Source organism: Vibrio sp. 947 (genome assembly GCF_033339115.1).
Taxonomy (GTDB): domain Bacteria; phylum Pseudomonadota; class Gammaproteobacteria; order Enterobacterales; family Vibrionaceae; genus Vibrio; species Vibrio alginolyticus.
This window is the reverse complement of the sequence record NZ_JAWOTX010000006.1, coordinates 230,687-278,840: the sequence shown is the minus strand read 5'-3', so window position 1 is coordinate 278,840 and position 48,154 is coordinate 230,687. Positions and strand designations below refer to the sequence as shown.

General features: G+C 45.2%; 40 protein-coding genes and 3 pseudogenes (1 of these 43 only partly in view). 18 read left to right on the top strand and 25 right to left on the bottom strand.

Annotated features, from left to right (window positions below; translation table 11 throughout):
• Positions 1-43 precede the first annotated feature (43 nt).
• Complete coding sequence (locus R7Q39_RS10395; protein ID WP_318076055.1) at positions 44-1,192, bottom strand: D-alanyl-D-alanine carboxypeptidase family protein; 1,149 nt, start codon at positions 1,190-1,192, stop codon at positions 44-46.
• 1,182 nt (positions 1,193-2,374) lie between these two features.
• Positions 2,375-3,232: a glutathione-dependent disulfide-bond oxidoreductase gene (gene yghU, locus R7Q39_RS10390; protein WP_318076051.1), complete on the bottom strand. Its 858-nt coding sequence runs from the start codon at positions 3,230-3,232 to the stop codon at positions 2,375-2,377.
• A 253-nt stretch (positions 3,233-3,485) separates the two neighbouring features.
• On the opposite strand from yghU, the pseudogene R7Q39_RS10385 reads away from it, so the two are divergent.
• Positions 3,486-3,596, top strand: a pseudogene (locus R7Q39_RS10385) (dihydrofolate reductase); the annotation flags it as partial.
• A 126-nt stretch (positions 3,597-3,722) separates the two neighbouring features.
• Here R7Q39_RS10385 and R7Q39_RS10380 read toward each other — a convergent pair.
• The 3 genes from R7Q39_RS10380 to R7Q39_RS10370 all read right to left on the bottom strand — a co-directional run bounded on the left by R7Q39_RS10380 (position 3,723) and on the right by R7Q39_RS10370 (position 7,737).
• The gene (locus tag R7Q39_RS10380; RefSeq protein WP_258671778.1) at positions 3,723-5,177 is read right to left on the bottom strand and encodes a sucrose-6-phosphate hydrolase; all 1,455 of its coding nucleotides are present in this window, start codon (positions 5,175-5,177) and stop codon (positions 3,723-3,725) included.
• 31 nt (positions 5,178-5,208) lie between these two features.
• Complete coding sequence (locus tag R7Q39_RS10375) at positions 5,209-6,132, bottom strand: aminoimidazole riboside kinase (RefSeq protein ID WP_258494066.1); 924 nt, start codon at positions 6,130-6,132, stop codon at positions 5,209-5,211.
• Between the two features lie 165 nt (positions 6,133-6,297).
• The gene (locus R7Q39_RS10370) at positions 6,298-7,737 is read right to left on the bottom strand and encodes a sucrose-specific PTS transporter subunit IIBC (protein ID WP_017819848.1); all 1,440 of its coding nucleotides are present in this window, start codon (positions 7,735-7,737) and stop codon (positions 6,298-6,300) included.
• Positions 7,738-7,972: 235 nt separating this feature from the next.
• Between R7Q39_RS10370 and R7Q39_RS10365 the strand changes: the two genes are divergently transcribed.
• Positions 7,973-8,959: a LacI family DNA-binding transcriptional regulator gene (locus R7Q39_RS10365; RefSeq protein ID WP_017819847.1), complete on the top strand. Its 987-nt coding sequence runs from the start codon at positions 7,973-7,975 to the stop codon at positions 8,957-8,959.
• A 63-nt stretch (positions 8,960-9,022) separates the two neighbouring features.
• On the opposite strand, the gene R7Q39_RS10360 is transcribed toward R7Q39_RS10365, so the two are convergent.
• The 5 genes and pseudogenes from R7Q39_RS10360 to R7Q39_RS10340 all read right to left on the bottom strand — a co-directional run.
• Positions 9,023-10,396 (bottom strand): carbohydrate porin, encoded by a 1,374-nt coding sequence (locus tag R7Q39_RS10360; RefSeq protein WP_171346107.1) that lies wholly within the window; start codon positions 10,394-10,396, stop codon positions 9,023-9,025.
• Between the two features lie 730 nt (positions 10,397-11,126).
• Positions 11,127-12,005 (bottom strand): alpha/beta hydrolase, encoded by an 879-nt coding sequence (locus R7Q39_RS10355; protein ID WP_017819845.1) that lies wholly within the window; start codon positions 12,003-12,005, stop codon positions 11,127-11,129.
• A gap of 32 nt (positions 12,006-12,037) precedes the next feature.
• Positions 12,038-13,981, bottom strand: coding sequence for a TonB-dependent receptor domain-containing protein (locus R7Q39_RS10350; protein ID WP_033906196.1), 1,944 nt, complete (start codon positions 13,979-13,981; stop codon positions 12,038-12,040).
• A 151-nt stretch (positions 13,982-14,132) separates the two neighbouring features.
• On the bottom strand, positions 14,133-15,086 hold the full coding sequence (locus R7Q39_RS10345; RefSeq protein ID WP_318076050.1) for a LysR family transcriptional regulator: 954 nt from the start codon (positions 15,084-15,086) through the stop codon (positions 14,133-14,135).
• 196 nt (positions 15,087-15,282) lie between these two features.
• Positions 15,283-15,606, bottom strand: a pseudogene (locus R7Q39_RS10340) (IS1-like element transposase); the annotation flags it as partial.
• A 394-nt stretch (positions 15,607-16,000) separates the two neighbouring features.
• Between R7Q39_RS10340 and R7Q39_RS10335 the strand changes: the two are divergent.
• Positions 16,001-17,605: a S8 family peptidase gene (locus tag R7Q39_RS10335; RefSeq protein ID WP_318076049.1), complete on the top strand. Its 1,605-nt coding sequence runs from the start codon at positions 16,001-16,003 to the stop codon at positions 17,603-17,605.
• A gap of 261 nt (positions 17,606-17,866) precedes the next feature.
• Here the strand turns inward: R7Q39_RS10335 and fabG are convergent, their stop codons facing one another.
• The 4 genes from fabG to R7Q39_RS10315 form a co-directional block, all read right to left on the bottom strand.
• On the bottom strand, positions 17,867-18,586 hold the full coding sequence (fabG, locus tag R7Q39_RS10330) for a 3-oxoacyl-ACP reductase FabG (protein ID WP_017633598.1): 720 nt from the start codon (positions 18,584-18,586) through the stop codon (positions 17,867-17,869).
• 299 nt (positions 18,587-18,885) lie between these two features.
• Positions 18,886-19,680: a metal ABC transporter permease gene (locus R7Q39_RS10325; RefSeq protein WP_318076048.1), complete on the bottom strand. Its 795-nt coding sequence runs from the start codon at positions 19,678-19,680 to the stop codon at positions 18,886-18,888.
• A gap of 3 nt (positions 19,681-19,683) precedes the next feature.
• Positions 19,684-20,610, bottom strand: a complete 927-nt coding sequence (locus R7Q39_RS10320; protein ID WP_171342629.1) for a metal ABC transporter solute-binding protein, Zn/Mn family — start codon at positions 20,608-20,610, stop codon at positions 19,684-19,686.
• On the bottom strand, positions 20,600-21,742 hold the full coding sequence (locus R7Q39_RS10315; protein ID WP_171345897.1) for a hypothetical protein: 1,143 nt from the start codon (positions 21,740-21,742) through the stop codon (positions 20,600-20,602). Before R7Q39_RS10315 ends, R7Q39_RS10320 begins: the two co-directional genes overlap by 11 nt.
• Before the next feature lie 208 nt (positions 21,743-21,950).
• Here R7Q39_RS10315 and R7Q39_RS10310 point away from each other — a divergent pair, with 208 nt between their 5' ends.
• Positions 21,951-22,622, top strand: coding sequence for a cupin domain-containing protein (locus R7Q39_RS10310; protein ID WP_318076047.1), 672 nt, complete (start codon positions 21,951-21,953; stop codon positions 22,620-22,622).
• A 73-nt stretch (positions 22,623-22,695) separates the two neighbouring features.
• Here R7Q39_RS10310 and R7Q39_RS10305 read toward each other — a convergent pair whose 3' ends face one another.
• Positions 22,696-22,935 carry a YdcH family protein gene (locus R7Q39_RS10305; RefSeq protein WP_005373737.1) on the bottom strand — a complete coding sequence of 80 codons (240 nt, stop codon included), beginning with the start codon at positions 22,933-22,935 and terminating at the stop codon, positions 22,696-22,698.
• A 228-nt stretch (positions 22,936-23,163) separates the two neighbouring features.
• Here R7Q39_RS10305 and R7Q39_RS10300 point away from each other — a divergent pair, with 228 nt between their 5' ends.
• Entirely contained in the window at positions 23,164-23,967 is an 804-nt protein-coding gene (locus tag R7Q39_RS10300) for an SDR family NAD(P)-dependent oxidoreductase (protein WP_170896902.1), read from the top strand.
• Positions 23,968-24,044: 77 nt separating this feature from the next.
• On the opposite strand, the gene R7Q39_RS10295 is transcribed toward R7Q39_RS10300, so the two are convergent.
• Together R7Q39_RS10295 and R7Q39_RS10290 are read right to left on the bottom strand one after the other, a co-directional pair.
• The gene (locus R7Q39_RS10295; protein WP_017633593.1) at positions 24,045-24,947 is read right to left on the bottom strand and encodes a LysR family transcriptional regulator; all 903 of its coding nucleotides are present in this window, start codon (positions 24,945-24,947) and stop codon (positions 24,045-24,047) included.
• Between the two features lie 80 nt (positions 24,948-25,027).
• Positions 25,028-25,897, bottom strand: a complete 870-nt coding sequence (locus tag R7Q39_RS10290) for an AraC family transcriptional regulator (RefSeq protein WP_005387011.1) — start codon at positions 25,895-25,897, stop codon at positions 25,028-25,030.
• A gap of 124 nt (positions 25,898-26,021) precedes the next feature.
• Here R7Q39_RS10290 and R7Q39_RS10285 point away from each other — a divergent pair, with 124 nt between their 5' ends.
• Positions 26,022-27,170 carry a PLP-dependent aminotransferase family protein gene (locus R7Q39_RS10285; RefSeq protein ID WP_017819834.1) on the top strand — a complete coding sequence of 383 codons (1,149 nt, stop codon included), beginning with the start codon at positions 26,022-26,024 and terminating at the stop codon, positions 27,168-27,170.
• Between the two features lie 411 nt (positions 27,171-27,581).
• On the top strand, positions 27,582-28,610 hold the full coding sequence (locus R7Q39_RS10280; RefSeq protein ID WP_017633592.1) for a hypothetical protein: 1,029 nt from the start codon (positions 27,582-27,584) through the stop codon (positions 28,608-28,610).
• Positions 28,611-28,689: 79 nt separating this feature from the next.
• Here R7Q39_RS10280 and R7Q39_RS10275 read toward each other — a convergent pair whose 3' ends face one another.
• On the bottom strand, positions 28,690-29,016 hold the full coding sequence (locus tag R7Q39_RS10275; protein ID WP_017633591.1) for a DUF4156 domain-containing protein: 327 nt from the start codon (positions 29,014-29,016) through the stop codon (positions 28,690-28,692).
• A gap of 42 nt (positions 29,017-29,058) precedes the next feature.
• Between R7Q39_RS10275 and R7Q39_RS10270 the strand changes: the two genes are divergently transcribed.
• Positions 29,059-29,220, top strand: a complete 162-nt coding sequence (locus tag R7Q39_RS10270) for a hypothetical protein (protein WP_005373751.1) — start codon at positions 29,059-29,061, stop codon at positions 29,218-29,220.
• 20 nt (positions 29,221-29,240) lie between these two features.
• Positions 29,241-29,951 (top strand): biotin/lipoate A/B protein ligase family protein, encoded by a 711-nt coding sequence (locus R7Q39_RS10265; protein WP_005373753.1) that lies wholly within the window; start codon positions 29,241-29,243, stop codon positions 29,949-29,951.
• 59 nt (positions 29,952-30,010) lie between these two features.
• On the opposite strand, the pseudogene R7Q39_RS29285 reads toward R7Q39_RS10265, so the two are convergent.
• Positions 30,011-30,088 (bottom strand): annotated as a pseudogene (locus tag R7Q39_RS29285) (VOC family protein); the annotation flags it as partial.
• Positions 30,089-30,236: 148 nt separating this feature from the next.
• Between R7Q39_RS29285 and R7Q39_RS10260 the strand changes: the two are divergent.
• The gene (locus R7Q39_RS10260) at positions 30,237-31,805 is read left to right on the top strand and encodes a DEAD/DEAH box helicase (RefSeq protein WP_206953420.1); all 1,569 of its coding nucleotides are present in this window, start codon (positions 30,237-30,239) and stop codon (positions 31,803-31,805) included.
• A gap of 91 nt (positions 31,806-31,896) precedes the next feature.
• On the opposite strand, the gene R7Q39_RS10255 is transcribed toward R7Q39_RS10260, so the two are convergent.
• Entirely contained in the window at positions 31,897-34,776 is a 2,880-nt protein-coding gene (locus tag R7Q39_RS10255; protein ID WP_017633590.1) for an MGH1-like glycoside hydrolase domain-containing protein, read from the bottom strand.
• Positions 34,777-34,996: 220 nt separating this feature from the next.
• Between R7Q39_RS10255 and R7Q39_RS10250 the strand changes: the two genes are divergently transcribed.
• Positions 34,997-35,908: a LysR family transcriptional regulator gene (locus R7Q39_RS10250; protein ID WP_017633589.1), complete on the top strand. Its 912-nt coding sequence runs from the start codon at positions 34,997-34,999 to the stop codon at positions 35,906-35,908.
• Here the strand turns inward: R7Q39_RS10250 and R7Q39_RS10245 are convergent.
• The gene (locus R7Q39_RS10245) at positions 35,861-36,796 is read right to left on the bottom strand and encodes a LysR family transcriptional regulator (RefSeq protein ID WP_017633588.1); all 936 of its coding nucleotides are present in this window, start codon (positions 36,794-36,796) and stop codon (positions 35,861-35,863) included. The genes R7Q39_RS10250 and R7Q39_RS10245 overlap by 48 nt on opposite strands.
• A 199-nt stretch (positions 36,797-36,995) precedes the next feature.
• On the opposite strand from R7Q39_RS10245, the gene grxB reads away from it, so the two are divergent.
• Positions 36,996-37,625, top strand: a complete 630-nt coding sequence (gene grxB / locus R7Q39_RS10240; protein ID WP_025579798.1) for a glutaredoxin 2 — start codon at positions 36,996-36,998, stop codon at positions 37,623-37,625.
• A gap of 10 nt (positions 37,626-37,635) precedes the next feature.
• The gene (locus tag R7Q39_RS10235; RefSeq protein ID WP_206953419.1) at positions 37,636-38,760 is read left to right on the top strand and encodes an alkene reductase; all 1,125 of its coding nucleotides are present in this window, start codon (positions 37,636-37,638) and stop codon (positions 38,758-38,760) included.
• 82 nt (positions 38,761-38,842) lie between these two features.
• Here the strand turns inward: R7Q39_RS10235 and R7Q39_RS10230 are convergent, their stop codons facing one another.
• From R7Q39_RS10230 to R7Q39_RS10220, 3 genes are read right to left on the bottom strand one after another with little or no spacing between them, the layout of a single operon-like run.
• Positions 38,843-39,901 (bottom strand): zinc-binding dehydrogenase, encoded by a 1,059-nt coding sequence (locus R7Q39_RS10230; protein WP_206953417.1) that lies wholly within the window; start codon positions 39,899-39,901, stop codon positions 38,843-38,845.
• A gap of 4 nt (positions 39,902-39,905) precedes the next feature.
• Positions 39,906-40,418, bottom strand: coding sequence for a 2,4'-dihydroxyacetophenone dioxygenase family protein (locus tag R7Q39_RS10225; RefSeq protein WP_206953415.1), 513 nt, complete (start codon positions 40,416-40,418; stop codon positions 39,906-39,908).
• Between the two features lie 40 nt (positions 40,419-40,458).
• The gene (locus tag R7Q39_RS10220) at positions 40,459-41,220 is read right to left on the bottom strand and encodes an SDR family oxidoreductase (RefSeq protein ID WP_318076046.1); all 762 of its coding nucleotides are present in this window, start codon (positions 41,218-41,220) and stop codon (positions 40,459-40,461) included.
• Positions 41,221-41,351: 131 nt separating this feature from the next.
• Between R7Q39_RS10220 and R7Q39_RS10215 the strand changes: the two genes are divergently transcribed.
• Complete coding sequence (locus R7Q39_RS10215; protein WP_318076045.1) at positions 41,352-42,374, top strand: helix-turn-helix domain-containing protein; 1,023 nt, start codon at positions 41,352-41,354, stop codon at positions 42,372-42,374.
• Positions 42,375-42,394: 20 nt separating this feature from the next.
• Here the strand turns inward: R7Q39_RS10215 and R7Q39_RS10210 are convergent, their stop codons facing one another.
• Complete coding sequence (locus R7Q39_RS10210; RefSeq protein ID WP_080996812.1) at positions 42,395-43,828, bottom strand: PLP-dependent aminotransferase family protein; 1,434 nt, start codon at positions 43,826-43,828, stop codon at positions 42,395-42,397.
• A gap of 271 nt (positions 43,829-44,099) precedes the next feature.
• Between R7Q39_RS10210 and doeA the strand changes: the two genes are divergently transcribed.
• The 4 genes from doeA to R7Q39_RS10190 form a co-directional block, all read left to right on the top strand.
• Positions 44,100-45,287 (top strand): ectoine hydrolase DoeA, encoded by a 1,188-nt coding sequence (gene doeA, locus R7Q39_RS10205; protein ID WP_005373780.1) that lies wholly within the window; start codon positions 44,100-44,102, stop codon positions 45,285-45,287.
• 54 nt (positions 45,288-45,341) lie between these two features.
• On the top strand, positions 45,342-46,349 hold the full coding sequence (gene doeB, locus R7Q39_RS10200; RefSeq protein WP_130546417.1) for a N(2)-acetyl-L-2,4-diaminobutanoate deacetylase DoeB: 1,008 nt from the start codon (positions 45,342-45,344) through the stop codon (positions 46,347-46,349).
• A 122-nt stretch (positions 46,350-46,471) separates the two neighbouring features.
• Complete coding sequence (locus R7Q39_RS10195; RefSeq protein ID WP_005387046.1) at positions 46,472-46,951, top strand: Lrp/AsnC family transcriptional regulator; 480 nt, start codon at positions 46,472-46,474, stop codon at positions 46,949-46,951.
• Between the two features lie 155 nt (positions 46,952-47,106).
• Positions 47,107-48,154, top strand: the 5' portion of a protein-coding gene (locus R7Q39_RS10190) for an NAD-dependent succinate-semialdehyde dehydrogenase (protein ID WP_062731063.1). It continues 473 nt past the right edge of the window; the window shows 1,048 of its 1,521 coding nt (coding positions 1-1,048); its start codon is at positions 47,107-47,109; its stop codon lies beyond the right edge, outside the window.

The window sequence follows — 48,154 nt, the reverse complement described above, 5'->3', positions numbered from 1 at the left end:
CATGAGTAGTTTTACAGGCAAAGCCGAAACGGATGATAACCACCTACTGAAGTAGGTGGTTTAGGGCTGAAAATAAACTGCCTTCCTCCACGGACTCCAATGCAACGAGCTCGGCTTCATTTACGACCTTACCTTCAACTTTGTAAAGCACTTTACCAACCACTTGTTGCTCAGAAATTGGCGCAACTAAATCACCGTTGTATTCAACTTCCGCTTGCAGATTTTTTACATCTCCTTTTGGCAAAGTGAGATAAACATCGTTAGCTACGCCGACAGTAAGCTCGTCTTTTTCGCCCATCCAAACTCGAGCTTTCGCAAGTTCCGCACCCGCCTCAGTCGGCATTACCGTATCGTAAAAGCGGAAGCCATAACTCAACAGCTGCTTGCTTTCTGATTCACGAACATTCTCACTCTTCGCTCCCATCACTAATGCAATCAAACGCATATCACCTTGTGTTGCAGAAGTCGCTAGACTATAACCCGCGCCGCTTGTATAACCAGTTTTCATGCCATCGACATTCATACTACGATCACGAAGCAAGCCATTACGGTTGTATTGAGTGATGCCATTGTAAGTAAACGAGGTTTCGCTATACAGCGGATAGATATCAGGTAAGTCACGAATAATCGCTTGGCCCAACTTGGCAATATCATAAGGTGTCGAATATAAACCGTCACTGTCTAGGCCGTGAGGGTTGGTGAATGCCGTGTTAGACAATTCAAGCTTGGCGGCCCAACTATTCATCAAACTCACAAACCCTGATTCACTTCCCGCAACATGCTCAGCAATAGCGACACTGGCATCGTTACCAGATTGAACAATCAGACCACGGTATAAGTCAGACAAAGAAACGGAAGTATTGACTTCAATAAACATTTTTGAAGAATCTGGGAAATTTTTTGCCCAAGCATTTCTGCTGATGACAACCTCATCATTCAACGTAATATTGCCTGTATTAATTTCTTGACCAGCTACATAAGCAGTCATCAACTTCGTTAAACTCGCAGGGTTTAAACGTTTGTGGGCATCACGTTCAACCAGTACTTTCCCCGTATGGAAGTCCATCAAAACATAACCACGAGCACTGAGTTCTGGCGCATTTGGCACAACTGAAGGCGCAGCATAAGCCAACGAGGATACAGCAGCGAACCCTGTAATTAACACTGTGTGTAATATAGTACTTTTTCTCATCATGACATCTTATCTTAGTAGCATTTAAGGCTTACAAACGGTACCCGAATGAATTCAAAGCGCGGGATTACCTAGTTAAAAAACGAGTATATTGAAACGGCGCTCAGTTACAGCCACCTTGTTACGATTGGTTACTTTTACTCAATGTTTGTCGAAAATAATGAGAGGTAGGTAGAGCTTTCGTCTTGAAGAATGAAACAGGAGCGAAAATAATTCCGTAACGCTATGTTTTTGAGAGGGGAGAAAAAGCGCGCAAGTCAATTCAGGGAGTAAGTTGGTATAGGAAAAGTAGTTGAGCTTTTATCCATATCTAAATAGGAAACAACAAAAACAACCAACAATAAGTCCAGTTAATTACTTACCAAGAAAACATATTGAAAACGCATCATAAAATCGTAATTAATTATCGATAAATTTAAAAACCTCAGATTATAATTTATGTAAATTTCATTTATTATTAAATCGGAGAAAAATACAGCTTTCCTTTCTTAAAACTAAGAGACGATTTTTTCGATGTTTTTAGGTTTATCTCATCAGAGAACTTGGTATAACAGTGAGGGATAAGGCATCCGGACTTAGCGCGAAAGGATAACCCACTGTTATTTAAGTTCACACGCTGCTTTTTAATGACTAGAGACTTTAAACTGCGGTTACCTTCGGTTTGTGCGGCTATTCTTTGACGTATCCCAACCCAGTACGACTCAAACGACGACATCATACATATCCTCTTTCATGATATAAGCATTAATAATTAAACATCGCTAAAAGCTAAGCTTGTCATAAATAAAAGTATTAGAAATTAATTTTATTTCATCAAAAAAAATCAACCCGCATATTCCACACAAATTTAGTGGTTATGTCAAATATTAATTATCATTAATTTTATTTATAATGGATATAAAATCAGTTTATAATTTTTAAATAATTTAATTATTATAAAGCAGTATAACCAGTCCATATTTAACATGGAAATATGAGCTTTGTTTTGCATCATAATATATAAATACATTAAAGATTAATCTACGAACTAAATGCTCTTCAAGAGGTGATATAAATTAGCATTTCGAGACTAAATGAGAATAAAAATAGCGCACCGTATATGGTGCGCTATAGATTTGATTAAGGTCACTGTATAAGCATAGATAAAACTAAACTCATTTGACGTAGCTAGGCCAAGATTGCTTATGGTTTAAGTTTCAATACTTTATCAATATCTTCTGCGCTGTGGCGCTCAGGTAACAGCTCCCATTCTTCACCCCATGAACGGTTCACAATTCGACCACGTTTTACCGCTTCACGCTCATCAATTACTTTTGCCCAACGCACAACGTTTTTGTAGCTTTCTACGTCTAAGAATTCAGCCGCATCGTAAGCACGACCCAACACAAGGTTGCCGTACCATGGCCATGTTGCGATATCAGCGATGCTGTACTCATCGCCACCTAGGAATTCATTGTTCGCAAGACGCTTGTCTAATACATCTAACTGACGTTTTGCTTCCATTGTAAAGCGGTTGATTGGGTACTCGAACTTCTCTGGTGCGTACGCGTAGAAGTGACCAAAACCACCGCCTAGGTATGGCGCAGAACCTTGCAGCCAGAATAACCAGTTCATTACCTCAGCACGCTTAGCGCCTTCTTTTGGTAAGAAATGATCAAATTTCTCTGCTAGATAAAACAAGATGTTGCCAGATTCAAACACGTTCACTGGCTCAGAACCCGAACGGTCAACCAATGCCGGAATTTTTGAGTTTGGGTTAACAGCTACAAAGCCAGAGCCAAACTGCTCACCATCGCCAATCTTAATCAGGTACGCATCGTATTCTGCTGCCGTTACGCCTGCCGCTAAAAGCTCTTCAAACATGATCGTCACTTTCTGACCATTTGGGGTACCCATTGAGTAAAGTTGGAATGGGTGCTCACCAACTGGAAGCTCTTGCTCATGACGTGCGCCAGAATCCGGACGGTTGATGCTCGCCCACTGACCGCCGTTTTCATTATCGTTTGTCCAAACTTTTGGTGGAATGTATTCGTTAGCCATTGTTTTCCCTTATTGTGTTTGAATGCATCTTCAAACTGACGGGTCTTACGCGCCAGCAAGCATTATTAACATCACCTCTTCGCCAACTGCGATTAGGCATACTCAAGATATTAGGTCGAATTCGCTAAATAAAAGTCCTGCAATCTCTTTTAGTTAGAACCTTTGGTTATGGGATTTTCTTTCACGCTATAAGTAAAAACGTCACGGTAATGTGAACTAGGTTCGAGATGCCAACGATGAGTAAGCTACACTCGGCGGCGCACCTCTATTTGGGGATTTAGAACAACCGCTAAACTTCAAAGTCACCAAGAGTGAAGTTGTTTTGGATACTTTAGTTCAAACGACCTACGTGCGTGAAAGATAATCTACCTAGGTATTTTGAACAAAAAACGCCCTTCATGGAGATATGAAGGGCGTTTTTGATGCTTACTGAGGAGCTGTTATATCAAAAGGCTCGTATATCAAAAGGTACTCCGCTTGATATGACCAATTATAAAGATGACTCAAACAAGCCTGTAATACCTTTCAAAGGGAAAAGCCTTGCTTGCTCCAACCCTTTCAACGTTACCGTATTGAGGTCATCAATAAAGAAACGACTGGTCATCGTATGTTTGCCGCCATTAATGAAAATCTCGATGACAGAATTGTCGATATACATCTCAACCGTCTGCTTAGCATCCAATCTTGGTGCTTTTCGAATGCCGCCAAATTCTTCTGCGTACAAATGAGACATGTGACGACGGTCCAGCATAAACTCGTGCTCTGTCGCACTAAAGACGATGTTGTCACCTTTGAGGTTACTCAGCTCAAGCTCAAAGCCATCGCCCACAAGGTCTAATTGGATCAAACAACTGGTGCTTTCCAATATATGGGATTGTGCAAAGACCACCTCTTCTTTTCTTAAACTTTTCAGCTCAGGGAGCGGAGTTTGAATAAGAAAACCATCTTTCAACGTTAGTTCTCTAGGAAGAGACAACATTCCTGCCCACTGGTGTGTGACCGATGGCGTGTCGATTTCTGGCAACCCTATCCATGCAATAAGAATGCGACGCCCATTCTCATCTAAATAGGTTTGTGGGGCGTAGAAATCAAACCCATAATCTGGCTGTAAAATATCTTGGTGGTTTTCGAAAGTCATCGACTCTAGGTTCAACTGATCACCCACGATATACGCGACAGAATAGATGTTTTTGAAATCATAAGGATTACTACTGCTCACGCCCTGTGGAGAAAACAGCATCACCGATTGACCATTAATCTCAAAGAAATCAGGACACTCCCACATGTACCCAAGGTCAGAGAACTTGGTCTTGATAGGACCTTTATGCTGCCACGTTTTCAAATCTTTGCTTTGATAGAGCGCCATAGAACCATGCTCGGTTTTGGTTTGAGCACCCACTACCATCAAATAGTCGTCGCCTTTCTTCCAAACTTTTGGGTCACGAAAGTGCTCCGTGTAATGTTCGTTTTCAATGACTACACCGTGCTTTTCAATGCTGCCGTCTGAATCCATGGTGGCAAAACACTGTGTTGGGATTCGATTCCAGTTTTGGTCACGCTTGTTTCCAGTAAAAAACAGCAAAGCCTTGTTGTTTTCCACCAAAGCGCCACCCGAATAAACGCCATGTGAATCGTAGTCTTGGTCGGGATGAAGACCCACGCCATGATCAGTAAAATGGATGAAGTCTTTAGTAGAAAGGTGATACCAATACTTCATTCCATGAACTGGTCCCACAGGCGTCCACTGGTAAAAGATGTGGTGCTCACCATTGAAATAGCACAACCCATTTGGGTCATTTAACAGCCCAAATCTAGGGGCGATATGAAAACTAGGAAAGCCTTTATCTTGCTGACGTAAAAGTGTCATTTCTTCGATATTACACTGAGGGATTTGCTCAAGTCGGCGATATCTTTGCTCTACAGTCCAACGGTTGTTTAAGCTCATAATTTTTCTCAACTGAAATTGGATCTGGAGATCATTGCCCAATAAATTGCAGCAATTCTGTCTGGGTCGGAAGCGCAGTCATTGCGCCTTTTTGCGTCGTCGCTAATGCACCACAGCCATTTGCCCATTGAATCGCAGAGCTAACAACAGGATGATTTTTCCAATCGTCATGCTGAGACAGACATGCCAGTAGCCCTCCGACAAAAGCATCACCCGCACCTGTGGTATCAATCGGACTAACGACTTGACCTGTGATCAGCTCACTCTGACTTTCAAAGACGTGCCAAACACCTTTCGCACCTTGTGTCACCAAGACCAAAGCAATATTCAAAGCAGCTATTTGTTGTAAACCTTGTGCCATCGATGTTGAGTCAGTTAAGAACAAAAGCTCTTCTTCAGAGAACTTAACCACATCAGCCATCGCTACTGCCTTCATTACGACAGCTTGGATTTCTGATTGATCTTGCCACACTTCATCACGCAGGTTAGGGTCAAAGCTAATGAAACCACCAGCGGCTTTTGCTCTTTTGATCGCCTCAAATGTGCTGCTTCTACTTGGCTCATTTGCAAGTGAAATCGAGCAAACATGCAGCCAGTCACCTTGCTTAAAGTTTGGGATATCTTCAACAGACATAAACTGATCAGCGCTCGGTTTTACCATAAACGTAAAGCTGCGCTCACCTTGATCGTCTAAATCCACCACCACTGTTGATGTTCTTTGCTCAGGATCTTTAACGAGAAACTCCGTGCACACGCCCTCTTGATCCAGCGTTGATTTCATAAAGCGACCAAATGGGTCATCACCTACACGTCCAAAAAACGCACTATTACCAGATAGACGAGCAATTGCTACGGCGACATTCGCTGGTGCACCACCGGGACATTTGAGTAAAGAAGTCTCAGATTCCGGTATTAGATCGACAACAGCATCACCAGTTACCCACACTTGATTCATCTTGCTTACCTTGAAATTAAAGCCCTGATAGTCCAACGTGTTGAACACCTTCACTACCAAGTAAAAATTGAAAAAGGCTAGCCAAGCCATTAGTGCTTGGCTAGCACCCCAAACATTTAGGAAAAGAAGTGGATTTTGGGGGACTCCACCCTTAAGGAGTTCAGATTAAGCCGCTGCTTTTCTACCAACTTTAGCGCGGTCACGCATACCAAGAACAATGGTGAGAACAAATGCGGTCAAGAACGCGATCACCATACCCGCGATGTAGTATCCAATCTTCTCTGGCGTAATAGAAATGATGCCTGGAAGACCTGCTGCACCCAATGCCTGAGCTTTCACATTAAACATTGTAATGAACGCGCTCGATAACGCCGCAGCGCAAACTGCCGCAATAAATGGGTAACGTAGTTTTAGATTAACACCAAACATGGCTGGCTCTGTAATACCCAGCAAACCCGTAACACCCGATGGAATCGCAATACCTTTCATCTTCTTATCTTTGCTCATCACGCCCACCGCCAACGCTGCCGCTCCTTGAGAAACGTTAGACATCGCCGCAATAGGAAAGATAAAGGTGCCGCCCGTCGTCGCAATATCCGCAAGAAGTTGAGTTTCAATCGCAATGAAGCTGTGATGCATACCAGTAATAACAAACGGAGCATAAATAAGACCAAATACCGCACCACCAACAAAGCCAGCAGTGTTGTATAGCCAGTTCAGACCATCACCCAATAGGAAACCGATATCACGCGTGAACGGACCGACGACAGTAAACGTCAGCAAACCCGCTATGAAAATCGCCAGTAATGGCGTTAAAAGGTTGTCTAAAACAGAAGGTATGACTTTACGTAAGCCTAGCTCAACCTTCGCAAGAATGAATGCCGATACCAAAACCGGTAACACCGAACCTTGGTAACCCACTTTTTGGATTTCAAAGCCAAGAATATTCCAAACCGGAATGTTGCCAGACACAGATGCGCCGCCGAATCCCCAACCATTCAGCAAGTCAGGGTGAACCATCAACATACCTAGCGCCGCCCCTAAATATGGGTTACCGCCAAACTTCTTACTGGCTGAAAATGCCAGCAGAATAGGCAGGTAAACAAACGGCGCGTTCGCAAACGTGTTGATCATGTTCGCCAAGTCTGTCAGTCCTGGGTTGGCATCAATCAAAGATTTGCCATCAATGAACAAGCCTTGAGCAGTCAATAGGTTATAGATACCCATCAACAAACCACCAGCGACGATTGCGGGAATGATTGGGACGAAAATATCAGACAGCCCTTTCACCGCGCGCTGAACAATGTTTTGTTTCTCTGCGCCAGCAGACGCAACGTCGTTGGTGGACATTTCACTCATCCCCGTCAACTTCGCCATTTCTGCATAAACTTGGTTTACGATGCCTGATCCAAAAATGATTTGGTACTGACCCGCAACTTTGAACTGCCCTTTTACTCCTTCAAGGTTATCAATCGCTTGTTCATCTATTTTTTGCTCATCTGCAACGGCAAGGCGTAAGCGTGTCGCACAATGCGCAAGTGCGGTGATGTTGCTTTTACCACCTAATAGAGTTAACAACTCTTTTGCTACTGCCGGATAATTCATTTCATACCCCATTGGATTATTATCTGAGCTTGCGAAATTTTCGGGAACGTTTGCAAAACAGATTTTTGCTCAATAAAACCAAATGATCAAAGATAAAGCAGAGAGAATGTGAGAATGATCGTCAAATTCTCTCCCTAAGAGCAGTATAGGAGGTTAGAATCGCTACTTATCAAAGAGCTTTTCATCTTCTCTTTGCAAACAATCCCAAAAACGAAAAACAGAATGGATAGGAACAATGGCGAGTCTGCATGATGTCGCCCGTCTGGCTGGCGTATCAAAATCAACAGTGTCACGGGTTATAAACGATGAGTATGGCGTAAAAGAAGCGACAAAACAGAAGGTCCGCCAAGCAGTAGCGGAGTGTGGCTATGTGCCGAACCAAGTCGCTAAAGATCTAAAATCTCAAAAGACCAATCTGGTTGGTGTCATTGTTCCTCGGGTTTCCTCTCATGCCACATCCCAAGGTGTCGATGGATTAACCGATGTCCTTGAAAAAGCCGGGAAACATGTCTTACTTGCTAGCACTCACCAAGCCCACGAAAAAGAACTGGAGTACATTCAGATCTTTAACCAAAAACGGGTTGAAGGGATCATTCTTTACGCCACCCACCTCGATTCCAAACTGGTAAAAGCAATTCAAAACTCAGCCGTTCCAGTTGTGCTCGTCGGTCAAGATGGTTCCATGTTTAATATTCCAAGCATCATTCATGATGACGCACGAGTAGGGTTTGAAGCGGGAAATAGACTGGTTGCAAAAGGTTGCCAAACCATGGGTTTTATTGGTGTGCAAGGTGACGATATCGCGGTAGATAAGCAACGCTCTGAAGGATTTGTTCAAGCGCTACAGCATCATGGTTTTGAGATCGCCTTCCATGCTCGTGGTGACTTTACCATCGATTCTGGCTATTCATTGGCAAAACAACACTTAACAAAGAACCCTAAGCTAGATGGCTTGTTCTGTGCGACAGACCGTATTGCTATCGGTGCGATGAGAGCGATTCAAGAGCTCGGGTTAACACCGGGTAAAGACGTTTTAGTGCTAGGCGTTGGTGATGATGAGCTCGCATCAGTGTGCACCCCAACCTTATCAACATTTAACTATGCATTTGATAAAGCAGGGGAAAATGGTGCGAAACTGTTACTAGATAGAATTGCCAACAGAAGTTTTGAAATGAGTAAGATGGTACTAACCTTCAAAACTATTGAGCGTCAGTCCTGTTAATGAAAAAGCGCCAACTGAAATCAGTTGGCGCTTTTCTTATTACTCTTTGTAGGTTAGGTCCCTTTAGAACCAAGTTTCCATTTGCAGTGCAAACAGAACTTCACCACCATCACCCATCGTTGCAGCACCCGCATCCTGGCTAATCGAGTAGCCATTCAAGTCTTCGCTCCAATCAACGTAGCTAACTGCAAAACGTAGCTCCGGACGGTCAAAGAAACCTGCAGCGGTAGACATCTTAAGCGTTGGTGCAATTGTCGCTTTGTAAAAACTGCCACTTGCTTTATCAATCGCATTGTCTAGGTCCATGTATTGGTATGAGCCTTCATAAACCATCTCAAAGTTCTGCGTAAACTCTTGCGCTAAGCGGATGTTGAACGATGCCCACGTAAATTCATCATTTTTAGCAAAGCGATCTTGGCTGTGTTCTGCTAGCAACGCAGGTGCTACACGCCAGTTGTCGCCGATGCGTGTTACACCATAGCTAAACAAGCGTACGGCTTTTGCGTCTTCTAACAAATCTCCGTTTGAACCGATGCCTTTAAGTTCCGCACCCAATCCATCACCCATCAAAATACCAGTTTTAGAAAAGCCTTCACTCATGCCAAAGAAGGTATCGCCATGGTAGGCAAACATCGCATGTAAACCTTTGTCCGCTGCGCCTTCTACGCGATCATTGTTATCAGCTGACGTCATGCTGCTCAGCATCAATTGCCAATTACCGAAGCGGTTGTTCATTGTCGCGATATAGTTTTCAACATCCGTTGACGAGCTATCAATCTCACCAAAATCACGACCATAGATCGAGAAGTTTGCTTTCCATGATTCGCTCATTTGGACGTCATACACACCAGCACCAGTGCCAGATAAGAAAACAATATCCGAGTCAAAGAAGTGAATGTCAAAGTTATCACGGTCAAATCGTTTACCAGCCCAAAACGTCGCGTCAGCAAACGCACTTGATTCAGAGAACATGCTCAACTTGTTTAGCTCAGCATATACCTGACGAACGTTTAATTGACTCTCACTCGCTGTCCATTCGTTATTGGTTTCCGTACTATCTGCCAACATGATTCGGAACAATGAGCTGGAACCATCATCTGCAAAGCGTTTGTGAATAAGGTTTGCTTCCACATAATGATCATCCTCAACCCCTAATCGTCCAATTGGCGCGCCAATAGCACCAGCTGCCGTCATGTAAGGACCAGTACCCACTGCACCATTCAGATCATCATTAATGAGCAGCCCGGAACGAGCGTAGCCATGAAACTCAAAGCTTGAGGCTTTCTCATTTGCTTCTGTGGATGCTTTTTCTGTCTGCTCAAGTCTCTGTTCTAATTCATTAATTCGCTTTTCAAGAGCGTCAACATCTGTTGCTGCGAATACAGGTGCAGTAACCAGTCCAAGCGCTACTGCCATCGTCAAAGTGTGTAGTTTCATTTCCATAGTCTCACGTAAATTTATACTTAGGCATATTGCAAACGTTCCCAAGAAAAATCGCAAACTTATGGTGACTTTAAATGTCCATCTAAAGCCTGAATTTCAGAGCGCTCGTACTCAGAGCGTCTCTACTACTTATATCAATGAGGGCGATAATATATAAACTTTTCGGGAACGTTACCGCAAAGAGGTGATTTTGTTACTTCTATCACGTTCAATTGTGTTACTTACAGAAAAATCATTAACCAGCGCACATTTGAATTAATTGTTAGCGCTAGAGGAAGTAGTTTGAAGGTGATAGGCTACAAAGAAGGGGTTTAGTGTTCATTTGAGAGAATAGTGCTCACTCGCTTCCCTATGCTACTTGATGGTAACTCATCTCTATTTGTTGATGAAAAGTAGCAGCTAAGGTTGAACGTAACTAGGAGCGAAGCGGATCTCGATACCTCATTTCAAACAACTTGAAAGGCTGTTAACGCCCTTAACTTTCGTGAAGAGCGCTTTGTTATTCTAATTCAAGCTAACGAAACACTTTTTTGGACAGAAGTACGTTAGAATACATACCCTAAAGTAGTCATAGATTTATTCAACCACTGCCTGAAAATGAGCCAGCCGCTCCCATTAATCAGAATGATAAAATGCCCAATAGAGATACATGAAAAAGCCAACTGTAATCACAGTTGGCTCAGTATTTCCCCTTGAACTTTTAAGCCTTATATTGACTAGAGCGTTAGTTCGGAAAGTGTTTATTTAAGAAGTCCAAAACATGAGTAACGTACTTCTCGGTATCAAAGACAGGTGCACTGTGTCCTACACCTTCTTCAATGAAAAGTTGGTTGGTAACTCCATGCTCATCAAGCTTAGCCTTAAGTATCTCACTTTGAGATAGAGGCACTCGCTTATCCAAGGTGCCGTGTAACTGTATATATGGTGGAGTATTTTCATTCACATAACTCGTCGTTGATGCTTTCTTGGCAAGCTTTGGAATATTGTTTGGAATATCTCCTAAGAAACGAGATACAGACGATTTTTTGCTGGTTTTCTTGCCACCTTTATTACTTAACTCAAGTAAATCGGTAGGGCCAAAAAAGCTTACTACGGCTGAGACCTTGTACTTTGGTGGCTCATAGAAATCTACTTGGTTGTATGCCGAGTTAGTCGCACCAATAAAGCCAGCGAGGTGCCCGCCAGCAGAGCGTCCCATTATCACAACATTGTCCGCTTTAATACCGAGCTTTTCAGCATTGTCGTACAAATAGTTCAGTGCATCATTAATGTCTTGTACTGGTTGAGGAAAGATCGCTTCTCCACTTAAACGATAATCAACTGAAGCTAGCGCATAACCTTCATTCAACACAGACTGAAGTAATAATGGGTTCTTTTCTGGGATGGCGTCTTTGCTCCCACGTTTCCATGCACCACCATGTACCCAGACTAATAACGGGTACTGAGTATTTGATTCAACCGAAGGAGTATAAAGATCGAGTTTAATCTCTCTTTCACCTACAGTTTTGAACAAGATATCCTTCTCTACATTGAACTCCCCAGCCAAACAGACAAAGGGCATAAGTAGCAGAGAGGTCATCGCAGACTTAATTTTCGTATTCATTGTTTTGTTATTCGCTTAAAAAAGTAAGTAGATTAGAAAGTCGCTTCAGCAGCTAACCAGTAGCGTCGGCCATCTTCAATGTAGCCAAACTCTTCCTCTGTGATTTGCTCATCGAACAAGTTATAAACCGCTGCCATTAACTTCACATTCTTAGTTACACGCCAGTTCACACCGAGATCCACGTAAGTAATAGAAGGTGCCAACGTTCTTGTGCTATCACTAGTGATGTTGTTTTTCTCTTTGCCTTGATAGTTCATGCGGGCCCATGAAGCAACATCATCACGCACTGCCCAATCACCATTAAGTGAGAAGATATGTTCAGGTGCTTGTACAAGAGGCAAGCCATCATCATCGTCATTAGTGTTCTTTTCACTACGAGTATACGAGTAGGTTGCACTTAGTGTAATTGACTCTGTAATACCCTTAGATACGGAACTTTCTGCACCATAGCTGTTCGCATCATCAATGTTGACGTAAGTGCGGTCGCAACTTCTGCTATCAGTACACGTCGGATCGACAAACTCACTTTCGATCTTGTCTTTGAAGTCGCTGTAAAACAAAGTAATGTTTGCAGAAAGGTCTCGCTCATTAACGTAATACAGTCCCATCTCTGTATTGATGGAGGTTTCTGCTGTTAAGTCTGGATTACCGTAAATAGAACAACGCCCTCTACAGCTCTCTTGAACCCACTCTTCGTCCATTTGTGTCAAACTAGGTGCTCGATAACCCGTAGACACACCACCTTTTAGCGTCCAACTAGGGTCAATAGACCAGACCCCGTAAGCTCTTGGGCTAAATTGCCCGTCAAAGATCTCATTGTCGTCGTAACGTAAACCAAGGGTGAGAGCGAATGTATCCGTGAGATACCACTCGTCCTCAGCAAATACTGCCCATTGCTTGTTTTTAGAGGTCAATGACAGTTTATTATCAGTCAGATCCTTTTGCTCGAAAGATGCGCCCAGTGTTAAGTAGTGAGCATTAAGAGGCAGACCCCATTGCGTATTAATTTGACTATTCTCGACTTCTTTATCTGCACCGATATTTTTTACTGTTTCATTACTGATAAATGAAGAACTTGTACCCCAAGAGTAGTTTCCGTCGTGGCTAAAACCAATAGATTGGCGTTCATATTCTCGTACTGCAACTTGAGACTCTCGCTCCACTGATTTACCTAGAGTGGTCTCTCGCTCTTGGTTATGATTGGTGAACTCCAGAGTAAAAGTGTCATCCGAGGTAGGTGTGAGGTACAAAGAAGCTCGATAGTTGTCGAGTGTCTTACCTGCATAACCACCTTCAATTTCATCTTCTTTTCTTTCCTGATACAGTCCAGTCAAAGAAGTACTCAACAGACCATCAATGACAGGGCCAGCAAGGTAAAGCTGCCCTTGATAGCTATTTCCAGATTTTGAATTTTCTTGAAGCGTCGTTTCTGCACGCAAGCTTCCGTGCCACTCTTGATAATTTTTACGCGTAATAATATTAATCACACCCCCCAAAGCATCAGACCCATAAAGGGTTGACATAGGGCCACGTACAACTTCAATACGTTCAATTGCACTCAACGGGGGAAGCCAGTCTTGTTCAGTAAACGTACTACCATTAGTTTGAGTTTCTCGACCAGACTGCTTCCTGCCATCAACAAGAATGGCCGTATATTGAGCAGGCATACCTCGAATTGAGATATCTTGGCCATCACCACCTCCTGTAACGGTTACCCCAGGTATATCACTTAAAGCATCAGTCAAATCTTTATATGAGCGATTTTCAAGTTGCTCTCGGGTGAGAACACTTATTGTTGCTGGCGCTTCTGTGACATTCTGTTCGTAACCAGAGGCTGTAACCACTACGGTTTCCATTGCTGTTGTATTGATACCAGTCTCAGGTAACTGGTCATTTGCAACAACGACCATAGGTACAGTAATACAAGCAGAAACAACTGATGTAGAAAATAGAGAGTATGTGAAAAGAGGCTTCATATTGAATAGGCTTAAAATGTAATTGCATTTAATAATTATTATCAATTAAACCTGATTATCATAATCACTGACAAGTTAATCACTATCGAGAAAAGAGAATATCACTATCCAATATACGAATAGTTAACCACGAATTACCCGATATAAGCATTTAAGCTAAAGTATCGGTTCCAACATAGAGCTGTTTAAAGATCTCTCGTACCCATTCACACATAGGATCATCGTTAAAGCGTTTGTGCCAATATAGGAAGACTTGTTGAAAGTCCAACTGTAGCTCGGCAGGTACTTCTCGAACGATCAAGCGAGGGTCTTGACAAGCTGCCTCTGCAAAAGGTGTCGGTAGATGAAATATAATCTCAGTCTCCGCAGCGATACTTGGAGCAGAACTAAAGTTATTCAGTTGCACTGGCGCTGATAAACGCTTTTTTTTGTTCGCTAACCCTAGCTCTTGGTATTTATGCTCAAACGACAATCGCTTCTCACCCTGCAAAGAGACTTGTCCAAAGTCAAATTCGGCCAAACGCTCTGGAGTTAGCTCTAAATCGGCCAGTGGATGATAGCGGCTCATAAGCAAACGGAAAGTACGCTTAGCAACAACCATTCGATAGATATTTTGCTCAGAGCTTGGCGGTTGATGAGAGGAAAGTGCGAAATGAACATCTCCAGCCACCAACGCATCAAAATGACGTTTTGGTGCTGAGTCCAAACTGACCTTAAGGTTTGGAGCCTCTTGCCGAATCTTAGCGATAACCTTAGGCATTAAGGTATTAATCTGAGGAAGAAGGCCGTAAACCTTAACGGTGCTTGATACAGTGCTCGGATCAAACGAGTCTCTATGGGCAAGTTTTTCTAAACTGGTAATCACATTATTGATGTCTTGCCTTACTGACTCTGCTTTTGGAGTCAGTTCATAGCCGTATTTCTTGCGCACCAGTAATTCGTCATTAAAGAAAACTCTCATTTTTTGCAGTGCTCGACTTACCGCAGACTGGCTCATATTTAAAGCCATAGCGGTGTTAGATACATGCTTCTCTTCGAGCAAGTGCTTTAAAACAAAGAGCAAATTCAGATCAATTTGAGATAAGTTCACGTCAATACCACCCATCAAGCTTCCAGTAGGTGGTATAGTACATAAATCTCTAGAGTTTGTGGTAAGTGTTTTCGATACTACAAGGCACTATTGAAACACAAGTCTGGTAGCAGGACAGTTTCCGTGCTAACACGAAAAGGGGCAAAAGTGTGTTTCAGTTCTTAAATGGGGAAGTGTTTTCCTCATATACCTCAACCAATACAGCTAGCCTTTCAAGTTTACAAATTAGTCTTATATTTGCTTTATCGAAAGGCATTGAGGTTACTTACCTTGGCGAGATTTTTTAAAGTACTCAATACTGTGTTGTATACGACATTCAACACTTGTACTGTTTCCCTAACGCCAGAGCTATTCATTGACATATCAACAGTTTTTTCTTTTACATCTGGCTTGCGGGCTTCGTAAACGTAATCGAGTTAAAGCTCTTTCGACACTCGATACATCTGGAGCGAGGAGAGCCAGAATGCCCTTTTCCATGTTCACGAACGGGCTCTGTTTTATTACAGAAACGATATTGAACTTGGATAGTAACCATGAGTTAAAAACATCAGAAATCAGGTGGCTATATTAACATCTATCAACCGATTTGAGTTATGACCAATAAAAGGATAGTTAGGTTTTTATTGCGTAAATTATCGGTAAGATGAAGTCATATAACAGGCAATATTTCAGGTGTGTAGAATTATTCTATTTTAGGGATTTTGCTCTAAGTCTAAATGAATCTTTGCATTTCAATTTCAATAAAGCTTGGTTATTGATCATGTTTCTGAGTATGCGAATTATTATCAGTTATGCATATGATTGCTCATTGTCTAGTTTGACTTGTGTAACGTCACTTCAGCACGCACTACGCTGATTGTCTGTGTTTTCGTGTTGACAGTTTGGTACTAGGTAAAAATCAACAAGACTATGATTTCGAGGAACATTTTATGTTAAAGAAACTACTAAGTTGTTGTATCACCTCCGCACTCTGTTTTCATTCTTCTCTCGCTTTTTCGCAACCCAATGAGATTGGGGACAGTGCAGAGTTACAACAAGCTCCGGACATATTACCAGCCACATTAATGCTCGCACCGGACGAGATCGCCATTGCAGATCGCTACATAGTGGTATTTCAACAACCGCAAATGATGGCGAGCAACTCAACGGAATTCGAGCAATTCACGCAACAATCCGTAGACCGCATGTCTGGTTTGTATTCGGTAAAAGTGGAGTCGGTTTTTGACCACTCGATAAGTGGATTTGTCGCTAACTTGAGTCCTGAGCAACTAAAAGATCTGCGTTCTGATCCTCGTGTGGACTACATTGAGCAAGACAGAATCCTATCGCTTGACCCAATAGTCTCGGCAGACGCAAATCAAACCAATGCCATTTGGGGACTAGACCGAATCGACCAACGAAACTTGCCACTCGATAACAACTACAGTGCCAACTTTGATGGGACTGGGGTAACGGCTTATGTCATCGATACTGGTGTGAATAACGCGCATGTTGAGTTCGGTGGTCGCTCAGTTTCAGGGTATGACTTTGTCGATAACGATGCAGATGCAAGTGACTGTAATGGACACGGCACACACGTAGCGGGCACCATTGGCGGCAGCTTGTATGGTGTTGCGAAAAACGTCAACCTTGTCGGCGTGAGAGTATTGAGCTGTACCGGATCGGGTTCTACTTCTGGTGTTATTGCCGGTGTGGACTGGGTGGCTGCGAACGCTTCCGGACCTTCAGTCGCCAACATGAGTTTAGGCGGCGGTCAATCCGTCGCTCTGGATAGTGCGGTGCAAAGTGCGGTTCAGTCAGGTGTCAGCTTTATGCTAGCAGCAGGTAACTCCAACGCCGATGCGTGTAACTATTCTCCAGCACGCGTTGCTTCCGGAGTAACTGTCGGATCGACCACTAGCACGGATGCACGTTCGAGTTTTTCAAACTGGGGCAGTTGTGTGGATGTATTTGCGCCAGGTTCACAAATCAAATCTGCATGGTATGACGGTGGCTACAAAACCATTAGTGGCACTTCGATGGCGACGCCACATGTGGCGGGTGTAGCAGCATTGTATCTTCAAGAAAACAGTTCACTGTCTCCAAGCCAAGTAGAGGCCTTGATCGTTAGCCGCGCAACTAGCGGAAAAGTGACGGACACAAGAGGCAGCGTGAACAAGCTACTTTATAGCTTAACGGATGCAGATTGTGGCCAAGACTGCGGTGGCCCAGACCCAACACCGGACCCAGAAGGCAAATTAACCTCGGGCGTGCCAGTAAGTGGTTTAAGTGGTTCAACTGGTCAAGTAGCGTATTACTATGTTGATTTAGAAGCTGGGCAGCGCTTAACCGTACAAATGTATGGTGGCAGTGGCGATGCGGATTTGTATCTCCGTTTTGGAGCAAAACCAGCACTGAATGCATGGGACTGCCGACCTTTCAAATACGGTAACAATGAAACATGTACGGTCAGTGCGACGCAAAGTGGACGTTATCACGTCATGATTCAAGGTTACTCAAACTATAGCGGTGTCAGCATTCAAGCGAGCTACTAGTTATTTTTCTCGTTATTAGAAGAGAACAAAGCCCGCTTTTCGGTGGGCTTTTCTTTTGGGAATACTGTGCTTTAGGGAATGCAGTGTTTAAGAGGAGACGCTATTCAAACGTATTGGCCTTTTGCTTCAAAAACTCAACTCGAAGCGGCATCGAAGCTTTCTATTAGTAGTTAGTAGTACTCACATAAGTCGGGTTCCTCAAACAAAAACGCCCTTCATATAAGTAAAGGGCGTTTGTTATTTGACGTTTTGATTAGCGAGCTATAACACCAGCCCACCGTCAATCTTGAGCACTTGGCCTGTGATGTAGGCGCTCTTATCTGAGGTTAGGAAAGAGACGCCATTGGCAATATCTTGAACTGAGCCCATGCGCCCTAATGGGGTTTTGCCTTCCATCATTTGAATGACTTTCTCTGGCAGGTTCTTGGTCATGTCGGTGGCGATAAAGCCTGGCGCGACACAGTTGACGCGTATCTGTGCACCCTTTCTTGAAAGTTCTTTCGCCCAGCCTTTGCTCATTGAGATGACGCCGCCTTTACTTGCGCCGTAGTTGCTCTGGCCGATATTACCATCCGTTCCCACTATAGAAGAAATGCTAACAATACTGCCTGTGCCCTGCTCTAGCATGACAGGAGCAACACGTTGGGTGAGTAAGAACACCGCTTTTAGGTTCACGTCGATCACGCTGTCCCAGTCTTGCTCTAACATATCTGGCAACAATGCATCTCGAGTGATGCCCGCGTTGTTAACCAGAGCATCGATTCTTCCGTGCTGCTCTACAACACTTTCTACTACTTCACTTACGGCTTCGGCATCACACAAGTTGACTTGATAACTGCTTAGCTGCGCCGACTGACTCCATTCCACGGGCGATATGTCTAGCCCGATTACGTGGAATCCATCCTCCAGTAATTGTTCACAAATCGCTTGGCCAATACCACGAGCCGCACCAGTGACTACTGCTACTTTTTCCGGTTTCATCTTGGTCTTCCTTAAATGTTGAGATTACAAATTCGCTTGTATCCCTAGCGTTTTTGTTTTTATGCCTAGTCGCGTTACAGCTGCGCTTCTCATACGCAGGGTCTTTTATATCTTATAAAAACTATAGAAACAGTGTGGGAGTCGGATGTGAACTAATCAAGGCAACTTGATGACTATGGCAAGATCAACGTAAGAAAGTGTGTTGGAAGGCGCAAAGTTACACGATTGGAGGGCTTGGATAGAAAAGTATTGGTCTGATTAATCAAATACTACTTCATCAGACCAATATTACTTGTCTCTTAATCTCTTACAAAAGCTGGTTTTGTTATTTTCACCAGAAAAGGCTGAAGCAAGAGATTAAACAACATGCCAGCAATAAACAGGGTGATCACAATACTCGCACCACTCGGTAAGTCATAGCGAGCCGATGCGGCAATACCCGATAAGATCCCAACAATACCAATGCTGATACTGGCGACAAAGAATCGAGTTCCCTTCAATGCTGCCGCACATAAAGCTGGAATCACCAACAAAGCAAATTCTAAATAAATGCCGGTTAACTTGACCGTAATGGGCATCAGAATAGCAAAGATCAGATAAAAACCACTACCGTGCATAAACGCAGGTTTTAACCAAACCAATAGCAACATCGCAGCGGTAATGAGTGCCAAAGGCCAGACGTCTGCCCAAGTCGCCCATAACAGTTGCCCATTAAGAATGCCTTGAATAAAGTCTCCGCCGTGTGGGTCTTTGCTCACCAGCAGGATTGCCAGCGATGCAGACACGACAAACAAGCTGCCAATCATGGGCTCTAAATGCTGCTGGTATCGTTTCTCCATAAGGGCGATCAAACCGCAAAGCATCAAAGACATCACCCAAGGGCCAATCATTTCGCCAAAGAATGAGCCTGAGAACAGCGCGTATTGGCTCAACCAGTAGTGGCTAAGTGCTGCCCCCAATGCCGCGACTTGCGCCACCGCCAAATCTATAAAGATGATCTGACGATTAAGAACTTGTTGCCCCAGAACGATGTTGCCAACTAACGCAATTAAACCACACAAAACCGCAGGTAAAAGCCATGCATAATCAGCCATGGCTCAGATCTTCACAGGAACGGGCGGCACTAACACATCCAGTAAATCATCAATGACTTGATCGTACATCTCATCCAAGTTTTCACCCTCAGAAACGGTCAATGGCAGTTGAATCACAGGTTTGTCAGTATGATCTTGCAACCAGTTCGCTGGACGCTGATCCTGATGAGAGGAGTAAACAATCGCATCAAAACTGTCAGCATCTAACTTGGTAAGTGATTGCAGGTGAGATGTGGTCGGTGAAATGCCCGGTTTAGGTTCGAGATCGGCAATCTGCTTCATTCCGAGCCAATCGTACAAATAACGATACGTCGCGTGATAACCGACAACTTGCTTACCCTTTAAAGCAGCCCCTTTCTCATTCCATTCTTTAAGCTTTTTACGCCAATGAGCACGAAACTTCATACCATTCACTTGGTAACTTTGTGCGTTGTCGGGATCAATCGCTTTTAGGCGATCCGTGACTTTACGAGATAATGGAATCATGTCATTTGCCGCAAATTGAACATGTGGGTTACCGTGAGCGTGTATATCTCCCATGCTACGGTCAACGTGAGCATGAGTATCTAACATGCGCACGAAGTCCGTCGCGTAGATCATGCTCGGCGCACCATTTTGCACCGCCGCATTGCTGCTACGAACTTGCAGCATAGGTAACCACCCCACTTCTAGTTCTGCACCCGAGCACATTGCCATGTCCGCTTGGCGCATCTTCGCAATCAAAGAAGGACGAGCTTGTACGTAATGTGGGTCTTGCTTAGCCGTTGTCGCTGAATAAATACTGGCATCTGGCGCGTGGCTTTCAAGAAAGGCTTTCCATTCTGGCTCACAAACGAAAATGTTTAGAGCCAAAGCAGGCGAAGAGATGATGGCAGCTCCTGCTGCCATCATCACCAAACTGCATTTATTCAATGTCAGCTTAGAACGCATGAGCACCGTGCGCTCCAAATGTCATCACGTATTGCAGAGTGAACACGTTGTCTGTCTCGCTGTCTTGGTTATCAATGCGAGTGTATTGCGCACGGATAGTACCGAAATGAGAAGAATCCCATGCGATCATCGCATCCATTTCTTTATCATTCAGCTCAGTGAAATGCATGTGGTCGCCGTGTGCATGACCATCGTAGCTTTCTGCTTCGCCGTAACGTAGACCTGCTGACCAGCTTGGGTTGAAGCGATAAACACCCGAAACATAGTAAGCGCTTAAGTTGTCTGGTGACTCTGCATCGTTTTTATATTTGCTGTCTACCACACCGTCTAACAGCATGTATTCAGCCGATAGCGTGAAGTTGCTGTATTTGTAATTACCGTCTGGTGCCCATTTCCAAACAAAATCAGCACCGTAAAGGTTCGCACCTGTCACTGCTGCGCCATGATGGTGATCGTGCTCATGCTCTTCTTCATGACCGTGGTCGTGATCTTCGAATTCTTTAACCTTGCCGTTTTCGTTACGCAGGTAACTTAAACCAAACTGCCAACTTGAAGATTCGGAGAAGTCACTACCAAGCTTCAGCGTCGTGGTGTACACGCCAACTTCAGAACCATCTTCAACAGAAGACATTTTGCTACCACTGAGCGCTTCTACACCAAGTTTTACGTAAAGGTCGGTTGGCAACACGATGTTTGCACGTACACCATCATCGTAGTAGTGCGAGCCAAGGAAAGTACGATAAGCAATTGGACGCTCAACAAAGCTATCGGTGTGCATGTGTTGGTTATTCAGGTAACCAAAGTCAGATAGGAATCGGCCAGCGCGCACATTTACACCATATGGCAATGCCAAAGTTTCGATGAATGCCTCTTCAAGCTCTAATTCTGTATCATCACCATGACTTTCAAGAACCGCGGTCAATGCGCCGTAAAACTTGTCGTCGATATTTGATGAGAAGTTTAATTCCGTATGGCCTAGACCAAAGCCTTCTTCGCGCTCAGAATTATGACGTTGGCCATCTTGGTAGTAGCCATCAACAACAACACCAATCTGTGGGTTCGATAGTGTGTCGGCAAAAACAGGGGATGCAAAAATGCTACCGATCACGAGAGACACCAATTTCTTATTCACTACTTTTTCCTTTTTGTTATGTTATAACATTTAATTTTTCGATGTTATAATATAACAATTCTCATTACACAAGCGGAAATTTAAATTAGGCTCCGATTTCATGTTCGTACTCAATCCATGAATTGGGCTATCAACAAATGAATCAATTGATGTTTTTTATACGTATACTAATGAGAATTAGTAATTAAATAAGTAACGGAATTTCAATATGTTGAATATGGATTTTTCAAAAAGAATCGTGATAGATACTGCTCAACAGGAATGGAGCGCCAGCCCTTCCAAAGGTGTGTGGCGCAAACCTTTGGAACGAGAAGCCGAAGAATCAGGGCATACCACCAGCGTCGTTAAGTACGAGCCAAATTCGCAGTTTTCGACTCATCCTCACCCTCAAGGAGAAGAAATATTGGTGCTCGAGGGGGTATTCTCTGACGAATACGGTGACTACCCTGCCGGCACTTACCTTCGTAACCCTCCAGGAAGTCAACACGCACCATTTAGCGAAGAAGGCTGTGTGATTTTAGTTAAACTAAATCAGTTCGAATCTGAGGATCTTGAAACAGTTCGCATTAATACAAACCAAGCGAGCTGGCAGAGTGGTGTCGGTGGGTTGCAAGTCATGCCGCTGCATAATTTTGAGCACGAACATGTCGCGTTGGTTAAATGGCCAAAAGGTGAGAAGTTTCAACCACACCGTCACTTTGGTGGTGAAGAAATTTTCGTATTGTCAGGAGAGTTTAGAGACGAGCTAGGTACCTATCCCGCTCTCTCTTGGATTCGAAGCCCACATATGAGCGAGCATTTTCCTTTTGTAGAGCAAGAAACGATCATTTGGGTAAAAACTGGTCACCTGCCGCTCCAAGCTCCTGCTCAGCACTCCTAATGTTTGCACACTTGGCATCGTCCATTGGAACTAAAATCGGCCCGCAATTTACGAGCCGATGATCATTTCGTCACTAAGAACCCATTATTCGCGAGTGGAGCCAGTCTTTGAGCTCAGCCCGGTTATGTTTTAACACGTTCATTTCGTGATCATCAATCGGGCTTCCTTGAAGTTCTAGTACGCGGATTTCCTTATCTAAAGCATTGTAGTTTTTAACGGTTTCAGCAAATGATGCATCGTTTTCGGTAAGCTGAGTAATGGTATCCAAATGTTCTGGGAATTCATGAGTTAATGAGTGATTTTCACCTAACATAGAGACCTCTTGGCTATTATTTGAGTACAAAACAGTGCCTAATTTTTGAGCACCACATGTATAACCGTAGCATCTAATGAGACGTTAATTCGTCGCACCGTCCACAAAAAGAACAACAAAGTTATTTTCAATTTTTCCTAGAAAGTGTTTTCTTTTTAGTCTCAATAGTCGAATGCAAAAGATGCCACTATGATCGTTCTATAATAACCCTCAACAATGAGAGCGATCATGCGAAAGACAATTCTAGTTACTGGATCTACTGACGGTATTGGTTTAGAAACCGCGAAAATGTTAATTAACCGTGAACAACACGTAATAATCCATGGCCGGAATATAGAGAAAATTCAACAAGTTGAGCAAAGTTTGAGGGAGATGAAAAGTGGTAAAGTTGAAAGCCTTGTTGCTGATTTATCCTCTCCCAATGCGGTAAAACAGATAGTGATGGAGATAACAGAACGGTTCAATCGTTTAGACGTCATCATTAACAATGCTGGTGTGTACGCAACACCAAATCCAAGAACTAAAGAGGGTCTTGATGTACGCTTCGCAGTCAACACCATTGCTCCCTACTTACTCACTAGAGAGCTATTGCCGTTGCTCGGTGATACGGGTCGTGTGGTTAATTTGTCTTCAGCTGCACAAACAACAGTAAACACTAGCGCTTTAGTCGGTAATAAACCATTGTCAGATGGCGAAGCATATGCCCAAAGCAAATTGGCATTAACGATGTGGTCACGAGCAATCGGACTAAAGCTTAAGAACACTGGCCCTATGTTGGTATCAGTAAACCCAAAATCATTCCTAGGTAGTAAGATGGTTAAAGATGCTTATGGGGTTGCTGGTGGTGATATCCGCTTAGGAGCAGATATTCTAACTCGCGCTGCGCTATCAGAAGAGTTTGCTCAAGCGCATGGTATGTACTTCGATAATGACATTGAAGCATTCGCGCCCCCACACCCTGATGCATTAGATCAAAGCAAAACACAGCAGATAATTGATAGTATTGAATTAATCCTAAGCAAACTCTATTAATAACAATTAAGAATTATCTTGAGGTTCGTTTTTATTCGGACCTTAAAAACAATGTATTCGATAATTGAAACTTATTATCACTTTTCCGCAAACTCCCAATAAGGTGGCGTGCCATAGTATTCAGCAAAGTAATCAATAAAGGCACGCACCTTAGGCGCAATTAAACGAGAGCTTGGGTACACAGCCCAAATCCCAGCATCCATCGCTAAAGGGTGATCTTCGAGTACTTCCACTAGCTGACCACTTTGTAATTCTTGATAAACACTCCAAACCGAGTTGATAGAAATACCTAACCCGTTTACCGTCGCGTCTCTCATCGCATCACCATTATCAGTTTTAAAACGACCAGAAGTTCTTACATTGACCATTCCATCTTTTGTATTGAATGACCAATTATTCATTCCAACTAAGTTAATACATTGATGATTCGTCAAGTCTTGGGGCTTGTTAGGTCTCCCAAATTGTTCAATATAATCTGGTGATGCAACGATAATACGACGATCTGGCGCAAGCTTTCTTGCGACCAATGAAGAATCTTTCAACTCAGCGACACGAATGGCGACATCGAAACCTCCCTCAACCAGATCAATAATGGAATCAGAAAATCGGCAGTCCACGGTTAACCCTGGGTAACGCGCCATAAAACCTTTTAATGCGGGCACAATATGCAAGCGACCAAAAGTTGCAGAGGCGGTTATACGTAATACTCCCGTTGGCGCGCTCTGCCCTGAGCCAACAGCTCCCCTTGCTGCCTCCACTGTTGCAAGGACCTCCTCCGCGTGAGGTAAAAATGCCTGCCCCTCTTCAGTTAAGGAAACTTTGCGTGTGGTGCGATGAACTAAACGAACTCCTAAGCTGTCCTCAAGTTTATTGATGTGTGCGCTAGCGACAGCAGGAGAAAGTCCAAGCTCCTGACCAGCCATGCTGATGTTGTGTGTCGAAGCCAAACGGACAAATAGCTTTACATGATCGATGTTCATTTAATTTTCAATTATTTGTAAAAAATCACCATATAGAGCTTAGCATTTTCTTCCTTACGGATAGTAAATAAATACTCCAGTTAGAAAAAGCTGATGGGCAGATAGAAGTCCAGCTCAAACGCCTCATCATGGCTGAGGAAATGGTTTTTATGATAGTGAACATAAGCGGGAGTAGAACGCTGCTTAAAGCCTGAATTCGGCAACCACTTCTCTAACACCATACTCAATTGAGGAAGAAGCTCTCCATATACCCCTGTTAAGCGAAAAACAGCATGCAAACCACCCGGAATCGTCATTTGATTCACGACACCGCGTACTTTAAGCGGCTTATCAATCGCCATACAAGCCACATAGCGACACTTATCGAGCTCGACCCAAGCGGGGTTGGAGTGATGCAAACCGTATTGAACCGAAAAGTCCCGATTCTCAGAGCTTGCCCACGCCTTCAAAATCAGCCACGCATTGCGAATGGAACGGCTATAACCCTCATGCCGCACATAAGCCGCAAAGCGTTGTGGAACCTCCATAATTTTAGGTTCTGGCAACTCGCGTTTCGCAACCCGATGATAACCCGCAGCCACTTCCGGATCTTTTAGATACGGCTTTTCTGCGACTTGTAAATCATGCTTTCGCCACGCACCAGGAGACATAGCGAACGTTGCTTTAAACGCTCGGCTAAAAGAAGATACCGAGCTAAAGCCGCACTTGTTAGCAATGTCTAACACCGATGAGCTGGTATCAAACATCAGTTGATTGGCGGCGTATTCCATTCTTGTGCGACGGATATATTGATGGACAGACTCCCCTACCACATCTTTAAAAATACGATGGAAGTGCTGTTCAGAATAGGCTGCTACATCTGCTAGCTCTTTAGCCGATAAATCTCTGCTAATGTCCTGGTGAATGTAAAACAGCACGTCATTGATTCTGGAAACTTGTTGATGGCTCACGGAGTAAACTTTCGCTTAAATAGCATAAATGGACATATTTAACAGCATAAATGGACACACCAAGCTTGGCAATTTACCTATACTATTTCTGACATAAAAAAGACAATTACGAGAAGCACAGCACATGGAAATCGCACAGTCATTACAACAAACTAAGTCATCCTACATCCGAGAGATCCTTGCAGCAGCGAGCGATAAGAACGTCATTTCTCTTGCAGGTGGCTTGCCGGACGAAAAAACCTTCCCGATCGACTTAATGAAACCGACGCTCGAAAACCTCGCTAATATGCCAGAGGTGTTTCAATACGGCGCAACAGCAGGCTACGCCCCGCTACTTAACTTTTTGACCGATTATTACCAGCTGCCGGAATCTCATTTGGCTATGATCACAACGGGCTCTCAGCAAGGGCTAGATTTGATTGCGCGTGCGTACGTGAATCCGGGCGATAAAGTGGTGATGGAAGCACCGAGCTACCTTGGTGCTATGCAAGTATTCGGTCTAGTGCAAGCCAACATCGTGACCGTTTCACAAACCGAGTGTGGTCCAAACCTTGAAGAACTTGAACAATGCTTTGCTACACAGCAACCGAAAATGTTCTATGCTGTGCCCGATTTTCACAACCCAACGGGCGTATGCTGGGCGCTAGAGACTCGCCAAAAAGTTGCCGAACTTTGTATCCAATACGACGTTGCATTCATTGAAGACGCACCATACCGCGAGCTGCGTTTTTCTGGTGAAGCACTGCCGCTAGTTTCGGATTTCTGCCCGCAGCACTCCATCGTATTGCGCTCTTTCTCCAAAATAGCTTCACCAGGCTTGCGTATTGGTGTAGTTACGGGCAAGAGTAGCTACCTTGAGCCACTCATCAAAATTAAACAAGGTGCCGATCTGCACTCTAGTATTCCTATGCAAGCTTTGCTGCATGGTCTACTGCAACATGACAACTTCGAAACGCACATTTCAACCATCTGTGCGCTTTACAAATCACGTTACGATGTCATGTTTGCTGAACTGCAAAAACAGCTGCCAGAAAGTTGCGTACTCAAACCCGTCGATGGTGGTATGTTCGTTTGGGTCGAAATTCCAGAATGCGACACCTTCGAACTGGCGAAAAACCTTCTCGCAAACTGGGTTGCTGTAGTGCCGAGCCCGGTCTTTTATCCAGAAGGTTCAAAGGTAAAAGCCGCTCTGCGTCTTAACTTTACCAATGCTACACCAGAAGAACTGACGACAGCTGTCTCTCGACTCGCGGATGTCCTCAACACGTTGTAATTGAGCGCGAGTGTAAGAACCGGCCTTTGAGATTCAAAAAAAGTCTCAAAGGCAGCATCAAAAAAGTTCCCAAAAAAAATTTATATTTTTCCTTCAAATCAACTCTCTACAGTAAGTGCCTGTTTTCTCTTGAACCTCTCACTCATATAAAAATGAGAACTCAATCACGTATTTGATGGTTGGAAAAGTTACGTCTATCTTTCAGTCAAAGACATCAACTTCGCAGCGTTAATGCTCTCAATTTCAGACACTTTATCAATCGTGGCTTAGCGGTTGATAAACGACTAAAAAAGCATCTGTGGGCATACCCACTACGAAGGGTTGACCAGAACCATTCTGAATGTCGCGAGCCAATCTTTTGATTGGCAATTACGTCAGTGAATCGCACCAAATGACAGAGGGGTTATCAGGATGAATACTCGAACCACGACAGGACTCGTCACCATCGGCTGGTCCGTTACACTTTCACTTTTTACCGCATTCGCCGGGTATGCCAATACGTCGCCAAACTGTAGTGACGTATTAGTGGGCAACACAACCGCCGCATCGCAAAAAATGATAGTTTTATTAGGCGAAGACATCACCAAATCTAACCGTATCACTACGGTGATTCCTGCCGAAAACAATCCATTTGTGACCGAAGAACTGGTTTCGGTTTCTAACGACGTATCGCCAAACGGTCGTCTTTCACAAAAGAGTTTGGAAGAGATTCGGAAAGTCCGCTCAAATCTAGAGAAAGCAGCACAGGAAGTAAGCCGATTACAGGGCACTTTTGAAGTGGCTTTAATCAGTTTGATTGATGGTTACTGCCAATTTTCTAATCATAAACGTACTCAACATGCCAAAATCGACTTTGACCATTTGGAAGGCCTCACTTTGTATTCAATCCCCGCTTTAATAGCAATGGTCGATCAGTCGTACTACATGGCAAAGAATCGAATCGCTAATGAGCAGAAACAGTTAAGCGACATTGAAAAAGAGAAACAGAGGCAGAAACAGCAAGCAACTGCGGCGGCAGCCGCTCGTTACCAAGACAGTAACGTACTTGTAAGAGTCGAGAACTTTGATGGCGCTAATGTGACATTTTCCGTTACTAACATTGGTTCACAAGGATCATTGCAACCAAATTTCAACTCGTTTAATGCATATCGCACAGAAAGTGGAGAATTAATCTACAAGTCAGAGTCTTTATTACACCTGGCGGATACTGCAGGTAACACACTTGAAACAATGGGTATCGCTGAGCTCTCATCACAAGGTGGAAGTGACATATCGATCTCTCCTGGAGAAACCCGAAAATTCGTTACTAGCATTGCTTCAGAAGTCGCGCCACATACGCAGTTGAGCTTAGAGTTTCCAGCCAAAGTGCTTAATACCGAGCGAGACTTTACATTGTCGTTTTCTGATACATCAGCGGTGGCGACAGCAAACGTTAATTAACGCAAAGTCTCCAGTATTTGTAGAACGCATCAAAGACAGGCGAGCAGCGCCTGTCTTTCAATTATGAGCAAGAAAATCGCTACTGTTTGCACTTGTAAGCATTTGCAAACATCGTCACTGACGTAGAAAAGCTCAACGGTTGATACAAGTACAAGGTATCTGCGCCTAAATCCACCGCCTTGATGCGCATTTGGTTTAGCGTCCCCCAAACCATGTCTTTATCTGCGTGAAACCAGTAATCGTAAAAGTGTCCTTCTGAGCCGATCACGGTACCCATTAGTTCACAGTTTTCAATCGCATTCACATTGTCCCAAAGCACCTGTACTTGCTCAGATTCTTGAGTTGGGAACGTCACACATCCCGTTAATGATGCCGCTAACGCGAGAGTCATCACTCGCTTTTTCATACTTATATCGCCAAAATTTTTCATAGATGGCAGATTTTATGAATGGCTGATGTGATGACTAGCAAAAACTTTTTATCGCGTGTTCAAGCAGAATTAATGGACAACGGAAAAGATCCAAAAGGTGATCATGCAGCTAGCGAGCAAAAGCCTAATCACTCAGACCTAGCAATAAAGCTGTATCTGAGATACAACAGTAACGATTAAATAGCCGCGAGGGATAGAGTTTGGTTGCTAAAAATAAGCTAATTCGCTACACAGCTACGGAAGTCGCTGATGCATTTGACAAAGAAGATGAGCTCATTAAACAAGTTCAGTCCAACCAACTCTCGCAAGTGCTATTGCTTTGGCAAGTAAAAAGTCCAACGCTCGTGCTTCCCGCGGGTAAGAAATGGCCAGTGTCTAATGAGTTAGAACATGCGTTAAATACGTCTGGCTGGAAGCTCTTTTCTCGTAAAACCGGTGGTGCCCCAGTCCCTCAGGTGCCAGGTATTATCAATCTATCCCACATTTACCACTGGCCAGAAGGCGAGCCTTACAACATCAAAAAAGCGTATCTCGATTTATGTGCAATATTAACGGTTTTCTTTAAACAGCTCGGCGTGAAAGTGGATGTTCATGCTACGCCTTATTCCTACTGCGATGGCGAGTACAACCTCAACATTGGCGGGCAAAAAGTCGTGGGAACCGCGCAGCGTGTTTTACTTAAAAAAGGCGGCGGACAAGTGGTATTGTCACAAGCATGCATTCTGATTGATGCCGACGTCGAGAAGATTGTCGAACCAGTACGAATGTGTAATCAGCTTTGCGGTCACAGCGATGATATTCGTGGTGATGTCCACACACCGCTCTTCCATCATGTATCCGACCGCCCATCGGTAGATTCGCTCTTTCAGCAATTGACGAGTGCGTTTTTAACGCATGCAAAAGCGGAGTAATGAAAGGAGCAAGCCTCCCCCACACTCCGAACAGCATTTGATAAACTAAAACTGCATACCGTGATAGCGATGTAAGAATGGGCATCGCCAACGTAAAACCATTCAATCGATCGACCAAACCAGTTATCAGTTTTCCCTGCCAAAAAGAAATGAGATCCAGTTCAAATATTTATCCATGACGGAATTAGTTGAAGCCTGCGCGTAAAAGCCTCAGAATGTCGCACTTTTCGCACCGATTTGTTTTCGGCGCGTTGTTATCTAACTCTACAATTGAGAATCATACATATGGGTTTTACCTCGTTAGGTCTATCTGCTCCAATCCTTAAAGCTATTCAAGAGAAAGGCTACGACACCCCTTCGCCAATTCAGGCAAAAGCAATTCCTGCTATTTTGGAAGGGAAAGACGTAATGGCAGCAGCGCAGACTGGTACAGGTAAAACTGCAGGCTTTACGCTACCGATTCTTGAGCGTTTATCGAACGGCCCTCGCGTTCGTGCTAACCAAGTTCGAGCACTGATCCTAACGCCAACACGTGAGCTTGCAGCTCAGGTGCAAGAAAACGTATTTATGTACGGCCGTCATCTTCCACTAAGCAGTGCGGTTGTTTTTGGTGGTGTGAAGATCAACCCGCAAATGCAGCGTCTTCGCAAAGGTGCGGATGTGTTGGTCGCGACACCAGGGCGCCTGATGGATTTGTACAACCAAAATGCGGTGAAGTTCGACCAACTGGAAGTGCTAGTGCTCGATGAAGCAGACCGTATGTTGGATATGGGCTTTATCCGTGACATTCGTAAGATCCTAGCTCTGCTACCAAAACAGCGTCAGAACCTACTTTTCTCGGCGACTTTCTCGGATGAAATCCGTGACCTTGCGAAAGGCTTGGTGAACAACCCGGTTGAGATTTCAGTGAACCCGGCAAACTCGACGGCGAGAACGGTTGAGCAAAGCATCTACCCAGCAGACGTGAAAAAGAAAGCACCGATGTTGGTTAAATTGATCAAAGACGGCGATTGGAAGCAAGTGCTGGTGTTTACGAAAACGAAACACGGCGCAAACCGTCTGACGAAGTTCCTTATCGAACAAAACCTACCGGCTGCTGCCATCCACGGCAACAAGAGCCAAGGCGCGCGTACCAAAGCACTGGCGGATTTTAAATCGGGTGAAATTCGTGTGTTGGTCGCGACGGACATTGCTGCGCGCGGTATCGATATTCCTCAATTGCCGCAAGTGGTGAACTTTGAGCTACCTAAAGTGGCAGAAGACTACGTTCACCGTATTGGTCGTACTGGCCGCGCGGGCGAAGTAGGTAAAGCGATTTCACTGGTGTGTGCGCTAGAAGCATCTGAGTTGTTTGCGATTGAACGTTTGATTCAAGAAGTACTACCACGTAAAGAGTTGGAAGGTTTTGCGCCAACCAATGTGGTGCCAGAATCTAAACTGGATACGCGCCCAATCAAACCGAAAAAACCTAAGAAGCCGAAAAAACCAAAAGCGCCAAATGCTGCAAGTGAAAACGCCCCAGCAGCCGAAAAGAAAGCAGGCAATGGTGCAAACAAACCTAAACGTCGCTTCAACGGTGGTAACAACGGCAACAAAAACAGCACCAACCAAGGCGGTGCGGGCAAGCCTAAAGGCAACCGTGAAGGCCAAGGTCGTGCAAACAGTAAACCAGATGACCGCAAACCTAACGGCAACAAGCCAAATGGCAATAAGCCGAATGGAAATAAACAAAACGGTAATAAGAGTGGCAACGCTGGTAAACCGTCAGGTAACCGCAAGCCAAACAATGCTAAACCTGCAGGAAACAAACCGTCAGGTCAGCGCCGTAAACCTCGTCCGCAGGCGGCAAACTAACCTGTAAACGGCCCCCGATAGCAAATACAACAAAGCCGCTGATAATCTCAGCGGCTTTGTTTTTCTTAGAACGCAGCTTTGTTAAAACAGCCTACATTAAAGGTGTGATTCGAATATCTGCGATTTGCGCTTCGTTCTTTTCACCCTCAATACCACCTGCGTAGATGTAGGTTTCATTCGATTTGAGGTAACTCATATTGAAGTGGTCCTTCAGCGCGACCTGATAGGTTTTTCCCTGCTCCAACGTCACCTCAATTGGCGTTGAGTAACGCATACCTTGGTTTTCACCAATATGGCCCATCTGCAAGTAACCTTGACCAACCACTTTACCTGCATCATCCAATACCTTTAACAATTTCACGGTGTTCGTGATGCCAGTATTAAGTTGCCCTAGGTTATTGTTGTACCAAGCATCGAACTGGTAAGTGCCCGTTAAAGGAGCTGTAAACGACTCTGCACCTTTTACGATACCACTGTCTTTGCGCACCGTAACCACTGAGACATTGTCTTTGAGTGGCTGATATTCGCCATCAAGTTTGATGCGGATCTCTTCACCGACACAAACCGGCTGGCTTGGGTTAGAACGGAAGCCTTTATCGTTAATGCTTTCAGCCAAATAACAAGCAAAACCTGTTGGCGTATCGGAATAAGATTGAGCAATCACGTTCTTTTGAATCAGCTCGCCATTGCGATACAAGTTCACGTTGTACTTGCTCGTCACGTCAATCGAAACCGAATTATCAACGCTTTTTACCACCAATGTCGGCTCTTGCGGAGAATAAACACGGCTGTCTTTACTCACATACGGTTTCACATCAGAAACTAAAGTAATGCTGCTATCTACATTCACAAGCGCGCCTAATGTCACGTGGAAATGCCCCTCTTCGTCCATCGTGACATTCTCAACTGGGTAGTAACCTGTTTCATCTTTGCTTACTTCAGGCAAGTCAATCGTTACCGAGTAGTTCTTTCCTTTGAAGGCAAAGTTTTCCAAAGTGATTTGTTCAGACTGAGCCAACAAGTTATTGCGCACCCAACTTGTGATAAATGGCTGCACTTCCAACTTACCCGTTTCGGTATGAACGCCGAATAGGGTCTCTACCACCATGTTCAAGTAGCCACCCACAGACCAAAGCTGACGCTGAGAGTTAATCACTGGGCCATCCATGCTTGGATCTTCACCATGATCACTATGGATGATGAATGACTTACCAGAAAGCCACTCTAAGTTTTCCATGTTGGATAAATTAGTTGCCGTGCCACGAACCAACGATTGAATCGCATTGTTCGCCGCAGCCACGTTCTGTGTTTGATGCGCGGCGCGCAAGCTGTACGCGGTAACAAATGGCCAAATTGCGCGGTTATGGTACACAGGCACATCCGGTTGTTGAGGGAAGTAAACCGGCACGCCAAACTCACTGTGTGGGTAATTGGCCATGATTTGTTTCGCCTGCGCATCACTTGCCACGCCACTGATGATCGCAAGTGCTTCGCCCAACATGTCGTATTTGTCGACCGCGATGTCTTTGCCATTGTCAAACAAATAGCTTACGTACATACCGCGTTCGGCATTCCAAAACTGCTCGTTGATAGCGGTTTTTAACTGCTCAGCCCAATCGGTGTATTTGACCGCGCTGGTTGAGTCGTACTTCTCTGCCAACTTAGCCGCGAGATGAATCGCGCGGTAGTGAACCACGTTTGTCGATAACGCTTTGCTGCTACCAATCGCATTTACATCGTTTGGCGTCCACGTTGAGTAAGTTTGCTCACGCCAATCAAGGAATGATTGCTCACCAGTGTATAAACCAGATTTCGCATCAAAAGCCGCCAAGCGATCGGCTTCAAGTGTATTACTGATCGCTTTATATGCGCGCTCTGCAAACTGGTTGTACTCTTCCCCATCCAATGCCGAAAGTAAGCGTTCTGCACCAAGCGCCCAAGTCGTGCGGTCGGTACTGATTGGCCAGCTGCCGCCCGTGCCCGTGTCTTGCACAATCTGCTCGCCATCGTATTGCTGATCGGTCGTGTCGCGGAAAGCAGACAATTTGAAATTCAAACCATTTTGCACCCGAGTTGGATTCATCAATGCAAGCGAAAGGTCTGCTGCGTACGCCAAATCACGCGTCCATACGTAATGCCACTTCGCGCCCGTCTCAAAAACTTCCGCTTTGATTGGGTTGTTGTAGTTGTAATTGCCGTCTTTGATTTCAGAAACGGCAAGCTGGTCTAGCTCTTTCATCGTCAATGCAAACAACGCGTCAAACGCGACATCACCCGACACCACTCGCGGCCCTGTTTGCTCATTAATCACTAAGCCTTGGTCGAGCGCATCACGCAATTCTGTCGTCGTTGAAATACCAAATTCACGCAGTTCAGCTTTAGGATCTTTCACCGAGAAAATCACGGTATCACTCGAGTCATCGTAATTGGCGAACAGTTTCACTTCTTTATTCTGATGCCCTTCATGCACCATTGCAGGGTCGAGAATCGCATCAGAGTAGTATTTTTCCGCTTCTTCTTGCGTTGCTTTCGTCACAGTCATTGTCGCACGACTTTCATCGGCAAAGCTCACAGAAAACTTGTAATACCCTTTGTCTTCAAACGTGATCTCAGAGTTGCAATCATCGTTCATACACGCTTCATTCGTGTCTGGTTTTGGCAGGTACTCTTGAGCTTTATCGAACGCCGCGGGCTCCTCAAAATAGGTGTATTGGATCTGCCAACCCGGATCAGCAATCTTGAACTGATTGCTACCTCGAGCGACGCGCAGTACGGTTTCGTACTCGTTATTACCCAAAGAGTTTAGCTTGGCATGCTCTGCCGTGCCCCAATCCCCATTTAAACCGCGTAAATATAAGTCGGCTGAAATAATTGGTTTGTCGACCGGCACAGGCGCATCAGAAGAATCTGACCCACACCCAGCAAGACCAATACAAGACGCGACAGCAAGCGCAATAAAACTCGGTTTCATGTTCATCCCTTAGATTGTTGTTTTGGCGACAGTCTAAAGAACACCTTTTTGAGGGGAAAATAGGAAGTCAGGAGCGAGCTATAGATAACATCTATACGTCAAACCCCAACAGTGATGTAGATCTATGAAATGCGCATAATTTCAATCAAATGAGATTACAGATTTGTGATTTATAAATGAAATTGTGCAAAATACCCCTCGTTCTTAGAGGGGAAAGAAAATGGACAAATCTCTGCAGCAATTTTTACTGGTTGCACGCTGTCAAAGCATCAGCGCTGCGGCAAGAATGGCAGGGTTAAGCCAGCCAACGGTAACAAGCAATTTAAAGAAGCTGGAAGAGAATCTCGGCGTGACGCTTTTTGAACGTCATCCTAATGGCATGGTGTTGACCGAATACGGACGCATCCTCTATCGCCATAGCAACGCGATGCAGCATGAATACAACCAAATGATGCAAAGCATTGATGAACGGAAACAGTACCAAGTCGGAAAAATTAAAATGGGTACTGGCGATGCGTGGTGGCCGCTGTTCGTCAAACAAGCACTCAATGACCATCTGACCAAGCAGCCTTCGGCATCTACGCACGTCGAATTTGGCAACCACTTAGGCTTGATGGATTCATTAATCAACGAACAGATTGAATTCTTCATCGGCCACGAGATTGTCGGATTGTCGTCTAAATGCGATGTTACGTTTATTCCGCTATTTCAAACGGTTGATGCCTATTTTGTTTCCCCAAACCACCCACTTCTAGGGAAAACCGTCACCGAAGATATGCTGCACGAATACCCCGCTCTTTCGGTCACTTATGACGCTAAGAAATTCGCTCACGTCATCGATAACCCAATCCCGAAGCAAAATGAACGCGAAAGGCAGCAACTGGATGACAGACCGACTTACGAAGTGGATTCTCTGCTCGCCAGTATTGATGTACTGAAAGAAAGCGTCGCGGTGATGTCTTATACCCGCCACCTCAAACCGTATTTGGAATCCTTTGGCTTACGATGCTTAACCATGGAAAACGAACCAAACCCTGGCACCGTCGGGATTTATCGCCACCGCCGAGAAACCTCGGAATCGCATCTAGATCTGATTGCTGGTATCACTCAGCGCGCTAAATTGCTCAACTAGAAAGTCCAAAAACAGGCGAACTCTTTTCGGTTGATATTGGCGGCTTTGATAAATGACATGCAGATCCGCTTCAGCGCCTTGCGAAAAGGCGCTGAAGTTTTTCATATACCTATCCAAAACCGTAACTAAACGTTGTTGTTTTAGGTCTTGCTGAATATCTAAAATCGATTTCAACGCAATCCCCGCACCGTCCAACGCCCATTGTCGAATCACTTCACCATCATCAGAAAAGCGCTTTGGCGTGACCGTGATCGTTTGGTGAGACTCTTCATCTTTAAAGTGCCACGTTTTTAATTCTTCATTGCTGCGCACCATGGCTAAGCAGCGATGAACCGCGAGATCTTGAGGACAGTTTGGGACACCTTGCTTCGCCAAATAATCAGGTGACGCGCACAGTACGCGTTGACTCGATGCCAGCTTGCGCGAGATGAGATTGCTGTCCGCTAACTCACCGTAACGAATCACCAAATCGAGCCCCGATTCAGCCAAGTTTGATAAATTGTCATTAAGATAAAGATAAGGTGTCACATCCGGATATCGCTCAGAAAAAGCCGACACCATCGGCGAAACAATTTGTTTGCCAATATCTCGTGGAGCTGAAATTTTCAACGTTCCGCGCACTTGCGAAATACCCGTTTGCAGCAAGTTTTCCGTCTCTTTCACGCTATCAATGATGTTCAGACAAGCTTGATGGTACATTGCCCCTGCGTCCGTAAGTGATACGTGGCGTGTGCTTCGGTTGAGCAGCTTTACGCCATAGCGTTCTTCTATCGCTTGCAGCCTTGCCGTTACCGTCGCCGGAGATAAACCTAGCTCCCTTCCCGCCGCTGCCAGACCTTGATGTTTAACGATGCTGACAAACAACGTCATATCCGAAAACTTATCCATCTTCGCGCCCTTATTATTTGAAAAAACTGAATAATTAATTCAGATATTACCCAATTATCAAATTAATTCGAATCCATATACTGGCCCTATCGACATTGTTTAGACCCAGAACGTTATGTGACAGGGCAAAGTTAAACGCCGTAACGCTCTACAACGCACAACAACACGCCCTGCCCAGCCAAGAGATAGGAAACAAAAAATGAAACTGTACATTTATGAACATTGCCCCTTTAGCGCCCGCGTCCGTTTTGTTGCAGGCATGCTGAATATTCAGCTCGATGTCATCAACATTGCTTATGACGACGAGAGCACCACCACAAACCTCATCGGCGCAAAACAAGTTCCTCTTTTGATCAAAGACGATGGTGAAGCCATGGCGGAAAGCTTAGACATCATCAACTACTTCCTTGAATTGGCATCTTCCAGCGAAAACAGCCAACCCTCCAAACCGGTTTTAGACTGGCAAAAACAAGCGTTTTTACCGCTACAAAAAGTCGGGTATCCGCGTTGGTCAAACATGACGTTACCGGAATTTGCAACAGAAACCGCTAAACAAGCATGGCGTGCAAAAAAAGAAACCGAAGCGTTAAATTTTGAAGCTTTGATTAACGATACACCTGCGATTGCGAAAGAAGTCGCCGCTTTGATAGAACAAACTAAACCCTTGCTCAACCTAAGTTCAGAAAAGCAAACGTCACTGGTTGATCAAGCCATTATGTTTTCCATTCTACGCGGCTTTTTCAGTGCGCCCGAAGTGCAATGGGATCCAGCCGTACTTCACTGGATGGCAACCGCTCGTAAAGCGACCAACGTGCCAGTACTTATCTAAGGAGCGCATCATGAAACAAAGAACAAATAAGCTGTTTGAACCAGCTCAACTGAAAGCGTTGTCACTACAAAACCGCATTGTCATGGCACCAATGACCCGCGCACGCACCACTCAGCCGGGCAACATCCCGAATGAGATGATGGCAACGTATTATCAACAGCGCGCTTCTGCCGGGCTGATCATTTCCGAAGCCACGCAAATTTCGGACGATTCTCAAGGCTATTCGTTCACCCCTGGCGTTTACACCGATGCGCAAGTGGCGGGCTGGCAAGGTGTGACCCAAGCGGTCAAATCACAAGGCGCAGCGATGTTTTGTCAGCTATGGCATGTGGGCAGAGTGTCTCACCCAACATTCCAAAATGGTGAACAGCCTATCGCGCCATCTGCGCTCGCTCCGGTAGAGACGCAAGTTTGGATTGCAGATGAACAAGGCAACGGCAATATGGTCGATTGTGTTGAGCCTCGCGCCATGACACAAGCAGATATCAACCGAGTTGTCGGTGATTTCGCGAACGCAGCCAAACGCGCCATTGAATCGGGTTTTGATGGTGTAGAAATCCACGGCGGGAATGGGTATCTGATCGATCAGTTCTTAAGAACCAACTCAAACCATCGAACAGACAACTACGGCGGTTCACGAGAAAATCGTATCCGTTTTCTTATCGAAGTAGTGGAGGCAGTTATCGCCGCTATTGGTGCGCATCGAGTTGGGGTGAGATTGGCACCATTCATTACCTTTAAAGATATGGACTGCCCAGATATCGTGCCAACAATCTTGGAAGCATCAAAGCAACTACAGGAGCGCGACATTGCCTACTTGCACTTGTCCGAGGCCGATTGGGCCGATGCACCAACGATTCCTGAGACGTTTCGAATCGAACTTAGAAAGCGCTTTCGCAACGCTATTATTGTTGCAGGTCGCTACGTTCCTCAACGAGCAAACGAAGTGTTAGAGAAAGGTTACGCGGATCTTGTCGCATTCGGACGGCCATTTGTAGCAAACCCAGACTTAGTCTCTCGCTTGCAACATCACCATCCGTTGGCAGAACTCGATGGCTCAACGTTGTTTGGCGGAAACGAACGAGGCTACACCGATTACCCTGCTCTGCAACAGGAATGCGCAGAACAGGCCTAACAAAAAAGCCCCAACCTAGCAGCTACGGTTGGGGCTGTCACCAAACTAAAATTGGTTTTAGCTAGCTAAATCTGGCTAAGAGTTAAATCACTTCTAACGCGCCGCTGCGCCAAGGTTCGATAACGACTTTGATGTGATCATTTGGCGTCATTAACTTTGTAAATGCGTCTTCGACACCATCGATTCCCACTTTGGCGGTGAGCATTTTCTGCCAAGGCAACTTATGTTCGGCAATCGCTTGTAGGCATTGCTCAAACTCGTGCGGTTGGTAGTAGTAAGAGAATCTCAAATCGAGCTCTTTTACCGTCGCGTACGCGTAGTTGATGATTGCGGGTGTAGTATGGATACCCGAGATGACGATTCGCGCTCGGGCAGGAGCGCGGCGCAGAAAATCGTCAATCAAGGTATGCTTGCCCACACACTCATAAATGACCAGACGTGAGTTCATCGCGTACTGCTCACCAACGGCGATCTCGTCTTCCTTGGTCGGGTTGATCAATCGATTTGCGCCAAACTCACTAGCAAGTTGCAGTTTCTCTTCCTGAAGATCGACCGCAAGAATGTTGCTCACGCCACGTTGTTTCAGTGCAGCAATCACAGCCAGCCCTATAGGACCGCAACCGACAACCAGCGCGGTTTCTTCCGTCTCGATTTCACTGCGATTGACCGCGTGCAAACCGACCGCCAGTGGTTCAGTCAGTGCCGCCGCCTCAGATGGCATTCCGTCTGGGACAGGTAGCAATAACGCTTCATCAAGCAGGAAGTACTCAGAGTAAGCGCCATAAGTACCCGGAGTAACACCAACGCCCGCGCCATTTTGGCTGAGCAACATCGGCACTGAGGTGACTCGGCTACCAACGGACAACGTTTGCTGCGTATCGGCACCGTATTCGATAATTTCCGCACAGAACTCATGCCCCAACATCACTTGAGCGTGCTCACCGGCTTCATCAGGCATCAACCCGAGCTGGTGGAATACATCAAATACCTCATCCGCGTGTCGAGTAATGTGAAGGTCGGAGCCACAAATGCCACAGGCAAGGCTGCGAACCAACACTTGTCCCGCTGCAGGTTTGGGGATTTCGACTTGCTGCAGGCGGACACTACCATCCTGCATTATGATACTGTTCATCTGTTGCATGGGGTTACTCCGCTAGCTCATCGCTTAGGCCAGCAATCGCACCCGGTTTGATGTAGCGCGCGGTGAAGCCTTGTGCTTTCGCTGTTGCAATAACAACTTGCTCAATCCAACCTGCATCCATGATGTTGATGAAGTTACCCTCGTCGTCAAAGTTAATGTTCGCACCTTGGATCACCATAAAGCCATCTGCACCACCCGACTCTTCTGGACAGTGAAAGGTATGAATCGAACCGCCCGGCTCATATAAGTAGCTACAAGAAGTTTGGACTTGATCTGGGTACTCAATGTAGTGCCAAGCGCCACTCAGCGTATAGAAATGCACCACGCCAGTGTGGAAGTGCTTAGGCAGAGTGATACCCGGTTTGAATTTGGCACGAATCACCCAAGTACCGTTTTCTGGGTCAAGAAACAACGGGTAAACATCCACACCCGGTAACGCGTCTTTGATGAGCGACTCCTCATTGGTATTAAGAGTTAATAAGAAATCTTGGTGCTGAATAACTTCTGGTAATGACATAAGTTACATCCTCGCTATTGCTGTAATGTGGCGTACTCGCCTATCCCATAAGTGGGTACTTAAAATTCTCGAAACCGTCAGATGCGCTGATGGTACAACCGTTGATACAGTTGGCTTTCTCGCTGACCAGAAACGCCACCACATCAGCAATCTCTTCTGGTTGTGTGAAGTTTTGACGCATCTGTTCTTTGCGGATGTGGTCCCACAGGCCAATCTCTTCGTATTGCCTTAACATCGGAGTATCAACGCGTCCCGGAGCGACAGCGCAAACACGAATACCCAATGGTGCGAGTTCTAATGCGGCGCATTTGGTCATCATATCGACTGCGGCTTTACTGACGTTGTAGGTAAAGGTCATCTCAGACGCCATTCGTGCGTAAACAGAAGAAGTATTGAGGATCACGCCCGGCGTGCCTTGCGCTTGGAATTGTCTTCCAGAGGCAAGAATGCCGTAGTAAACGCCATTTTGGTTGACCTTAGAGATCGGCTCAAAATCGGCAATTGGGTCGTGGTCAAGCAGAGGTTTCGGTGCACCGATGCCCGCGTTGTTAACCATGATGTCAAGCGAGCCAAACTGTTCAACCGCGTACTTCACCATAGCTTCAACTTGTTGGTAATCGGTGACGTCCGCGACAAAGGTTCCCAACTTCTTTGGGTCAAAACTTGTGTACATTTGCAGTGATTGTTCTGAAATATCGACAGCAAGCACTTTGGCTCCTTGCTCTCTCAGCTTTGCAATGATGGCTTGGCCAATTCCACCAGCTGCCCCAGTCACAATGGCCGTTTTATTGATAAGTTCCATACACCTTCTCATCCATGCGTTGTTGTTATCAAAATGTAACCTAGATCAACTCACTGACACTCACTTGACCTTTTGCGAAGTAAATTTGATACATTGCGATTTACAACCTGTTAACATTTAAAAATCGAGACATGTATATCGTACGAAGTGGCGCTGCCGATAAATTTGATAACTTGGTTTCCGAACTGGGGCAGAATCCGGTTGAGATTATGGCTGCCGTCGGGCTGTCTGCGGCGCAGTTTCGCAATCCCGATACGTATCTCGCCTACCCTAGGCTGGCTGAATTGCTGGAGGAAGCGGCTGCTCGTTGTCAGCAACCGCTGTTTGGCGTGTTGCTCGCCGAGCGTCAAAACCTACAGAGCTTGGGAGACTTACCAATGCTGGTTTCCCGGGCGCAAACGGTCGGTGAAGCCTTGGCGCGGGTGAATGATTTTCTCTATCTGCATTCGTCAGGGGTCACTCTCAACATGACGCCACAAGATGATTGGGTACGGTTGTCGCTCAATATTGATGTGCACAGCGAACGAGGTATCGCGCAGTTGATGCAGCTCAGTGTGTCGCATCTGGCGATGTTTGTTGCTAGCTTACTTGATATTGAAGCAAGTCACTTCGCGCTACATTTGACTCAACACGCAACATTGGAAGTAGAAAAAAGCAAGTTTGCCCAGCAGAACAAACTGCGTTTCGGTGATAAGTTTGACGGTATCCTACTTAAAGCGACTCTGCTTAACGCCAAGAACCACCAAGATGAAGACGCACTAGAGCGCCATTTTCAACAGCACCTCAAAGAGCTGCAAACCCGTTACCCCAACAATCTCAGTGACCAAGCAGCAAACATGATTGGCCGTCTGATCTCAACCGGAGAATGCAGCGTTGAGCGCGTTGCAAGAGCATTGGACCTGCATCCGAGAATGCTGCAAAACAAGCTGAAACAAAAGGGCACAAATTATCGGCAGCTTTTACAACAAGTGCGTCAGGATTTCGCCGAACAGCGATTGCATGAGAATATCCAGAGTATTACCGATATCGCGTTGCAACTGGGCTATGCAGAAACTGCGGTCTTCAGCCGCCATTTTCGCCGTTGGACGGGGAAATCGCCGAGACAATGGCGACAAGAAAAAACTCAGTTACAAACGTTTAAGCCCATCAGATAAAAGCATAAGTAACCTATCGCTCAGACCAAAAAGTGTGAGGTGGGAGGGTTGGTATCGAGAATTTCAGCAATCACAGATAACCCGTGTTTGATGTAGCCTCGGTTTGTTTCTGCTCCCAAGCTGATTCGCACGTAAGGCATTGGCTGATTTGTATCGAGAACAAACGGTTTATATCCCGTGATCTGCACCCCTGAACGCTTTGCCGAAGCAACCAGGTCATCGCTATTCCACTGCTCGGGTAGTCTCAACCAAATGTGCTGTCCATTCGGGTGCGAGCTATAAACATGCCCTTCTAAAGCGGCTTTTGCTATTCGTTGTCGCTTAGCAAACTCATTGACTTGAAAGCGAATAAGTCGATTTAACGTACCGTTCTCGATCCACAAATGAGCAACTTCAAATGGTAATGGCGTCGCAGACCAACTCGTTGCGGCTAAACGACCAATCGCGTGCTGCAAAAAATGACGTGGGACCGTCAGATAGCCAGTGCGCATGCCTGGCGCTACAACTTTGGTTAAACTGGTTACATAGAAAGCTTGTTCGGGTAACAATGTGGCAAGGGGTGGGACACGGTTAGGTTCTAGTGCTCCATACACGTCATCTTCAATGACATAGATGTCGTATTGCTGCGCAATATTCGCTATCGCCTCTCGGCGTGCAAGATCCATATGCGCACTAGTCGGGTTAGCCATGCTAGGTGTGCAACACAATACCTTGATTGGTTTGTGTTTACATGCCCATTCAAATGCATCCGGCGTTATACCAAACTCATCCATTTCAAGTGGTTGCAACTTAAATCCAAGCATTCTCGAGCGAGAGATCAAGCCATGATCAACCAAGTGACCACAAGCAACTAAATCACCGTGTTCAACAACTGTGCTTAAAGCCAACGTTAAACCATGGCATGCTCCATTTGTGAGTAATATTTGATCGGCACCCACATCCAGCCCTTGGCTACTTAGAAATCGTGCTCCTGACTCAATATGATGAGGCTGACCTGTTACCGGCTTTGCTTTACTGATCAAACCACGATTGTTTGTTTGCCCAGCAATCTCCATTAACGCCTGATTAAAAAGCGTAATGTGGCGATCGGTCACCACTGGATGTGCAATCGACATATCAATTTCATCCGGCGTTTCTTTCATCTCTTGTGTCAGCATGAACTCCGTGTCCGTACTTTCATCCACAAAACCTGATTTGACAAAAGTACCATTCCCAACCCAAGACTCGATCGCCCCTTTTTTCTCTGCATAACCATATGCATGGCTCACCGTTTGTACGCTGACGCCAATTTGTTCTGCAAACTCACGATGTGTGGGTAATCGAGTCCCCGGTTTTAGATAACCACTGCGGACACATTCGACAAGATAGTTACCAATGGAGATGTATTTAGCGGTGCCTGGCCGAATGATCGGGTTCAAAGAAATTGTCATGACACAATATTTTAATTGATTCATTTTTAATGCTCATTGTAACTTCCATTTAACAAATGGCGAACTTTAACTCACAAAACGAGGTGAAATGCACAAAAATAAACCACAATTGTAATGATTGACATGAAATGTATGGGTTAAACAAACATGTTAAACAGCATCGTTTAATCCAAATACAACCCCAGAGGTAAATTGCAATCATTTTTAACGCAGATCTGGCTAGCTGGTAGAAGGTAGAAATACCTCAGCGTCTCCGAAGGCCCATAAGGCGTCGGATTTCTAACAAGGAGAAAATATGAGAGGCGTTGCTTTGCATTTTACACTGGATGAGTTCCAGGATCGGTTAACGAAAGTTCGGCAATCGATGGAAGAAAGAGAATTGGATGTCCTTATCATTCATGACCCTTCTAACATGGCGTGGCTGACAGGCTATGATGGGTGGTCTTTTTACGTGCCACAATGTGTCGTTGTTGGTCCATCTGATGAGCCAGTTTGGTTTGGACGCTGCCAAGATGCCAACGGAGCATACAGGACTGCGTATATGTCGGCAGAAAACATCACCTACTATCCAGACCATTATGTAATGAATCCGCCGCTACACCCGATGGATTTCCTGGTCGAAGCCGTACTGGCTCCGCGCCTTTGGGATCGTGGTCGTATCGGTGTAGAAAAAGATAACTATTACTTTAGCGCCACCGCTTACGAATCACTCACTACGCACCTACCGAATGCTCAACTTCTCGATGCAACCGGACTAGTCAACTGGTGCCGCGCCGTTAAATCCGATCAAGAACTGGCGTACATGTACCGTGCCGCTCGCATTGTTGAAAATATGCACCGTGTCGCGTTCGACATGATTGAACCAGGATTACCGAAACACCACCTTGTTGCCGAGATTAACCGCCAAGCCGTGCTCGGGCATGAAGACCACTTTGGCGATTACACCGCGATTGTGCCGCTTTTGCCATCAGGTTCTGATGCTTCCGCACCTCACCTGACTTGGGATGACAGACCGTTCAAGAAAGGCGAAGGGACGTTTTTTGAAATTGCAGGGGCGCACCGCCGTTACCATTGTCCACTCTCTCGCACTATTTTTCTTGGCGAGCCTGACGACAAGTTTAAACGAGCCGACGAAGCCCTAACTTTAGGGCTTGAAGCAGGCTTGAAAGTGGCAAAGCCCGGAAATACCTGCGCCGACATCGCCAATGCACTAAACCAGGTTCTCGATAAAGCGGGATTCTCACGCGAAGGCGCCCGTTGTGGCTATCCAATAGGTTTGAGCTACCCGCCAGATTGGGGGGAACGAACCATGAGTTTGCGAGACACCGATAAAACCATCTTGAGAGAAGGCATGACATTCCATTTTATGCCGGGGTTGTGGTTCAAAGATTGGGGATTAGAAACAACGGAAAGTATCGTCATTACCCATGATGGAGCAAAAACGCTGTGTGACTTTCCACGCCACTTATTTGTTAAACACTAATTTTTCAAACCTCAAGCTCTGTTGAGCTAGGTCTGAGAACTAAAAGGACTTGATATGCAAAAAAGCTCGATCACAGCCACCATAGACTTTGACCGAGAAGGTGTACAGCACGGCTTTTTAACGCTGCCCTATTCACATGACGACTCCGCTTGGGGAAGTATTATGATACCTATCACCGTGATCAAAAATGGTCACGGACCAACCGCACTGCTTACTGGCGGTAATCACGGAGACGAATACGAAGGCATCACCAGCCTGCTAAAATTGACGAACTCGCTTCAGGCAGATCAAATCCAAGGTCGTGTCATTATTGTACCCATGATGAACTTACCTGCGGTACAAAATGCCTCACGTACGTCGTTTATCGATAAAGGGAATTTAAATCGCAGCTTTCCCGGCAACCCCATAGGCACAGTGACCGAGAAAATTGCGGATTATTTTACTCGTTACCTAGTTCCTAAGTGCGATTTTGCGTTAGACATTCACTCAGGTGGTAAAACGTTAGATATCGTGCCGTTCGCCGCTGCCCATCGTCTCGACAATCTCGATCAAGAAGAAGCCTGCATATTAGGTGCAAAACTGTTTGGCGCACCTTACACCATGATCTTGCTCGAAATGGACGCCACCAGCCTGTATGACACTGCCGTGGAGTCTCAGGGAAAAATCTTTGTTACCACCGAACTAAGAGGAGGCGGAACCAGCACTCCAGAAACCATCGCTTATTCCGACCGTGGCATTCGCAACTTCTTGCGCTTCTCAGGCAACTTGCCCGGTGACTACGAACAACCAACCCAACCAACTAAGTTATTAGGTATGCCTGATGCAAGTTGTTATGTGCAAAGCCAACACCACGGCATCACAGAATACTTATTTGATCTTGGCGATACCGTCAAAAAGGGCGATGTATTAGTGAGAATCTTCTCGACCGAGCGCACAGGTACCGCCCCCGTTGAGTACAAGTCACAGCGCAATGGTATTTTCGCGGCACGTCGTTTTCCTGCTATGGTGAATATCGGTGACACTATCGCAGTTATAGCCGAAGACTGCGGCGAGATAGGCTGATTGAAAAGCCAACTAAGAAATCAAAACAAATGGCATACCAGAAGCAAACTGGAAAGCACCTTATAACAGCGACCAGTCATCAGCCTTTATGAAATGATTAGTATTCAACAGGGAGACTCATAATGCGCCTCGATCGCTACGACGTAAAAATTCTACAAATACTTCATGATAATGGTCGTATCACCAAGTCTCACCTTGCCGAGGCCATCAACCTATCCGTGAGCCCTTGCTGGGAGCGCGTCAAAAAACTGGAAGAAGCAGGCATCATTGAAGGTTACGGAGCAAAAGTAAATACCGATATTTTGTTCAAACGAACGTCGGTTATGGTTGAAGTTACGCTCAAAGAACACAACGCCCAAGCGTTCAAACGCTTCGAGCAACTGGTTCAACATTCACCAGAAGTCACTGATTGCTATGCCACGGGCGGTGGTATCGATTACATCCTTAAAATTCAGTCAGAAGATATCGACCAATATCAGCGGCTTATCGACAACTGGTTAGACTCAGATGTGGGCATTGAGCGCTACTTTACTTACATTGTGACAAAAACAATCAAACGTGATGCGGGCACATTCGAAGTAAACCAAAACGCTTTGTTATAAAAGGGAAAATGCGTATCAGGCGTGAACAGAAAAAACACCATATTTAACGGCACTAAAAAGAAAGTTCTGACGTTTTAAACCTCGGTATCAGAAATTATTTCGGTCACTTCTCCATTACAGTTTCATTATGGACAACGATGCTGGGAGAAGGACTCATGACAGCACTGCACAGCTTACACGCTGAAGAATTAAAAGCCTCGCACGACATGATGGCGATAATGAAAGACGTACGTTTGGTGAGAGGTTTAGCGTACGTGAATGGCAAATGGGTAAGTGGTGATCAATTTCATCCGGTGGATAATCCAGCAGATGGCACGGTCATCGGTTACATCACTAAGCTATCTCAGCAACAACTCTATCAAGCGATTGATGAAGCCGACCAAGCCTTTCGTCAATGGCGAAAAATGCAAGCAGAAGAGCGCGCTGAAATTCTCATGCGTTGGCACGACCTGATTCTAGAATCAAAGCAAGACCTTGCTCATTTGATGGTGATGGAGCAAGGAAAAACACTAGGTGATGCTGTAGGTGAGATTGACTACGGCGCATCCTTTGTTCGTTGGTTTGCCGAAGAAGCACGCCGCTGTTATGGCGAAACCATCCCAAGTCATATCCCGAATGCGCAACTATCGACAGTACGCGAGCCGATTGGTGTCGCAGCTCTGATTACACCATGGAATTTTCCTAATGCCATGATCACACGCAAAGCCGCAGCCGCACTAGCAATAGGCTGTCCGGTGCTCATTAAGCCCGCCAGTGAAACGCCTTTTTCTGCGTTAGCGTTGGCAGAGTTAGCAGACCGAGCTAGCTTTCCACCTGGTGTATTTAACGTTATCACTGGCGATGCGATGATGGTGTCACAAACCTTGTGCCACTCCGATAAAGTCAAAGCGCTCTCGTTCACTGGCTCAACTCGAGTAGGCAAACTATTGCTACGCGACGCGGCACAAACCGTGAAGAAGTGCAGTATGGAGCTCGGTGGTAACGCCCCTTTCATCGTGCTGCCAGATATGGATGTCGAGCAAGCAGCCAAAGCCGCCGTGGATGCGAAGTTTCAAACCGCAGGACAAGACTGCTTGGCCGCAAACCGTATTTTCGTCCCTGACGATAAGTACGAAGCGTTTTTGGAAGCGTTTGCCAAAGAAATGAGCCACATCGTTTTGGGCAATGGCTTAGACGAAAAAACCACCATGGGACCGCTTATTA

Excerpts from the sequence above, each read along its gene's own strand:
- R7Q39_RS10395 (WP_318076055.1), bottom strand. The coding sequence starts at position 1,192 with ATGAGAAAAAGTACTATATTACACACAGTGTTAATTACAGGGTTCGCT.
- yghU (WP_318076051.1), bottom strand. The coding sequence starts at position 3,232 with ATGGCTAACGAATACATTCCACCAAAAGTTTGGACAAACGATAATGAA.
- R7Q39_RS10380 (WP_258671778.1), bottom strand. The coding sequence starts at position 5,177 with ATGAGCTTAAACAACCGTTGGACTGTAGAGCAAAGATATCGCCGACTT.
- R7Q39_RS10375 (WP_258494066.1), bottom strand. The coding sequence starts at position 6,132 with ATGAATCAAGTGTGGGTAACTGGTGATGCTGTTGTCGATCTAATACCG.
- R7Q39_RS10370 (WP_017819848.1), bottom strand. The coding sequence starts at position 7,737 with ATGAATTATCCGGCAGTAGCAAAAGAGTTGTTAACTCTATTAGGTGGT.
- R7Q39_RS10365 (WP_017819847.1), top strand. The coding sequence starts at position 7,973 with ATGGCGAGTCTGCATGATGTCGCCCGTCTGGCTGGCGTATCAAAATCA.
- R7Q39_RS10360 (WP_171346107.1), bottom strand. The coding sequence starts at position 10,396 with ATGAAACTACACACTTTGACGATGGCAGTAGCGCTTGGACTGGTTACT.
- R7Q39_RS10355 (WP_017819845.1), bottom strand. The coding sequence starts at position 12,005 with ATGAATACGAAAATTAAGTCTGCGATGACCTCTCTGCTACTTATGCCC.
- R7Q39_RS10350 (WP_033906196.1), bottom strand. The coding sequence starts at position 13,981 with ATGAAGCCTCTTTTCACATACTCTCTATTTTCTACATCAGTTGTTTCT.
- R7Q39_RS10345 (WP_318076050.1), bottom strand. The coding sequence starts at position 15,086 with ATGGGTGGTATTGACGTGAACTTATCTCAAATTGATCTGAATTTGCTC.
- R7Q39_RS10335 (WP_318076049.1), top strand. The coding sequence starts at position 16,001 with ATGTTAAAGAAACTACTAAGTTGTTGTATCACCTCCGCACTCTGTTTT.
- fabG (WP_017633598.1), bottom strand. The coding sequence starts at position 18,586 with ATGAAACCGGAAAAAGTAGCAGTAGTCACTGGTGCGGCTCGTGGTATT.
- R7Q39_RS10325 (WP_318076048.1), bottom strand. The coding sequence starts at position 19,680 with ATGGCTGATTATGCATGGCTTTTACCTGCGGTTTTGTGTGGTTTAATT.
- R7Q39_RS10320 (WP_171342629.1), bottom strand. The coding sequence starts at position 20,610 with ATGCGTTCTAAGCTGACATTGAATAAATGCAGTTTGGTGATGATGGCA.
- R7Q39_RS10310 (WP_318076047.1), top strand. The coding sequence starts at position 21,951 with ATGTTGAATATGGATTTTTCAAAAAGAATCGTGATAGATACTGCTCAA.
- R7Q39_RS10305 (WP_005373737.1), bottom strand. The coding sequence starts at position 22,935 with ATGTTAGGTGAAAATCACTCATTAACTCATGAATTCCCAGAACATTTG.
- R7Q39_RS10300 (WP_170896902.1), top strand. The coding sequence starts at position 23,164 with ATGCGAAAGACAATTCTAGTTACTGGATCTACTGACGGTATTGGTTTA.
- R7Q39_RS10295 (WP_017633593.1), bottom strand. The coding sequence starts at position 24,947 with ATGAACATCGATCATGTAAAGCTATTTGTCCGTTTGGCTTCGACACAC.
- R7Q39_RS10285 (WP_017819834.1), top strand. The coding sequence starts at position 26,022 with ATGGAAATCGCACAGTCATTACAACAAACTAAGTCATCCTACATCCGA.
- R7Q39_RS10280 (WP_017633592.1), top strand. The coding sequence starts at position 27,582 with ATGAATACTCGAACCACGACAGGACTCGTCACCATCGGCTGGTCCGTT.
- R7Q39_RS10275 (WP_017633591.1), bottom strand. The coding sequence starts at position 29,016 with ATGAAAAAGCGAGTGATGACTCTCGCGTTAGCGGCATCATTAACGGGA.
- R7Q39_RS10270 (WP_005373751.1), top strand. The coding sequence starts at position 29,059 with ATGGCTGATGTGATGACTAGCAAAAACTTTTTATCGCGTGTTCAAGCA.
- R7Q39_RS10260 (WP_206953420.1), top strand. The coding sequence starts at position 30,237 with ATGGGTTTTACCTCGTTAGGTCTATCTGCTCCAATCCTTAAAGCTATT.
- R7Q39_RS10255 (WP_017633590.1), bottom strand. The coding sequence starts at position 34,776 with ATGAAACCGAGTTTTATTGCGCTTGCTGTCGCGTCTTGTATTGGTCTT.
- R7Q39_RS10250 (WP_017633589.1), top strand. The coding sequence starts at position 34,997 with ATGGACAAATCTCTGCAGCAATTTTTACTGGTTGCACGCTGTCAAAGC.
- R7Q39_RS10245 (WP_017633588.1), bottom strand. The coding sequence starts at position 36,796 with ATGGATAAGTTTTCGGATATGACGTTGTTTGTCAGCATCGTTAAACAT.
- grxB (WP_025579798.1), top strand. The coding sequence starts at position 36,996 with ATGAAACTGTACATTTATGAACATTGCCCCTTTAGCGCCCGCGTCCGT.
- R7Q39_RS10235 (WP_206953419.1), top strand. The coding sequence starts at position 37,636 with ATGAAACAAAGAACAAATAAGCTGTTTGAACCAGCTCAACTGAAAGCG.
- R7Q39_RS10230 (WP_206953417.1), bottom strand. The coding sequence starts at position 39,901 with ATGCAACAGATGAACAGTATCATAATGCAGGATGGTAGTGTCCGCCTG.
- R7Q39_RS10225 (WP_206953415.1), bottom strand. The coding sequence starts at position 40,418 with ATGTCATTACCAGAAGTTATTCAGCACCAAGATTTCTTATTAACTCTT.
- R7Q39_RS10220 (WP_318076046.1), bottom strand. The coding sequence starts at position 41,220 with ATGGAACTTATCAATAAAACGGCCATTGTGACTGGGGCAGCTGGTGGA.
- R7Q39_RS10215 (WP_318076045.1), top strand. The coding sequence starts at position 41,352 with ATGTATATCGTACGAAGTGGCGCTGCCGATAAATTTGATAACTTGGTT.
- R7Q39_RS10210 (WP_080996812.1), bottom strand. The coding sequence starts at position 43,828 with ATGAATCAATTAAAATATTGTGTCATGACAATTTCTTTGAACCCGATC.
- doeA (WP_005373780.1), top strand. The coding sequence starts at position 44,100 with ATGAGAGGCGTTGCTTTGCATTTTACACTGGATGAGTTCCAGGATCGG.
- doeB (WP_130546417.1), top strand. The coding sequence starts at position 45,342 with ATGCAAAAAAGCTCGATCACAGCCACCATAGACTTTGACCGAGAAGGT.
- R7Q39_RS10195 (WP_005387046.1), top strand. The coding sequence starts at position 46,472 with ATGCGCCTCGATCGCTACGACGTAAAAATTCTACAAATACTTCATGAT.